Below are 54787 nucleotides of genomic sequence, written 5' to 3'. Positions count from 1 at the left end.
CGGGTTGCCGACGCGTTGCGCCTTGGCCTTGTGCCGCTGCTTGGCCTCCGCCGCCTGGGTTGCGGCCTCGGCGGTGGCGCGCTTGCTCGGGTCGCCGGAGCGGGAGAGCTGGCTGGCCTTGGCCTTCCCGGAGGTGGCTGCGGCCTTCTTCGGGGTGTCCTTCGCGTCATCGGCGGACTTCGCCACGGCGTGCTCCTTCAAGGTGTCAGGTTCGTGGCCTAGCGTAGAGGTCTCCACCGGTGCGATCGAGCGAAGGGGGTGGGACACGCGTGGGCGAGGACGAGACCCCTGCCGACGAGAAGGTGATCCGCTCCCGTGAGTCGGCGCCCGGGGCAGACCCGCCGCGCCCGCGGGCCGGGCGCATCCGCGCGTGGCTGACGCACCGGCCCACCCGATGGTCGGCGCTGGTGCCCGTCATCGCGGTGGGCGCCGGGTTGCTCTTCGCCACGTCCGGCGCCACCGCCCGTGGCACCGACCTGCGGGCCGAGAGTGCCGACCTGCCGGGCATCATCAGGGAAGGCACCCGCGAGAACGAGCGGGCCTCGAAGCGGGTGGAAGGGCTGCGCGCGGACATCGACCGGCTCACCCGCGAGGCGGCTCCCGGCAGCAAGCGGCTGCGGGAGCTCGACAAGGAGGCCACGGCCGTGGCCGACGACGCCGGCCTGACGCCGGCCACCGGTGAAGCGGTCACCGTTTCCCTCGACGACGCCCACCTCGATGCCGACCAGATCCCCAAGGGCTTCACCGTCAACGACGTGATCGTCCACCAGCAGGACGTGCAGGGAGTCGTCAACGCGTTGTGGCGAGGCGGCGCCGAGGCGATGCAGATCATGGACCAGCGAGTGATCTCCACCAGTGCGGTGCGCTGCGTCGGCAACACCCTGATCCTGCAGGGACGTGTCTACTCCCCACCCTTCACGATCACCGCGATCGGCGACCCGGACGAGTTGCAGGAGGCACTCGCGAGGGACCCGGCCGTCGAGATCTACCGGCAGTACGTCGACGCGGTCGGTCTGGGCTATGAGGTGAGCGTGGATGAGGAGCAGGAGTTGCCGGCGTTCTCGGGGCGAAGCCGTCTGGAGTACGCCCGGGCGGTGTCCGACGACGGGTGAGGTCCATACTGGTCGGGTGAGCCAGATCCTCGTCGTCGACAACTACGACAGCTTCGTCTTCACCATCGTCGGATACCTGCAGCAGCTCGGTGCCGAGACGACGGTGGTGCGCAACGACGCGATCTCCCCCGCTGACGGCGCGGACTTCGACGGGGTGCTCGTCTCCCCGGGACCCGGCATCCCCGAGGAGGCCGGCGTCTCGACGGCGATGATCGAGGCGTGCGCGGAGCGCGCCCAGCCGATGCTGGGGGTGTGCCTGGGCCACCAGGCCCTCGGCATCGTCCTCGGAGCGAGGGTCGGGCGCGCGCCCGAACTCCTCCACGGCAAGACCAGCCGCGTCCTGCACGACGAGGACGGCGTACTCGCCGGGCTGCCCTCCCCCTTCACCGCGACGCGCTACCACTCGTTGACCGTCGACCCCGCGAGCGTGCCGGACGAGCTCGTGCCGAACGGGCACACCGAGTCCGGCGTCATCATGGCTGCCCGGCACCGAAGCCTGCCCCTGCACGGGGTCCAGTTCCACCCCGAGTCGGTCCTCACCGAGGGTGGCCACCGCATCCTCGCCAACTGGCTGGCGATCACCGGCGCCTCCGGTGCGGTCGCCCGCAGCGACGGCATGTCCCCCCTGGTCCGCGATGCCGAGGGCGTCGCCCGCGTCGTCGCGCAGGGCTGATCGCGGGGACGGCACCCCGGACGCGGTCAGCCCCTGGCAGGAGCGGTGGCCGACCACCGCAGCACCGTGGCCGCCTACGGGCTCCCCGGCGAGCGGGTGCTACGCGGCGAGGAGCCGGTATCGGGCCCCGTCGGCGAGGGTGAGGTGTCGCTCGGGTCCGGCGACTGCGACTGCGACTCCGAGTCCGTCGACGTCGGCTCGGACTCCTCGGACGTGGACTCCGAGTCGGACGGCTCACTGGTCTCGCTGGTGCTGCTGGGTGACTCCGTGACGGTCGAGGCGGCCTTCTCCGCGATGACGAAGGTGACCTCCGTGCCCTGCTCGACGCTGCCCGCTGCGGGGTTCTGCGCGAGGATCGTGCCGACCGGTGCCGAGGACTCCTCGGTCTGCTCCTTGACCTCGAGGTTGAGGTCGTAGAGCTCGGAGCGCACGTCGGAGACGTCCTGACCGACGTAGTCCTTCAGCTCGACCTGACCGCTGGCGACGACGAGGTCGACCGACGCGCCCTTCGACACCGTCTCGGACACCGACGGAGAGACGGAGATGACCTTGTCCGGCCCCTGCTCGGCGGAGTCCTCCTCGGTGACGTCGCCGACCTCCAGACCGACGTCCTCGAGGGCGCCGGTGGCCTCGGACCTGGTCATCCCCACGACATTGGGCACGCTGACGTCTGCAGGACCGGCGGAGACGATGAGGGTGACCTCGTCGCCCTCGCGCGCCGTCGATCCCTCTCGCGGGTTCTGGTCGGTGACCTGACCGACGGTCTTGTCGCTGGGCTCGGCGCGTGAGTCGACCTCGAGTCCCAGGTCGGTCAGCGTGGCGGTGGCCGACTCCTCGCTGGTGCCGACGACCTTGGGCACGGTGACCTCCGGCGGGCCCTGGGCGGCGGACCAGGCGAACCAGCCGAGGAGGGCGAGCGGGATCAGCAGCAGTGCTGCGAAGAGCCAACCGAGCCGTGAGTTGCGCCGTCGCTCGGTCGTGGCGGGGATCGACGCGGTGTCGGGGTCGCTGCGGGGGCCCGTCGCCGACTCGGCGCGCGGGGCGGCAGCGACCGTCGGCAGGCTGGTGGTCGCGGCCTCGAGCCGGGAGGTGGCCACCGGGCTGATCGGTCGTCCGTGGGCGAAGGCCGCCAGGTCCTGGGCCATCGCCCGGGCATCGGGGTAGCGATCGTCCCGGTCCTTGGTCAGCGAGTGGACGACGACGGCGTCCAGCTCGGAGGGGACATCGGAGTTGACCGACGACGGGAAGGGGATGTCGGCGTTGACGTGCTGGTACGTCAGGGAGATGGGCTCGCCCGTATAGGGGGTACGCCCGGTGAGCAGCTCGAAGAGCAGGCAACCCGTGGAGTAGACGTCGCTGCGCTTGTCGACCGTCTCACCGCGTGCCTGCTCCGGCGAGATGTACTGCGCGGTGCCGATGACGGCCTGGGTCTGGGTCATCGTGGCCTGGGTGTCGGCGATGGCGCGGGCGATGCCGAAGTCCATTACCTTCACGTCGCCGGCATGCGTGACCATCACGTTGCCGGGCTTGATGTCCCGGTGCACGATCCCCATGTCGTGGCTGTAGTCGAGCGCCTCGAGGACGTGCTGGACGATGCGGGAGGCCTCGTACGGGTCGAGCGTGCCCGTCTCGGAGTCGTTGAGCAGCTCCCGCAGGGTGAGCCCGTCGACGTACTCCATCACGATGTACGGGATGTCGAGCGCCGCGCCACCCGACTCGCGGACGTGCTCCTCGCCGGAGTCGTAGACGGCCACGATCGAGGGATGGTTCAGGCCTGCCACGGACTGCGCCTCACGCCGGAAGCGCGCGAGGAAATCCGCGTCCCGGGCGTGGTCGGTGCGCAGGATCTTGATCGCGACGGGGCGGCCCAGACGGGCGTCGTGGCCGAGGTGGACCTCGGCCATGCCGCCTCGACCGATGAGCTCCCCGACCTCATAGCGTCCGCCGAGCAGGCGAGGTGACGTGCTCATGGTGCCTCCCGTGACGTGCAGATGGCCGGCGTGGTGGTCGTCGTGGTGCTCACTCGAGGGCCGCCTTCATCACCGCGCTGCTGATCGGTCCTGCCACGGACCCTCCGTAGGCCTCGCTGCCGGCGCGACCGCCGTCCTCGACGACGACCGCGACGGCGACCTCGGGGTTGTCCGCCGGCGCGAAACCGGTGAACCACGCGTGCGGTGCGGCGTCCGGGGCGTGCTCCGCGGTGCCCGTCTTGCCCGCGACGCTGACGCCGGGCACCGCCGCGGGGGTGCCTGTGCCGTTGGTGACGACGAGCTCCATCATGTCGGTGAGCTGGTCGGAGGTCTCGGCGTCCATGGCCTCGGAGAGCTTCTCCGGCTTCGTCTCCTCGATCGTGGACAGGTCGGAGCCGAGGACCGACCCGATCATGTAGGGCCGCATCACGTCCCCGTCGTTGGCCACGGCCGCGCTGACCATGGCGACCTGCAGCGGGGTGACCCGCACGTCGTACTGTCCGATGCCCACCTGCGCCTCCTGGGGCGGGCTGAGCTTCGTCGGGACGCTCGAGGGAGCGACGTCCATCGGGACCTGGAGGTCGTCACCGAAGCCGAACTTGCTCGCCTGATTGCGGATCTTCTTCCCGCCGAGCTCCATGCCGAGCCAGCCGAAGGCGGTGTTGCACGAGTTCTGCACCGCGATCTCGAGGCTGACCTCGTCGTTGGGGCCGCAGGGCTGGCCGCCGTGGTTGGGCAGGCCGACATCCGTCTGTGGCAGGTCGAGATTCGCCGGGCCGGGGAGCATCGAGTCCGGGTCCCACTCGCCGTCCTCGAGGGCCGCGGCGGCGGTGACGATCTTGAAGACCGATCCCGGGGGATAGAGGTTGCCGCCGATGGCCCGGTTGACCAGCGGGCGGGCGGGGTCGGAGTTGAGCCGCTCCCAGGTCTCCTTCTCGACGTTCGGGTCGTGGCTGACCAGCCCGGTGGGGTCGTAGTCGGGGTGCGAGACCATGGCGAGGATCGCCCCGGTACGCGGGTCCAGCGCGACGACCGCACCCCGCTGGTCCCCGAGCGCCTGCTCGGCGGCCTGCTGCACCTTGGGGCGCACCGTCAGCTCGAGGCTGGCGCCCTTGGGCGTACGGCCGGCGATGGTGCCGGTGATGCGGTCGTAGAAGAGCTTGTCGTCCCGCCCCGAGAGCAGCCCGTCGGCCGCACCCTCGACACCACCGCCCGGGCCGTAGGTGAAGGAGTAGTAGCCCGTGACGTGGCTGTAGAGCTCGGGATGGGTGTAGACGCGCTGCCACTGCAGGTCGTCCGAGGAGGGCTCGGATGTCGCGATCGGCTGCCCACTCAGGAGGATCTGCCCGCGCTCGCGGGCGTAGTTCTCCAACTGGGTGCGGCGGTTGCCGTCCGCGTTGTTGATGTCCTGGGCACCGAGCACCTGGATCCAGGTGCTCGAGGCGAGGATCGCGGCGAACATCAGCGTCACGAGCATCGACAGACGTCGGATCGGTTGGTTCATCGCGTTTTCACCACCTGGGTGGGTGCGTCCATCGACGCCGGGTCGAATTCCGGCTCGGGACGGCGCGCGTGGTCACTGATGCGCAGCAGGATCGCGATCAGTGTCCAGTTGGTCAGCAGCGATGACCCGCCGTAGGCGACGAAGGGCAGGGTCAGGCCGGTCAGGGGGATGACCCGGGTGACGCCGCCGATGACGACGAAGATCTGGATCGCCAGGACGAAGGTCAGGCCGGTGGCGAGCAACTTGCCGAAGCCGTCGCGCAGGCCGATGGCCGAACGCAGTCCCCGCTCGATGAGCAGGGCGTAGAGCATGATGATCGCGAAGACGCCGATCAGGCCGAGCTCCTCGGCGAGGCTGGTGAAGATGAAGTCCGACTCCGGCAGTGGCGTCATCCAGGGGCGGCCGCGCCCGAGCCCGGTGCCGGAGATCCCGCCGGCGGCCATGCCCATGATCCCGGTGGCCAGTTGGCCGCACTGGTCGGCGCCCTCCTGGGAGAAGGTGTCGGTCCAGCACAGGATGCGCGTCTGGATGTGGCTGGCGAACTGGTAGGCGACGACGGCGCCGATCGCGGCGAAGGCGAGACCGAGGACGATCCAGGAGATTCGCTCCGTGGCGACGTAGAGCATGGCCACGAAGAGACCGAAGAGCAGCAGCGTCGTGCCGAAGTCGTTCTCGAGCACGAGGACGAGCGCAGCGGCGACGCAGGCGATGAGCAGCGGACCGAGGTCACGGGCGCGGGGGAAGCTGATCCCCATGAACTTGCGGCCCGCCAGGGCGAGCATGTCGCGGGTCTGCACGAGGTACCCGGCGAAGAAGATCGCCAGCAGGATCTTCGCGACCTCCGCGGGCTGGAAGGTGAAGGACCCCAGCTTGATCCAGATGCGGGCGCCGTAGACGGTGTGCCCGAGCGGGGTCAGCGGCATCGCGATGAAGATGAGCGCGAGCAGTCCCGAGGTGTAGGTCAGCCCGCGCAGCGTCCGGTGGTCGCGCAGGGTGACGAGCACGAGGAGGGCGATCGCGACGCCCAAGCCGGTCCACAGAATCTGTCGTGAGGCCAGGCCGGAGGTGAAGTCATTGCCCGCCGCGAGATCGAGGCGGTGGATCATCACCAGGCCGATGCCATTGAGCAGCGTGACGATGGGCAGGATGATCGGGTCGGCGAAACTGGCCCGCCAGCGCAGCACGAGGTGCACGCCGAGCGCGATGAGGCCGAGGACACCGGCGTGCCCGAGCAGGTCCGGGGGGATCTCGCCGTCCTGGGCCACGGTGACGTTCGCGTAGGCGACGACGACGACGCCGAGCGCCAGCGCGGTGAGCAGCAGCTCGATGTTGCGCCCGCGCGCCGGGGTGATGGTCGTGATCGCTCGACTCATCTGCCGCACGCCTCCCCGGAGGCACGCAGGTCGCTGCACTTCTGTGCGGCGACGCGCAGGCTGTCGACCCGCTGCTCGGCCTCGCTGCGCGAGCTGACGGAGATCGTCTCCTCCACCTCGCTGCGGTAGAAGGAGGGCAGCTCGTGCAGCTCGATGTCGGTCTGCTCGACGACGGTGTGCAGGGAGACCGGACCGAGGTCCTGGGCCACGCCGCGGTAGAGCGTGACGTTGTCGTCCTGGACGCCGACGAAGTACTGCGTCTGGGTCCAGGCGTACCCCCCGTAGGCGATGGCGCCGAGGAGGAGTACCGCGATGCCTGCCCCGAGGATGCGACGCAACCACCGACGACCGGAGCCGCGCTCCTCGTCCAGCTCCACCCCTTCGTCCTCGTCCTTGCTGGTAAGGGCGGCGGCCCGCGATGCCGGCGAGTCCTGGGTGCGCTTGCCGGGCCGGCGCAGAGCGGCCGAGCCCACCACCTGCGGCTGCGTCGAGGGCGCGCTGATGGCGTCGACGACGTCCGCCACGATGACGGTGACGTTGTCGGGAGCGCCGGCGCGCAGGGCGAGGGAGACGAGGTCGTCCGCGGCCTGGCCCGGACGGGTGCCTTCGGTGAGGATCTCCTCGATGGTGTCCAGGGCGACGAAGCCGGACAGTCCGTCGGAGCAGAGCAGGTACCGGTCGCCGCGCCGGGCCTCGCGGGCGCCCAGGTCGGGCTCGTCATCCTCGGAGCCGGTGAGCACGCGGGTGACGACGGATCGCTGGGGGTGGGTGCTGGCCTCCTCCTCGGTGATCCGTCCCTCGTCGATGAGGGTCTGGACGAAGGAGTGGTCCTTGGTCACCTGCGACAGCTGACCCTCGCGCAGCAGGTAGGCACGGGAGTCGCCGATGTGGGCGAGGATCAGCTTGTTGCGGGCGCGCATCAGCGCCGTGACCGTCGTGCCCATGCCCTCGAGCTCGGCGTGGTCGGCGTAGGTGCGCGCGATCTCCTCGTTGGCGGCGGTGATCGCCTTGCCCAGCTGCAGGGAGGCCTCGGCCGCCGTGAGGGAGTCGTGGTCCATCTCGACGAGCTCGGTGATGACGGTCGCGGAGGCGAGGTCGCCGCCGGCGTGCCCGCCCATGCCGTCGGCGACGGCGAGCAGGTGCGGACCGGCGTACCCGGAGTCCTGATTGTCCTTGCGGACGAGCCCGACGTCCGAGCGAGCGGCGTAGTGGAAGGTCAGCGCCACGTCAGCTCCTCAGCTCGATGACGGTGCGCCCGATGCGGATCGCGGTCCCGGTCTCGACGGGGACGGGGTCACCGACCCGGTACTGCCCCAGGAAGGTGCCGTTGGTCGAGCCGAGGTCCTCGACGTACCAGCCGTCCTCGGCCCGGATGATGCGCGCGTGCCGCCCGGAGGCGAACTCGTCGTCGAGCACGAGCGAGCACTCGGGGTTGCGGCCGATGAGCACCCCGGAGTCGCGCAGCGGCAGCGACGTGCCGGTCAACGGACCCGTGGTGAGCACCAGGTGGGTCGGCACCCGTGGGTTGCGTGGTGGACGGGGCCCGGCCGATGCCCCTGCCGGGCCGCGCGTTCCCTTCGGCTTCTTCTTCGCCGGCGCCGGGCGGCGGTTGACCACCCGGGTGCCGAAGAGGTCGGTGCGCAGGACCGAGGCGACCGACAGCACGAACACCCACAGGAGCACGAGCAGGCCGAGACGCAGGACGGTTACCGTCAACTCGCTCACGTCGCTGCTCCGTTCGGGTGGGGACCGTCAGCGACGGCCGGCATGGAAGGTGGCGTGGGTACGACCGGCGGTGACCCGGTCACCCTCGGTCAGTCGGACGGCATCGGTTGCTTCACCGTTGACAAAGGTCCCGTTGGTCGAGCCGAGGTCACGCAGGTGGGTGACGAATCGGGGGCCGTCCTGGGTGACGCGGACCTCGCAGTGTCGCCGCGAGATACCGGGGTCGTCGAGGACGACATCGGCACTCTCGTCGCGACCGAGCACGGTCATGGCGCTGATCAGCGGGTAGCGCTCGCCGGCGATCTCCAGCCACGGGCGCTCGTCGACGGACACGGGTGAGGGAGCCGAGCGCGGTGGGACCGCGCGCTGGACGGAGGTCGGTGCGTCGTCGTCCGCCGGCCGGGGGCGCGGCGGCGGTGGGGACGAAGGGGGATCCTCCCCGGCGGGTGCGGACGCCCGCGGCGCCGCGGGTCGCTCCTCGAGCTCCCAGCCGCCGGAGTACTCGTCGTAGCCGTCGTCGTCCACCTCGGGTGTGGTGTGGGCATCCACGTCGGCACGCTCGACCCGTTGACGAGCGGTGGCAGGACGCACGCGGAAGACACCGGTCTCCAGCTCCTCGTCCCGGTCGAAGAGGACCTGCAGGGGCCCGCCGGGCTGGTACCGCTGGGACTCGGCGTGCTCCTGGGCCGCAGCGATGAGCTCGTCCTCGAGCTCCTCGTCGAACTCGGTCAGTCGCTCGTAGTCGTCGGGTGCGAGCTCGACCGTGAAGAGGTTGGGGACGACGGTGCGCCCGCGGCCCAGGATCGTCGCGCGGTCGTCCATGGCCCGCCGCAGCGCGGAGGCGAGCTCGAGAGGCTGGACCTGGGCCCGGAAGGCGCGGGCGAAGACACCGTTGACGGTGCGTTCCAGCTTGCGCTCCATGCGTTCGAACAGACTCACGCGCGGGCTCCTCCCTTCGCTGTGTCGCTCCGGCGTCATCCCGCACCGGATGGCACAGGTGCGACGATCCTAACCGCGGAGCCTGTCCGAGCGCTGGACCCGGTCGGTGTGGGGGGAGATCGAACCGGACGCCCGATCCCATTTTGGGAATCGGGTCGATCATGGGGCATGATGGGACGGCTCACGCGCCCGATGACGGGCGGGTGGCACTCACGCGAGAGTGGCGGAATGGCAGACGCGCTGGCTTCAGGTGCCAGTGTCCGAAAGGGCGTGGGGGTTCAAGTCCCCCCTCTCGCACCAACCATGAGTCATCGACGAAACCCTCGTCCTGGAGCAACCAGGGCGAGGGTTTCGTCATGTCGAGGGTCGTGGCTCAGTCGGGCACGACGTTCATCTCGTCCGGGTCCGGACCCCGACGTCCCTGCTCGCCCTTGTCCAGGTTGCTGACCGCGCTCATCTGCTCGTCGCTCAGCTCGAAGTCGAAGATCGCGAAGTTCTGCTGGATGCGACCCGGGGTCACCGACTTGGGGAAGATGATGTCGCCCCGCTGCAACTGCCAGCGCAGCACGACCTGGGCGGGCGTGCGCTCGACGTCGCCGGCGATGCCGACCAGCACCGGGTCGTCCAGGACGGCGCCCTGCGCGATCGGGGACCACGACTCGACCTGCGCCCCGTGCCGCCGGGTGGCCTCGCGGGCGGCGTCATTGGTGAAGTAGGGGTGCACCTCGATCTGGTTGACCGCCGGGACCTCGCCGGTCTCGGAGACGATTCGGTCCAGGTGGTGCGGCTGGAAGTTCGAGACCCCCACCGAGGTGGCCAGCCCGGCCTCGCGCAGCTCCAGCAGGGCACGCCACGTGGAGACGTAGTCCCCGTCGTGCACCTGAGGCATCGGCCAGTGGATGAGGAAGAGGTCGACGTGGTCCAGCCCGAGCAGCTCCAGCGACTCGTGCAGGGAGCGCTCGGCGTCCTCGGGCAGGTGGTTGTTGTTGTTCAGCTTGGTGGTGATGTAGAGGTCCTGGCGGGCCAGCCCGGACTCGGCGATCGCCTCGCCCACGCCCTTCTCGTTGCCGTACATCTGGGCGGTGTCGATGTGCCGGTAACCGGCTTCGAAGGCCGTCAGCACCGCCTGCTTGGTCTCCTCGGGCGGGATCTGGAAGACCCCGAAGCCGAGCTGCGGGATGGTCGTTGCGTCGTTGAGCCTCAGCGTCGGAACAGTCATTGCAAGGTCAGCGTCGAGGACCGCCGACGCTATTCCACGGCCGATCGGTGCCACCACGTCGACGCGGCGGCCCGCATCGGATGATCTGATGACGCGAGAGTAATAAACACGGCCAATTTGGTGTTTAAAGATGGTCGCGGCAAGACTGGCCACCCGACGCCGGTACGGCTGCTCCACAGGGGAGGCGGCCGGGCGAAGGGAGGCGGAGACGCGTGCGTGGCGTGTCCCGACAGGAGGTACTGGTGCTGTCCGAGACCACTGCTGCAACCGTACGCGCGACCCTGCCGGTCATCGGGGCGAAGATCGGCGAGATCACCCCGATCTTCTACCGGCGGATGTTCGCCGCCCACCCGGATCTCGAGCGTGATCTGTTCAACCGTGGCAACCAGGCCCAGGGCGACCAGCAGCGCGCGCTCGCCGGGGCCATCGCGGCCTACGCGACCCTCCTGGTCAGCGAGGAGGGGCCGGACGTGGACACCCTCCTGGCCCGGATCGCGCACAAGCACGCCTCGCTCGGGATCGCCCCGGACCAGTACCCGATCGTGCACCGGCACCTCTTCGAGGCGATCGGCGAGGTCCTCGGCGATGCCGCCACCCCGGAGGTCGTCGCGGCGTGGGACGAGGTCTACTGGGACATGGCGCACGCCCTCATCCGGATCGAGAAGGGGCTGTACTCCGGCTTCGGTGTCTCGCCGGAGGAGGTCTGGCAGGACCTCGTCGTCGTCGAGCGGCGCCAGGAGTCGCCGGACACCGTCTCCTTCCGGGTCGGCCGGCGCGATGGTGGTCAGCTGCCGCAGGCCCGTCCGGGACAGTACGTCTCCGTGCAGGTCACCCTGCCCGACGGAGCGCGGCAGATCCGCCAGTACAGCCTGACCCGCGCCCCCCGGCGCACGACGTGGGGCCTGACGGTCAAGGCCGTCCCGGAGACCGGGGGGAGCGGTGTGACGGCACCCGCCGGAGAGGTGTCGAACTTCCTGCACGACAACCTCTTCGAGGGGGACCCGATCCGCTGCTCCCTCCCCTTCGGCGACCTCGTCCTCGAGGACCGCCCGGACCCCGTGCTGCTCGTCTCCGCCGGTATCGGGTGCACCCCGATCATCGGCATGCTGCACTACCTCGTGCGTACCGAGAGTGACCGGCCCGTCACGGTCCTGCACGCCGACCGTTCACCGGCCCGGCACCCGCACCGGCAGGAGCTGGCGGAGCTCGTCGACCAGCTCGAGGACGCGCGGCTGCACCACTGGTACGAGGACCTGGGGGTGCGACCGGCGACCGAGACCATCCGGCGCGGTCTGATCGATCTCGACTCCACCCAGATCGACTCCGATGCGCAGGTCTACCTCTGCGGGCCGTTGCCCTTCATGGAGGCCGTACGCGAGGGGCTGGCCGAGCGCGGCGTGCCCGAGTCGCACGTGCACTACGAGGTCTTCGGGCCGGACACCTGGGTGCCCCACACCTCGCCGGAGATGGCGAACGCCTGAAGTCGGGCGCTGGGCCGGCCCGGTCACCGTCGGTGCCGGCCGGGCCCGCGCCCCCTTCGCCACTGGCTGACCGCATCGGTGCCCCACAGCGCCCAGGCGATCAGCACCGGCTGGAAGAACAGCCGGATCACCCGTCCACGGTCGGTGTCGAGGCCGAAGGCGTCCCGGTGCTCGGTCAGCTGCGCGATGTTGCCCGGGAGGACTGCCACGAAGAGGGCCGCGGCGGCCAGCCCCACGACAGCCCGGTACGGCTGTCGCCACGTCGCCAGGAGCGCCACGCCCAGGGCGACCTCCACGACCCCGGAGAGCACGACGACGGTGTCCACGTCCAAGGGCACCCATGGCGGCACCTGCGCCCGGAACTCCACCCGGGCGAAGGTCAGGTGGCCGGTGCCGGTGAAGACCAGCGCGGCACCGAGCACGGTCTGGGCGAGCGATCTCAGGGAGGTCTTCATCTGCTGACCGTACGCGGATGCGGCAGGGCCGGACCGCTCTGCTGGCCCGCTCGGAAGAACGAGACGAGGAGTCGGATGAACTCAGCTGTCGAGACGGCCGGACCCAGCACGCTGATGGCCGGAAGCTCTTCCCGGCTGTGCGTCAGAGTGCGACGCCCACTGCGGTGAGGAGTTCGCGCAGGGCAGCCCCGAAGTCCCGCTGCTGACCGATCTCGTTGCCGGCGAAGGACTGGATCCCCCCGCGGTACGTCCCGTCGTTCTTGCCGGCTGTGCCCACGTAGAGCGCACGTCCGGCCATGAGTGATTGTGTCGTCGGGTTCGCCTCGATGGCCGGCCGGGAGGCCTGCAGCTGCTCCACCTGCTCTGGACTGAAGGGCGCACCCTTCGCGCTGCCGACACCGGCCACGATGTGCTTGCCGCCGTTCACCTCGAGGGTCACGTGACCGATCGTGGTGTTCGCCTTCCCCTTGATCTGCCCGGCCTGGGCGTCGAAGAACGCTCCGCCCGGTCCGGTGAGCCACACGCGTCCCGGGAGGACGCCGAGGATGGTCGGCTCGGACTTGGTGGTCATCAGCCGCGGGAAGCGGTAGACGCCCATGAGGATCGGTGGGGATGACTCAGACTGCATGGGTTCAACCTAGGGGTGTGAGGCAGGGTTGTGCCATGAACTCCACCACGATCAGCCACGACCTCGACGACGGCGTCCTCACGGTCACCCTCGACCGGCCGGAAGCGCTCAACTCCTTCACGCCTGCGATGGCCGACGAGCTCGAGCAGACCTTCCGGGAGGTCAACGACGACGATTCGGTGCGCGCGATCATCGTCACCGGCGCCGGGAAGGCGTTCTGCGCCGGCATGGACCTCACTGCGGAGGGCAACGTCTTCGGTCTCGAGGAGTCCCAGGACCCGGGACTTGCGGAGATGGACGACCTCGAGGACCCGGCACTCCACGGCATCCGCGACACCGGCGGGCGCGTCACGCTGGCCATCCACGACTGCCGCAAGCCGGTCATCGCCGCGATCAACGGCGCCGCCGTCGGGATTGGCGCCACGATGACCCTGGCGATGGACGCTCGCCTGGTCTCGACGAAGGCCCGCGTCGGGTTCGTCTTCGGGCGGCTCGGCATCGTCCCCGAGGCGGCCTCGTCGTGGTTCCTGCCGCGGATCGTCGGTCTGCCCACGGCGCTGGATCTCATCCTGTCCGCCGAGATCCTCGACCCGGACGCAGCCGTCGCTGCCGGGGTGGCCACGGGGCCGCACGAGAGCGACGACCTGCTCGACGCGGCCCGGGAGCTCGCAGACCGCTGGACGAAGGGGAGGTCCCCCGTCGCGGTCGCGCTCGCCCGACAGATGCTGCGTCGCAACGCCGCCGAGGACCACCCGATCGAGGCGCACCGGATCGACTCGCTCGCGATGTTCCACACGAGCATCGGGGACGGCAAGGAGGGCGTGGCGGCCTTCCTGGACAAGCGTGACCCGCAGTTCACCGGGCGCGCCTCGCAGATGCCCGCCTTCTACGACGAGTGGATCGCCCGGGGCGAGAGCTGACCGGCGGCCCCACCGTCCTGTGGTGGCCGAGAGGTGCCCGCTCCGTTGGGGCCGAGTAAGCCGGTCACCCGGCCGGGCTCGATCTCCAGGGAGGTCGTCGTCAGGTGTCAGCGGGCCGGCTGCCCCTCGATGCCCACGAGCCAGGCACCGTCCGAGGGGGCACGGGTAACTTTCATCCTCTGAAACTGGTTGGCTTCCTCCTGGCCGTACGCGGTGACCATCGCGTAGCCGTCCGGGGCGACGACCGCGCCGGGGGAGAGTTTCCTTGACTCGGACATCAGCTCGTCACCGCTCGGCAGGTCGAAGATCCGGATGGATGTGTCCAGGTCGTCGTTGTCCTCGGTCCGGAACATCACGAGCAGGCGACCGCGGGGGTCGTTCGTCGAGATCCGGAAGTCGGCCGGGACGTCCACACCGCCGATCTCCTCGTCGGACAGGGCTTCGGTGATCGTCACGGACGCGCCGTCTCTGGCCAGCAGGTACCGGTCGTGGACCACGCTGCCCCCGTCGGGGACGAGCTGGTCTGGACCCACTGCGGGTGCGTGGACCTCGACGAAGCGTCCACCCCCGGAGTCGAAGAGGTGCACCGAGTCCCCACAGGTCAGCGCGAGGGTGCCCTCGGTCGCAAGGACCTCGCTGCCGCCCGGGTTCATGGTCGCTGCGTCGGCGCACTCGGTGCGGGCGACTCGGTCGCCGGTGCCCAGGTCCGTCACCACGGCCGTCTGCCCCGTCTGGCGCATGATGCGGTCGTCCTGGAGGGTGATCGACCCGTACGGGGCGTCCTGCCAAGCGGTGACCTCCGTGCCGTCGTCGATCGAGAGCACTCTCGCCGCGGTCTCCCCGGAGCGGATGATGACGTGGGACTGCTCGCCCAGGGTCTGAGGTACGGGACGCAGTCCTTCACTGGCGCAACCCCCTTCGACCTGGTGGGACCACGTCTGCCCGCCGTCGTCGAGGCGGAAGCCGGCCACCACCGCCACGGCGTCCGCGTCGGGGCAGGCCCGCAGGACGACGGTCGTGTCGGAGGTGGCGACGAGCTGCACGTCGATGGAGTTGAGGTCGGACCCGAGGGCGCCATCGGGGATCTCGGCGAGGGTCTCCCCCTCGCGGGATCGGACCACCAGGGGTAGGCCACCGTCCAGGTAGCGGCCGTCCTCGAGGATCCGGTCGGCATCGGCGAAGGAGCCCGTGTCGTGCGCTTCGCCCGTCGAGGCATGGCGCAGGACCTTGGCGGTGTCCTCCCCGGAGTCGACGTACCATCCGTCGGGCCCGAGGGTGGCACTCATCGTCTTGGCCGACCACAGGACGCGACCCTCGACGCCGTAGCGGGAGAGATTGGTGCTCTGGACGTAGATCGCTGCGATGACACCGATGACGGCCACGATGCCGACGACTCCGGCCACGTTCTTCCAGCGGCTGCCGCCCGAGCTCGTGCTCGCCTCGTCCACCGTCATCAGATGAACTCGAAGGGGTCGAACTCGTCGATCTCGATGACCCGGACGCGCGGCAGACGGCTCTTGAAGGCCGCGATGTCGTACTCCAGGTCGAAGAACTCCATGCCCGGAACGTCCCGCAGACCATTGGCCATGAACTCGCCGAAGCCGACGATGCCCAGCCGACGCCCCTCGTCCTGAGCGAGGTCCTGCATCTGCGGGGTGAAGTCGTTGTCGTGACTGACGAGCATGACGTCCGCGTCTCGCTCGAGGAGAGCCTCGGCGGTGCGCTGGATGGCGATGTCGACGACCTTGCCCTCGCCCCGCAGCGGCACCGGGCGGTAACCCATGGCCAGCAGCGCCTGGACGAAGGAGGCGGGCAGGTCACCGGCGACGGCGAGGAAGAACAGTCCCTTGACCGGCTGGTCCCATGCGGCCTCGGTGTACTCCAGGAGCTTGTTCCAGCGGGGGCGCTCCTCCGGCTGGGGGCGGCGGCCCAGGACGGAGACCCCGAGCGTGGCATCGATGTTCTCGCCGTCGACGAGGAGGTAGGTGCTGCGATCGGCCATGGCCCGACTCTATAGCGCCGGGCGGACCTCAGAAGTCGCCGGCAGTCTCCAGGGGGAGGTGCGCGACCCGCCCCAGGTGGACGCGTCGGACCAGCCGGATCGTCGGGCGGGCGACGAAGAGCACCGAGCCGATCGTGAAGAGCCACGTGGCGGCGTAGAGCGTCGACTCGGAGAAGAAGAGGATGCTGCCGACGAGGAAGAGCACCCCCGCGAGGAAGTCGTTGGTGATCGAGATCGTCTCGTAGACGCCGCGGATGCGCAGCTCCTCGTGTCCGATCGTCAGCGTCACGTTCCGGGGGGCTTCTCGAGTCATACCCCCATGATGCGCCGTTCGGGGCGCGGTGCGGGGGCCACTACGCTGGGTGGCGACGTCGACGAAAGGGGAGACCCATCATGTGCCAACCCGCCCGGTGCGCGAACTGCGGCAAGACCACTTGGACCGGCTGCGGCGAGCACGTCGCCGACGTGAAGGCGCAGGTGCGTGCCGAGGACTGGTGCACCTGCGCGCAGCCCGTGGCCAGCTGACGAAGGGCGTCAGTCCCGGCGGTCCTGCAGCGTCACCCTGACGGTGGGAACGCTGGAGTCGGCCCCGGCGATGGTCCACAACCGAGACAGGGTGGGCTGCAGCAGACGGTGGCCGAGCTGTTCGACGAGGACGGTGACCGCCTGCTCCTCGACGGGGGTCCGGCTGCGGGCGATCCCGTGCTCGCGCAGCGTGCGGGTCCGGGTGACCGTCTCCTCGATGAGCTTGCGGGCCAGTCCCACGTCGCCGGGGTCGGGCGTGACGACGACGCGGCGCAGGTAGTCGATCGCCTCCGGGTTGGCCTCGAACATCTGCGTGATCGCGTCGTCACGGGCTGTGGCGACCTGCACGGTGGACCCGCTGAGCGGGACGGAGTCCAGGGCCTGACTGAAGAGTGCGACGACGTGGTCGTCCACGCGCCCGTGCAGCCCCTCCTTGCCCCCGAAGTGGTGCACGACCAGCCCCGGGGTCACCCCGGCGACCCGGGCCACCTCGCGCAGGCTCGTCGCGGCGACGCCGCGCTCGCCGAAGAGATCCAGTGCCACGGTGAGGATGCGCTCCTTGGCATCGGCGGCGGCACCATTCGCGCGCACGGTCACGGGTCCTCCCTGGGTCCTGTCGTCCCTCGTGGTGTCGTCATGAACGTCACAGTGGCGAGACTATTGCACATGTGTTCAGCGGATGCGTAGGGTGCGAGACGAATCGCTACATGTGTATCCGAGAAGGAGAGCCGGTTCATGCCCGAGCAGCCCCAGGCCGTCATCTACGACGCCGTCCGCACACCCCGAGGGAAGGGCAAGTCGTCCGGCTCCCTCCACGAGGTCAAGCCGATCGATCTGACCGTCGGTCTCCTCGACGCCGTCCGCGAGCGCAACCCCGGCCTGGACGCCGCCCAGATCGACGACCTCGTCATGGGCATCGTCTCCCCGGTCGGTGACCAGGGCTCTGTCCTCCCGCGCATCGCCGCACTGAAGGCCGGCTACCCCGAGCCCGTCGCCGGCGTCCAGCTCAACCGCTTCTGCGGATCCGGCCTCGAGGCGATCAACCAGGTCGCGGCCCGCGTGCGCTCCGGCTTCGAGGACCTCTTCCTCGCCGGCGGCGTCGAGTCGATGTCCCGGGTCCCGATGGCCAGCGACGGCGGCGCCTGGGCGATGGACCCCGCGACCAACCTCGAGACGGGTTTCGTCCCGCAGGGCATCGGGGCCGACCTCATCGCCACCATCGAGGGCTTCGACCGAGCCGAGGTCGACCGCTTCGCCGCGCAGTCGCACGCCCGCGCCGCCGCCGCGTGGGAGAAGGGGTACTTCGACAGGTCAGTCATCCCGGTCAAGGACGCCAGCGGCATCACCATCCTCGACCGTGACGAGACCATCCGCCCCGGTACCAGTGCCGAGACGCTCGCCGGCCTGAAGCCCTCCTTCGCCGCCATCGGCGAGCACGGCGGCTTCGACCACGTCGCCCTGGAGAAGTACCACTCGGTCGACGGGATCAACCACATCCACCACGCCGGTAACTCCTCCGGCATCGTCGACGGTGCGTCCCTGATGCTCATCGGCAACGAGAGGACGGGCCAGGAGATGGGCCTGACCCCGCGCGCCCGCATCGTCTCCACCGCCGTCATCGGATCCGAGCCGACGATCATGCTCACCGGCCCGGTACCGGCCTGCCGCAAGGCCCTCGACCGCGCAGGTATGACCGCCTCGGACATCGATCTCGTCGAGATCAACGAGGCCTTCGCCGCCGTCGCCCTGAAGCTCATGCGCGACATGGGCTGGAGCGAGGAGCAGACCAACGTCAACGGTGGCGCGATCGCGATGGGCCACCCGCTGGGCGCGACCGGGGCGATGATCCTCGGCACGCTCGTCGACGAGCTCGAGCGCCGCGACCTCGAGCGCGGCATCGCCACCCTCTGCATCGGCGGTGGCATGGGCATCGCCACCATCGTCGAGCGCGTCTGAACCAGCGGAGAAGGAAGCCAGGAAACAATGAGCGAGAACATGATCCGTTACGAGCGCGACGACGCGGGCATCGTCACCCTGACGATGGACGACCCGAACGCGGGCGCCAACACGATGAACGAGACCTACAAGCAGTCGATGGCCGAGACCGTCGACCGCCTCGAGGCCGAGCGCGACGAGATCACCGGCGTCGTGCTCACCTCGGCGAAGAAGACCTTCTTCGCCGGTGGCAACCTCACCGACCTGCAGTCGGTGACCCAGGAGAGCGCGGGCGAGTTCTTCGAGGAGATCGAGGGCATCAAGGCCCAGTTGCGTCGCCTCGAGACCCTCGGCCGGCCGGTCGTCGCCGCGATCAACGGCGCCGCCCTCGGCGGTGGCCTGGAGATCGCGCTCGCGACCCATCACCGCATCGCCGTCGACGACCCGAAGATCAAGCTCGGCCTGCCCGAGGTCTCCCTCGGCCTCTTGCCCGGTGGGGGTGGCGTCACCCGCCTGGTGCGGATGCTCGGCATCCAGGAGGCCCTGATGGGCTGGCTGCTGCAGGGTCAGCAGCGCAACCCGGCGGCTGCGCTCGAGAAGGGCGTCGTCGACGAGCTCGTCGCGACCCGCGAGGAGCTCGTCCCCGCGGCCAAGACGTGGATCCGTGAGCACAAGGACGACGAGACCGCTGCCGTGAAGCCGTGGGACGTCAAGGGCTATCGGATCCCCGGCGGGACCCCTGCCGTGCCGAAGTTCGCCGCGAACCTCCCGGCCTTCCCGGCCAACCTGCGCAAGACGCTCAAGGGTGCCCCGACGAAGTCGCCGCGTGCGATCATGTCCGCCGCCGTCGAGGGCTCGCAGGTGGACTTCGACACCGCCAGCCGCATCGAGTCCCGCTACATCACCGAGCTGGCCGCCGGTCGTGAGTCGACCGCGATGATCCAGGCCTTCTTCTTCGACATGCAGGCCATCAACAGTGGCCAGCTGCGTCCCGAGGGGATCGAGCAGAGCAAGGTCGGCACGGTCGGCATCCTCGGCGCCGGGATGATGGGCGCCGGAATCGCATACTCGGCCGCCATGTCCGGTATCGACGTCGTCCTGAAGGACGTGTCCATCGAGGGCGCGCAGAAGGGCAAGGGCTACTCCGAGAAGCTGCTCGCCAAGCGCGTCGAGCGCGGCAAGATGGATCAGGACAAGGCCGACTCCGTCCTCGCCCGGATCACCCCGACCGCCGATGCGGCCGACCTGGCCGGCGTCGACGCCGTCATCGAGGCGGTCTTCGAGGACTACGACCTGAAGAAGAAGGTCTTCGCCGAGGTCGAGTCCGTCGTCGGCCCCGAGACGCTGCTGTGCTCCAACACCTCGACGCTGCCGATCACGAGCCTGCAGGAGTTCACCTCCCGGCCGAAGGACTTCATCGGCCTGCACTTCTTCTCCCCCGTGGACAAGATGCAGCTCGTGGAGATCATCCGCGGCGAGCAGACCTCCGACGAGGCCACCGCCCGGGCGATCGACATCGTCCAGCAGATCCGCAAGATCCCGATCGTCGTCGGCGACGGCCGCGGCTTCTACACCAGTCGTGTCTTCGGCACGCTGATCCTCGAGGGCGCCACCGCGCTCGCCGAGGGCGTCGACCCGCAGGTGGTCGAGCGCGCCGCGACCCAGGCCGGCTTCCCGGCGCCGCCGTTGGCGATGCTCGACGAGGTCTCGCTGACCCTCACCCAGCACATCCGCGCCGAGGCCGAGAAGGCCGCCGCCGCGGAGGGTACGACGCTGAGCAAGGGCCCGGGCGAGGAGCTCATCGACACGATGGTCGACCTCGGTCGCAAGGGTCGCGCCGCAGGCGCGGGCATGTACGACTACCCGGCCGAGGGACCCAAGGTCCTGTGGCCGCAGCTGCGCGAGCGCTGGGGTACGGGCACCGAGATCCCGTTCGAGGACCTGCAGGACCGGTACCTCTTCATCATGGCGCTGGAGACGGCCGGCTGCTTCGAGGACGGGGTCCTCACGGACACCGTCTCGGCCAACATCGGCGGCATCTTCGGTATCGGCTTCCCGCCGCACACCGGTGGTCCGGCGACCTTCATGACCAACTACGAAGGCGGTGCCCTGAGGAGCGACGAAGGAGCCTCGAAGGGGGGTCTGCCCGGCTTCGTGGCCCGCGCCAACGAGCTGGCCGACACCTACGGTGAGCGCTTCCGCCCCACCGCGTGGCTCACCGAGCGCGCGGCCAAGGGCACCCTCGTGGACGCCTCCGCCTGATGAGCACCACTGACCCGCTCGCCGGCGTGCGGGTGCTGTCGATCGCGATCAACCTGCCCGGGCCGGCCGCCGTCGCGCGGCTGGCCCGGCAGGGCGCGAGCGTGACGACGGTGCTGCCGCCCTCCGGTGACCCCATGGAGCAGTTCGCCAGGGCCTACTTCGACGAGCTGCACGTCGGGCAGGACATCCGGCGGGTCGACCTGAAATCGCCGGCCGGCCTCGCCGAGGTCGACGAGCTTCTCGCTGCCGCAGACGTCTTCGTCACCAGCTCCCGCCCGTCGGCGCTGCGCCGTCTGGGGCTGGACTTCGCGAATGTGCACGAGCGGCACCCGCAGGTCTGCCAGGTCGACATCGTCGGGTACCCCGGCGAGCAGGCCGAGGTCCCGGGCCACGACCTGACCTACCAGGCCGTGACGGGCATGGTCCGCGACGGCCGTATGCCCGCGACGCTCGTCGTCGACCTCGCCGGTTCCGAGCGGGCGGCGGCCGAGGCCAGCGCCGCGCTCGTCCAGCGTGGACGCACCGGCGAAGGGAGTCGCCGCGAGGTCCCGCTGTCGGACCTGGCGCACACGATGTCCCGGCCGGTCGCCCACGGGCTCACCGTCCCGGGCGGGCTTCTCGCCGGCGACCTGCCGGTGTACTCGCTCTACGCAGCGGCGGACGGGCACATCGCTGTGGCCGCGCTTGAGCCGCACTTCACGACGAACCTGCTCACCGCGCTCGGTCTCGCCCCGGAGGAGCTCACCCGTGAGCGTCTCGGTGAGGTCTTCGCCGGGCGCACGGCGTCGCAGTGGGAGCAGTGGGCGAGCGAGCACGACCTGCCGCTCGTCGCCGTCGCCGGCTGATCTTCCCCGGGTGGAGGTATCCCCGAGCCGATGGGCGCGCGGGATCACCTCGACCCGGGGGCGAAGGGGGCAGGGGTTGCTCGCCCTGCTGCCCGCTCCCGCTCTGCGCGCAGGGCCGGCAGGACGCACCACGCACCACCCAGGCCGATGACTCCGGCGACGGCCATGCCGATCTGGAGTGAGGTGTGGTCGGCGAGCAGTCCCAGGAGGGGACCGGCCGCTGCGAATGCGGCGGAAGCGACCATCGACGCCATCGACAGCACCGTGGCCCGGTTCCCGGCGTGGGCCTCCCGGTGCAGCAGCGCGTTGTAGACCGGCCCGCCGAAGCCGTGCATGGAGTAGGTCAGCAGGTGGGTCGCGATGAGGGCGACCGGACCGAAGGCGAGCCCCATGGAGATCGCGCCGAGGCTGGTCAGGATCCGCCCGACGATGGCCGTGCGGGCGACGCCGATCCGTAGGCTCATCCACCCGGACGCCTTTGCCCCAAGCGCAAAGACGAGCCAGGCCACGGCGGCGACCGGCCCGATGACGACGGCCGCCCGGGCCTCGCCGCCGACGAGCTCGGCCATCCGCGCGGGCATGAGTGCCTCGAAGCTGACCATGGACGTCGACCAGAAGAGTTCGACGAGCACGAGGTAGCGCAGCACGCGGTTCTCCCGCAGCAACCGCAGCCCGGACCGCACGACACCGGGGGCCCCGGCCACCGACGCGCGCGCCGCCGCGAAGCCTCGCTGGTCCAGCCGTGCCGGCTCGTGGAGCAGCAGCAGGACGGCGACGAGGTGCACGACGTTGAGGCCGACGAAGACGAGGATGGGCAGCCACAGGGCGGAGTGGCCCGCGATCGGGTGCCACGCCACGAGGGCGGACGAGGCCACGGCCCCGGTGCCCATCGCCAGGCCCATGGTGGTTCCCATCCGGGAGAGGTCCTGGTCGACGTCGGCGCCGGGCCGGCTCTGGTGGACCGTGTCGACGAACCACGCCTCGAGCGGCCCGGAGTCCAGGGCCCGGAAGATCCCGAGCAGCGCCGCGGCCAGGGCGAAGGTGGCCAGCGAGTGCGCGAGGAGGAAGCTCAGGGCCGCCAGGATGTTGACGATCCCGGCCACGATGAGGAGCGGACGGCGACCCAGGGCGTCCGCGATCCCGGAGGTCGGCAGCTCGAGGACGAAGATGCAGACGCCGGTGACCGCGCTCGCCGCGAGCGCCTGGGTCAGGGTCAGCCCGCGCTCGAGCATCCACAGCACGTGCAGGGAGACGACCAGGCCGATCGGCAGCCACCGCGTGAGCGTCAGGAGCAGCAGGACGCGCCGCGCCGCCTCGGGGGAGAGGTGGGTGGCTCCCTTCGCCTCACGCATCGCCATCACCCCAGGCGGGCTCGTCGGTGTCGACAAAGGTGGAGACGACGACGTTGAACCGGCGCTCACCCTCACCGACCGGTCCGGGAGGCCCTCCGTGCTCCTCGATGACCTCCCACAGCAGCGCCTCGAAACGACGCTGGATCTGCGTGGCCTGCTCGGCGGTGACGGCCACGGTCACGTCGCTGACCGAGGTGACGGCCCGCCATGGCTGGCTCTCGCCGCCGCGACGCTCGGCCGCGGCCTGCATGCGCTGTGCCTGCTGGCCGACGACGACGTGGTGGAAGGCGTCGGTGGCATCCCGCCCTTCGTCATCCGGGTCGACCGGCTCCGGGACGGAGGTCACCTGGCTGACCGCCTGCCACCACCGCTCGCGCTTGTTGCCCAGGCCGGGCGCCTCCTGGACGAAGCCGTGCTCGGCCAGCCGGCGCAGGTGGTAGCTCGTGGCCCCCGAGTTGAGACCCAGGCGCCGGGCGATCAACGACGCCGTGGCGGGCCCGAGCGTGCGCAGCAGGCCGAGGATGCGCATGCGCACCGGGTGGGAGAGTGCCTTGAGCTGGGTGACGTCCGGCAGGGCTGGGTCCATGACGACCAATGTAGACCGCAAAGGATCTTTTGCAAAGAGATGTTTGCAATGAGTGTCCCACCGGAGGAGGTCGCAGGCGTCGGGGCCGGACCATGCGCGTTAGTGTCGGGCCCATGTCCGCTCCGTCCTTCGGCGACCTCGAACTTCCGAGCCCGCTCGACGAGTACCGCGACGAGGTCACCCAGACCGAGGGCATCGACGAGGTCGTGACCCTCGACGGCGTCCGTGAGGCGGCCGAGCCGCTCGCCGGGGCGATCGACGCCGGCGGCCTGACCGGGATGCTCGCGGCCCGTGCCGCGAGCCGCCGGTTCGTCGAGGACGAGGGCATCACCTATGGGGCCGGTATCCTCTCGGAGGGCAGCGACCCGCCCGAGGGGCGCGCCGTCCCCACCGAGCCGCGCACCTGGGAGCTCGACCCCCTGCCGTTGACCCTCGGCGCCACGGAGTGGGGCCGGCTCGAGCAGGGCGTGCGCCAGCGGGCCGCGCTCATGGACGGCATCCTCACCGACCTCACCGGCGAGCAGCGGCTCGTGCGCGCCGGGATCCTGCCCGGCTCCGCGGTCTACGGCCACGAAGGATGGCTCCCGCAGGCCGACGGCATCAGGCTCCCCGGCCCGCGCCAGCTGGTCATGCCGGCGATGGACCTCGCCCGCGACGGCACCGGCACGTGGCGGGTCTTCGCCGACCGCACCCAGGCCCCCAGCGGCGCCGGCTACGCCCTGGCCAACCGCCGGATCACCGCCCGCGTCCTGCCGGACCTGCACCGACAGGTGGACCTCGCCCGGTTGCGTGCCTTCTTCTACCAGGTGCACAAGGCACTCATGGCCACCGCGCCGCCGACCGACGACGTCCCGCGCATCGTCATCCTCACCCCGGGAGCGCTCAGCGACGCCGCCTACGACGAGGCGCTGCAGTCGACCGTCCTGGGTGTACCCGTCGTCGAGGCCGACGACCTCGTCAGCCGCGACGGCCGGATCTGGATGCGCACGACCAGCGGCCTCTCCCCGGTCGACGTGATCATGCGACGGGTCGACGGTGGCGCCATCGACCAGCTCGACCTGCGCGGGGACTCGCGCCTGGGCCTGCCCGGCATGGTCGAGGCCGCCCGTCTGGGCCACGTGTCCCTGGTCAACCCGATCTCCTCGGGAGTCCTGGAGAACCCGGCCCTGATCCCCTACCTCCCGGCGATCTGCCGGTACCTGCTCGACGAGGACCTGACCCTGCAGTCGACGACGACGTGGTGGGCCGGCGAGCCGACGCACCTCAGCCACATCATGGCCAACCTCTCCAGCCTCGTGGTCAAGCCCGCCTCGCGCGGCGACGGCACCAACGGGGGCAACGCGGTCTTCGGCTGGGAGATCACCGCCGACGAGCGCGAGGACCTGGCCCGGCGCATCCAGGCGGAGCCGTGGAAGTGGACCGCCCAGGACCCGCTGACGATGTCGAGCGCCCCGGTCGTCACCGCCGGCGGGCTGGAGCCGCGCCACGTGGTGCTGCGTACCTTCGCCGTGGCCGACGAGGACGACTACGCCGTCCTGCCCGGCGGTCTGGGCCGCGTCGCCGTGCGCCCTGACTCCGGAGCCATCTCCAGCCTCACCGGCGCGATGAGCAAGGACGTGTGGGTCCGGGACGACTCCCTCGCGGATGACGAGGGGGAGGGTCTGGCCGTCCCCAGCCCGTTCGCCGGGGCAGCCGCCCTCGCCTCCGCAGCGCCACCGCCGCGGGTCGCGGCGGACCTGTACTGGATGGGTCGGTACGCCGAGCGCGCCGAGTTCGGCGCCCGTCTGCTGCGCGTGGCCGACAACCTCGTCGACGACCACGCCGCCCGTCCCGGCACGACCGGCCACACCGCGATGCTCGCCGTGCTCGAGGCCGTCACGGCCGTCGTGGCCCCCCGGCCCGCACTCGTGGGTGAGGACGCCCGCGAGCGACGCGATGACCCGCTGCCGCACCTGCGTGCCCTCACCCTCGACCCGCGGGTCGTCGGCTCGGTCGCCTACAGCACCCACCACGCCGTCATCGCCGCCCAGGCCGTGCGCGAGACCCTCTCGGTCGACACCTGGCTGGTGATGTCCCGCCTCGAGCGCACCCTGCGGCACGCCGTCCCCGACGACGACCTGCAAGAGCTGCTCATGGAGACCATCGAGGGACTCCTCGCGCTCGCCGGCATCGGCGTGGAGTCCCTCACCCGTGACCCCACCTGGGCCTTCGCGGATGCGGGCAAGCGGGTCGAGCGGGCCCAGCAGACGATCCGTCTGGTCACCTCGGTCCTCGCGGTCGAACGCGCCCCGGTCGTCGAGGGCACGACGACCGAGGCGGCGCTGCTGGCCGCGGAGTCGGTGATCACCTACCGACGCCGGCTCACCAGTGGTCTCGGCGGGTTGTCCCCGCTGCAGGCCGCCGTCGACCTGCTGCTGCGCGACGGGTCCAACCCGCGCTCGGTCGGCTTCCAGGTGAGCCGGCTGGTCGAGGACCTCGAGCTGCTGGAGGACGAGCGGGTGCTTCCGTGGGTCCGCGAGCTCGCCGAGCGCATCGACGGGCTCGACCTCGACGAGCTCTTCGCCGACGGGCGCATGCCCCTGTCGCGCTCACTCACCGGCCTCGGTGCCGACCTGCGGCAGGTGCACCGGACCCTGGATGAGACCTACTTCCAGCGCAAGGCGGCCGGCCGCGCGATCCAGTGGACGCAGTGGAGCAGCGGGGAGGGGTCCTGGTGAGCTCGACACCCGATCGTCCGCCCGCTCCCGAGCCGACCACGAGCGGTCCCGGGCCGACGATCACACCGGCGCACCACACCCGGCGTCGCTACGAGGTGCGCCACCGCACGACCTACACCTACCAAGAATACGTCACCGACTCGTACGGTCGGGCGATGCTGCGCCCCAGGGACACGCCGCAGCAGCGCATCATCGAGCACGACGTGGAGATCGTGCCCGAGCCGCACATCCACACCGAGCACGTCGACCACTTCGGCAACCACTCGAGCTTCTTTCAGGTGCGCACCCCGCACACGGTCCTGGAGGTGTCCAAGCGCAGCATCGCGGAGATCGACTGGCCGGCGCCGGACATGGGCCGGCTCGACGCGTGGACCGTCGCCGAGGCCGCCGCGGCGATCGCCGACGGCGAGGGCATCGACCGGGCCGAGGCGGCGCAGTACCGGCTGCCCTCCTCGCTGGTGGACATCGCCCCGGAGGTCATCGCCTACGCGGTGGGGATCCTGCCGCCCGACCGTCCCTTCGGCAGTGCCCTCGTGGCGCTCTACGCCGACATCTACCGTGACTTCGCCTACGCCAAGGGCGCCACGAGCGTGAAGACGACCCTTCCGGAGCTGCTCGAGGGTCGTGCGGGCGTCTGCCAGGACTTCGCCCACCTCGCCGTCGGGTGCCTGCGGGCCGTCGGGATCCCCGGTCGCTACGTCTCGGGGTACATCGAGACACGGCCCCCGCCCGGTGAGGTCAAGCTCGAGGGTTCCGACGCGTCGCACGCCTGGGCGGCGGCGATGACGCCGGAGGGCGATTGGGTGGACCTGGACCCGACGAACAACCACTTCGCCGACTCCCGCTACATCGTCACCGGCTGGGGCCGCGACTTCCGCGACGTCTCGCCGCTGAAGGGCATCGTCTTCTCCGAGGGCAGCGGCTCGACGCTGGACGTCGGTGTCGACGTCATCCGACTGGGGGCGGGAGACCCTCGGGAGAGCGGGCGCAACTGAAGTCGATGACGGCCAGTAATCTGGCGACCATGCCCACGACCGCCTTCGTCCTCGGTGGCGGGGGCGTTTTCGGGGCCACCCAGGTGGGGATGCTCCAGGCGCTCCTGGCCGCTGACATCACGCCGGACCTCGTCGTCGGGACGAGCATCGGTGCGGTCAACGGTGCCTTCGTCGCGGCGGACCCGACGGCGCAGGGCGTGGCCCGGCTCGAGGAGCTGTGGCGCGACGTCGTCCGCTCGGGGGAGATGAGCGAGAGCCCGGTTCGCCGGGCGGCCCGCTTCGCCAGGTACGGCACCCACGTGATGCGAAGGGGGTTGATCCCCGACCTCGTCGACACACACCTGCGTGTGGAGACCTTCGAGCAGCTCGCCGTCCCCTTCCAGTGCGTCGCCGCGGAGATCGAGGGCTCCGCGTCACGCTGGTTCACCGCGGGCCCTCTCGCGCAGGCCGTCGCCGCCAGTTGCGCGGTGCCCGGACTCTTCGCCCCGGTGGAGATCGACGGTGCCCACTACTACGACGGCGGCCTCGTCCACTCCATCCCCGTCGGACGGGCGATCGCCCTGGGCGCCACGCGGATCCACGTGCTCCAGGTCGGTCGGGTCGAGCAGCCACTGAGCGTGCCGCGCAACCCGCTGGACGTCGGTCTCGTCGCCTTCGAGATCGCTCGCCGCCACCGCTTCGTCGAGGAGATCGCCGAGGTCCCCGACCACGTGCGGCTGCACGTGCTGCCCAGCGGGATCGACCGCACACCGACGGCCGCGCTCGGCCAGGGATCGGTGGCCGCGGTCGAGGACCGGATGATGCGTTCCTTCGATGCCGCGAGTGCCTACCTGGAGGGAACCACCTCGTGAAGATCACCTCGCTCCCTTCGCTCCCGGCGCCGCCGTACTGGTTGCGTCTGGTCCTGCAGGCGATCGTCCCCTTCGTCGGGATCTTCTTCTCGCTCGTCTTCGTCGTCGTCGCGCCCTTCATGCTCCTGCTGTGGCCGTGGGACCGCCACCTTGCCCTGCTGCGGTGCCTCTTCCTCGCGCTGTACGTCATGTGGGAGGACATCGGGCTCGTCGTCGAGTGCTGGTACCTGCGGCTGCGCTCGCCGCGGGGAAACAGCCCGACGTGGGACGAGGACCACCTCGCCCTGATCCGCCAGGCACTGAACAACATCATGTTCACCGCCGGCAAGGTCGTCGGCTTCAAAGTCGACGTCGAGGGGATCATCACGGTTGGTCGCCCGGGTCACCCGCTGGTGGTGATCTCCCGGCATGCCGGCCCCGCCGACTCCCTCGCGATCGCGTGGCTGCTCGCGTCCACGGCCGGGCGGATCCCGCGGATCGTCCTCGCCGACGTCATGCTGTGGGACCCGGGCATCGCGATGGTGCTGCAGCGTCTGGACTCCTACTTCGTCCCCTCGCGCTCCGGTGCCGGCGACGACCGTTCCCGCGGGGTCGCCGAGCTCGCGTCGACGTTGTCGGACAAGGACGCGATGCTGATCTTCCCCGAGGGGCGCAACTGGGCGCCCGACCGGCACGAGGGCCTCGTGGAGCGTCTGCGGGCGCGCGGCGAGCACGCCCGCGCGGACCGGGTCGCCTCGCGCCCCTGGGTGCTCGAGGCGCGCTCGCGCGGGGTGGCCGCCATCAGGGAGAACGCGCCCGAGGCCGACGTCATGGTCGTCGCCCACACCGGCCTGGACATGCTCACCGGACCGGGTCCGGTCATCCGGGCCGTACCCTTCCGCAACCGGTTGCTCTTCCGCGGCATCACCTACCGCAGCGAGGACGTGCCGACCGACCCGGACGAGGTCGCCTCGTGGTTGGACGCCGAGTGGGACGAGGTCAACGGCTGGGTGGACGCCCACGTCAGGCAGCGTGAGCAGTCGTGAGGCGACGCGCGGCGACGTTCAGCCCAGAGGCGGTGGTGGCGGCGGCCGAGGCGGACAACAAGGTCCACCGGTGGCCGCTCACGCCGCGGATCACCCGGTGGCTGCGGACGAAGGGCGCATCGGCGCGCCGGGCCGGGTTCGAGACGGACCGGGCCGCGCGGGGCGTACAGGTGACCGAGCGCCCCGACGGCCACCTGCTGATGACGGTGGCTGCTCCGCCATCGCCCGGGGGGCCGGGAAGAACCGGTATGGCCGGGAAACCTGACACGGGCCGGGCTGTGTCCCGGTCATCCGCGGACGACCCGGCCGACCCACGGGATCCCGGCCACAGCGAAGGGGGCGACCCTGCGCCCGAGGCGGACGGGGTCTGGGTGCTGTGGATCCACGGCGGCGGCTTCTGCTGGGGCAGCGCCCGGGACGGCACGGGGCTGCGCTTGGCCGAGGGACTGGCCCGGCCGGTCGTCTCGGTCGAGTACCCGCTCGCGCCCCGGGCGCGCTTCCCGGTCGCGATCGACGTCTGCGTCGATGCCTATCTGGCCGGAGTCGCCGAGCGCGGGCCGCGGGTGCTGCTCGGTGGCGTGTCCGCCGGTGCCAATCTCGCCCTCGGCCTCCTGCAACGCATCCGGGCCCGCCGTGCGAGCGGCGAGGACATCCCCCTGCCCCTCGGCCTGGTGGCGCTGACCCCCTTCGGCGACCTGGCGGGCGAGGGGGACTCCTACCGCGTCAACGAGGGGCGCGATGCCTACATCCGCTGGCGTGGTCAGCAGCAGAAGTTCGCCCGCGCCTATGCCGGCGCTGCCGACCTGCGCGACCCGCTCGTCTCGCCGGTGCACGCGGACTGGAGCGGGGAGGCGCTGCCGCCGGCCTTCTTCTCCAGCGGAACCCGTGACCTCTTCCTCTCCGACGCGGCACGGATCCACACCGCGTGGCGGGAGGCGGGCGGCGAGGCGGACCTCGACCTGACCGAGGGCATGTGGCACTCCTACCTGTCCGACCCCCGCCTGCCGGAGTCGCGGGCGCTGATGGCCCGGTTGCTGCGCTGGTGCGAGGAGCGCCTGGCGTAGCCCGCAGTGCGTCAGGCCGGACGCGGTCCGCGCTCAGCCGTCACCGAGGGCGCGCAGCCGCTCCAGCCACCGACGGGCCTCGAGGAAGGCCTCGTCGGTGGTGATCGGGTCGACGGTGATGTCGGCGCCGGAGGCCGCGGGGTAGGAGCCCAGGAAGCGCAGGTCCGCGCACACGCGGTGCAGGCTCATCAGCGCCGCCCCGACGCGCTCGTCCTGCACGTGGCCCTCGAAGTCGATCGAGAAGCAGTACGAGCCCATCGAGTCCTTCGTCGGACGTGACTCCAGGCGGGTCATGTTGATGCCGCGCACGGCGAACTGCTCGAGCAGCTCCAGCAGGCCACCCGCGCGGTCGGTGCGCTGGTAGAGCACGACGGTCGTCTTGTCCTTGCCGGTGGGGCTGGGCTGCCAGTCCGGACGCGAGACGATGACGAAGCGCGTCACCGCGCTCGTCATGTCGCCGATGTCGTGGGCGAGGACCTCCAGCCCGAAGCGCTCGGCGGCCACCGGCGCGCAGACCGCGGCCTGGTAACCGAGGTCGTCCGGGTGCTCGGCGAGGTCCTTGGCGGCGGAGGCGGTCGACAGCGTCGGCACGTAGACCGCGCGCGGGAGGGTCTGGTCGGCCCAGCCGCGCACCTGCGCCCACGCGTGGCTGTGGGTGCCGATGGCGCTCACGTCCTGCAGTCGCGTCCCCGGACGGGCGCACACGACGAAGGTGATCGGCACGAGCACCTCGCCGACGACCACGAGCGGGTCCCCGGAGGCGAGGGCGTCGAGCGTGGCCGAGACGCCCCCTTCGACGGAGTTCTCGATCGGGACGACCGCGGCGTCGACCTCACCGGAGCGCAGCAGCTCCAGCGCGGCATCGACGGACCCGCACGGCACCTGCCTGCCCCCGGCCGAGGGGGACCACTGCATCAGCGCCTGCTGGGTGAAGGTGCCCTCAGGGCCGAGGTAGGCGTATGCGTAGCGGGTCATGGTGCCTCCAGTGGATGCTGAATCGATGGCCGGGTACTTCGGGTCAGGCATCGGCCGAGCCCGTGCGGGCTGCGGCGAGCGCCTGGCGCTCCTCGGGGGTGAGAGTGGCGTCGGCGTCGCCACCGACGACGCCCTTGGCGTAGGTGCGCGACTCCCCGCGCCCGTGGATGCTGCTCATGACGAGGCCGTCGCCGGTGTCGTCGATGATCGCGGCGGAGAAGGACAATCGTCCGCCCATGTCGCCGAAGGCGTCGTAGCGCACGACCGCCACGTGCCGCAGCGCCTGGCCGATGTCGTGGCGAAGCGAGGCCAGATCGCCCTCGCCGACGGGGGACCGCGCCTCGAGCTCGACCACCCGGGTGGTGAGCGTGCGCAGCCGCAGCAGCGCCATGGCCGCGAGGGCCAGGGTGACGACGAGCCCGCACAGCAGGGCGATCTCGACCACGGTCATGCGCTCACCCTAGCGACGGGACGGTCTCGGCTTCCGCTGGAGCCCGGGCAGGTGCGAAGGGAGCGGGCCGGTCTGCGCAGGAGCCCGGACGGTGGCGTGATCAGCGCAGGGTGACCTGGCGGGAGAGCAGGCCGTTGCGCGCGCGACGCTCGTCCGGGGTCAACTCATCGGTTGCCGCGAGCGCGTCCGCGTACCGGCTGGTGAAGTCGGCGATGACGTCCTCGTGGTCGGCCGCCTCGGTGTCGGCCGGTACCTCCCAGACCGGGACGAGCAGGCCGCCGGCTCGGAAGGCACCCAGGAGGCGGCGGTCCTCGCCGAGGTGGGCCTCCCCCTTCGCGTGCAGCCGGGCCAGGGCGGTCGTCGCCGCGTCCTCGTCATCGGCCAGGACGTGGCGGATGTAGGTGCGCTCACCGATCCGGCACCAGTACGTGGCCGGGGCGCTCTCGATCGGGGTGGTCGGGACGACGCTCTCGTTGGCGCGCTCGAGCGAGTCGGCGGCCTCGCCGGTGACCTCCTGACCGTCCACCCAGAAGTCGAAGCCCTCGTGGATCGTGACGTCGAAGTCGGCGCTGGTGTCGAGGAGGTCCTGCAGGCGCGGGGTCTGCGCGCTCGCGCGGGGCACCTGGGTGACCGGCGCGCCCGGCTCGGCGGCGAGGGCGGTCAGCAGCGCCTGCGCGAGGTCACGACTGGGGTCGCCGCTCGTGGAGCCGGACTGGCTGGCGATGAGGACGCTGCCGTCATCGCGCCGCAGTGCGGGCCAGGCCATCGGCAGCACCGTGGCCAGGGTGACCGTCTGCGGAGAGCCCTCGGGGACCGCGTCCGCCCTGAGGGTGAGGGTGGCCGTCGCGGCCGGAAGGATCTCGTGGGCGGCGACCCAGTCGGCCTCGCCGGGCAGTCCCGCGAAGGGGCGTGCGGTGTATGGCGCGGGGGCGACCTTGGTCTTGCCCGCGGCGTCCTTCTTGCGTCGTGAAGCCTTTCCCATGGCGGTCAGCGTAGGGCTTCCGCGCGGCGCGAGTTGGGTCGGACCACTCTCGCAGGGACAATGAGGAGCGGAGGGGGGCGACATGACACGTGACGATGGGAGTTCCACGGTGGGCCAGGGACGCACGGCAGCGCCTTCGACGGGCACTCTGGACAGCTTCGGCGGCGAGATCGGCCGCGGTCAGGCGCGCACCATCCGCGCCCGGTGGGAGCTGCAGACCGTGACTCGCACCCGTCAGGCCGTGGCGCAGGACCTCATGGCCCGCGGCGTCGACGATGAGGTCGTCAGCGAGGCCGAGCTGGTGACCACGGAGCTGGTGACCAACTCGCTGCGCCATGCGACGCCGCTGGCGGACCGCACCGTGCGCATCCACTGGAAGGCCCGCGGCAACTGTGTCGAGATCGAGGTCAGCGACGGAGGGTCCGACACGCAACCCGCACCCGCCCCTCGAGCGATGTGGGCCACCTCCGGCCGCGGTCTGCGGATCGTGCGCAGCATCGCCCACGAGTGGGGCGTACAGCGCGACGAGAAGCAGACCACCGTCTGGGCCGCCCTCGGGGGGCCCTCGCGCCGTCGCGTCGGTTCCTGAATCGCCCCCGACCTAAGATCACCGCATGACGTCCTCCCTTCCGTCCCTGTCCAATGCGTCCGGCAGACCCACCACCCTCATCGTGGGTCTCGTCCTCGCGGTGCTTGCCCTGCTGCTGTGCGTTGGCGGGGCCGGGTTCCTCTTCCTGGAAGTCCAGGACGTCACCGACGAACCCGTGCACGAGGGCAGCCACACGATCCAGCTCGAGGCTGGTGAGTCGACCGCTGTCTGGTCGAGCCACGCACAGGCCACCTGCTCCGTCGCCGGCCCGGACGGCCCGGTCAGCGACTCCGGGACCGCCTCGCAGACCGTCACCTTCGGCGGCCAGGAGCTGCAGCGGATCTTCGCGATCGATGCCGGGAGCGCCGGTTCCTACGCGATCTCCTGCTCGGCGCCCTTCATCGTGGCGGACAGCCTGAACATGGGTGCGTTCGTCCCCGTTGCCCTCGGGTCCGGCCTGTGCTGCTTCAGTGTCTTCGTCATCATCGTCGGACTCGTCCTCTGGCTCTCGAAGCGCAAGGGCGGGACGGCCGCTCCCATCCGCGAATAAATCGGTGGCGGTCACCGGGGCGCAGGTGCCACCGTCGAGAGATGGCGATCACCTCCACGACCGGCCTCGTCCCGCTCGGCTGGGACGAGGCGGCCGCCGTGGCCTTCGACGAGGCGGTGAGGCAGTCCCCCTTCGCCCTGGTGCCGGGACGGGTCGGCCGCGTCGACCGCGGTCGGGTCACGGTCCACAGCGCCGACTCCACCGTGACCGCCCTGGTGCGACTGCCCGCCGGGAGCGAGCTGGAGAACGCGCCGACGACCGGTGACTGGGTCGGCCTGGAGCGCCGCGACGACGGCGACGTGGTGCGCACCGTCCTGCCCCGCCGCAGCGCGATCGTGCGCCGGGCGGCCGGGGAGCGCTCCGACGCGCAGGTGATGGCGGCCAACCTCGATCGCGTCCTCGTCGCCGTGCCCTTCGAGGCCCGGATCAACCTCTCGGCGATCGAGCGCTACCTCGTGCTCGCCTGGGAGTCGGGAGCCCAGCCGCTCGTCGTGCTGACGAAGGCCGACCTCGCCTACGACCCGGATGCCGGACGCGACGAGGTCGAGGCGGCCGCGCCCGGCGTCACCGTACTGATCGCCTCGGCCGAGACGGGTGAAGGCATGGACCTCGTCGCCGAGACGCTCGCCGCGGGCACCACCGCCCTGGTCGGGCAGTCCGGCGCCGGCAAGTCGACGCTCGTCAACGTCCTCGCCGGCCGTGCCGCCCAAGCCGTGTCCGACACCCGCCAGGACGGCAAGGGGCGGCACACGACGACGGCGCGGGAGCTCGTGCCGCTGGCGCACGGTGGTGTCCTCATCGACACTCCCGGTCTGCGGTCGATCGGTCTGCACCAGGACGGCGAAGGGGTCGCCCGCACCTTCCCGGACGTCGAGGAGCTGATCGCGGCCTGCCGGTTCAACGACTGCTCGCACGAGTGCGAGCCCGGGTGCGCCTTGCGGGAGGCCCTCGCCGACGGTCGGCTGGTGGAGCGCAGGTGGCACAGCTGGCGGAAGTTGCAGCGGGAGGCGGAGTGGATCGCGACCCGGGCCGACCCCCTCGCGCGAGCCGCGGCCCGCAAGCGGTGGGCGGCCACGGGTCGTGCCGGGAAGGCTCGCGCGGCCCTGAAGCAGGGGCGCGATCCCTTCGCCTGAGGACGGCGCGACGGAACCCGCCAGGTCCGTCCCGCCGCCGGCGGCCGCACGTCCCCGGGCGCCTCGGTAGCATGCGTAGGCCATGCTCAGTGCCCTCACCGCCGCCCCGCCCATCATCGACTGGGCGGAGATCGGGCACCGTCTCGGCACCGACCCGACGCAGGCGCTGGCCGTCGTGCTCTCCGCGGTGGGGATCTACCTCGCCTTCCTCGTCCTCGTGCGGGTCTTCGGGGTGCGGGTGCTCACCGGGATGGGCACCTTCGATGTCGTCGTGGTCATCACCGTCGGCGCCGTCGCGGGACGCGTCATCCTCGGCCACCCGCCGACGCTGGCTGCCGGAGTCATCGGGCTGACCTGTCTGTTCGCGATGGAGGCGGGTTTCGGGGAGATTCGTCGCACGGTCAAAGGCGCCCGGTGGGTCAACTCGGGACCGGTGCTGCTCATGGCGGGTGAGGAGACGCTCGAGCGCAACATGCGCTTCGCCCACGTGACCCAGCGCGAGCTCAACGCCGCGCTGCGGCACTCGGGCGTGCGCCACCCACGCGAGGTCGCGTGTGTCGTCTTCGAGTCCACCGGACGGATCAGCGTGCTGCGGCGCGGTATGCCCCTGGACCCCGCGCTCGTGGCGTGGGTCAGGGACTCCCACCGCATCCCGCCGGAGTTCTTCGAGGACTCGTAGCGAGGGAGAGGTCAGAGCACGTCGTGACCGGGGTGTCCCCCCTTCGCCATGGCCTCGGCGATCTCGAGGGCGGGACGCACCCGCGGGGTCCTGGGGATGACTCCGAGACGGCCGGCCTGGAAGTCCTCGAAGGCCGTGACCAGCTCTGCGCGGGAGTTCATCACGAAGGGGCCGTATGCGGCGACGGGCTCGCGGATCGGACGGCCACCGAGGAGGACCACCTCGAGGGAGGGGCTGCGGGAGTCCTGCTGGTCGTCGGCCGCGATCTCCAGGGCGCCACCGGCACCGAAGTCGACCAGTTGGCCCTCGCGGACGGGACGACGCTCCGGCCCGACGACACCGCGCCCGGAGAGGACGTAGGCCAGGGAGTTGAAGTCCTCGCGCCACGGCACGTGCAGCCGGGCACCGGGCGCGATCGTCGTGTGGATCATCGAGATCGGCGTCGTGGTGATCCCGGGGCCCTGATGGCCGTCGAGCTCTCCGGCGATGACACGGATGAGTGCGCCACCGTCATGACTGGAGAGCAGGCCGACCTCGCCGGAGCGGATGTCCTGGTACTTCGGGTCGGTCATCTTCTGGTGGCTGGGCAGGTTCACCCACAGCTGGAGGCCGTGGAAGACGCCGCCGCTGACGACGAGCTCCTCCGGCGGGGCCTCGATGTGCAGCAGGCCCGACCCGGCCGTCATCCACTGGGTGTCGCCGTTGGTGATCAGGCCGCCACCGCCGTGGGTGTCCTCGTGGGCGAAGGTCCCGTCGATGATGTAGGTGACGGTCTCGAAGCCGCGGTGGGGGTGCCAGCTGGTGCCGCGTGCCTCGCCGGGCGCGTACTCCACCTCACCCATCTGGTCCATGTGGATGAAGGGGTCCAGGCGGGCCATGTCGACGCCGGCGAAGGCCCGGCGGACCGGGAACCCTTCGCCCTCGTGGCCCTGCGGCGCGGTCGTCACCGACAGCACCGGGCGCGAGAGCGTCTCGGGCAGCGGCTGGCTCACGCGGGGGAGGGTGAGGATGTTGTCCACGGTCACGGCGGGCATGGTGTGCTCCTTCGGGTCGGGGTCACCACGGACAACAGTAGTTGAAACCGAAAATATTTCCCAGGGTCGTGCTCGCTGGAGCGAAGCGTCTAGTCTCGCCACCGTGCCTCCACGTTCACCGCTCGCTGCGCGCCATGGACTCAGCGCTGCGTGGGTGCGCACGCCCGACCGGGATCCACTGCAACCAGCCCGTTGGCTGACGATGTCGGCCTGGCTGCGGGAGAAGCTCCCCGACCAGGTCGATGTGGACCGGATGCTCGCCGACACACGATTCGTCTACGACGACGGCCGTCCGGTGCTGCCCGACGACGACTACCGCCCCCACACCTTCGTGTGGTTCCACCGGGACCTGCGCGAGGAGGTCGAGGTGCCGGGTGAGCTGACGATCCTCCATCGCGACGAGCGACTCGTCGTCGTGGACAAGCCGCCCTTCCTGTCCACGATCCCGCGCGGCCGGCACGTCCGCCAGAGCGTGGTGGTCCGCCTGCGCGACGAGCTGGGCCTGCCGGAGCTCTCCCCGCTGCACCGTCTGGACCGGGTGACCTCGGGTGTGCTCATGCTGGCGACGCAGCGCCGGTGGCGGGGGCCGTACCAGGTGCTGTTCGAGCAGCAGCGGGTGCGCAAGACGTACCTGGCGCTGGCCCCCCGGCGCGATGACCTGGCCCTGCCCGTCACGGTCCGCAACCACATCCGCAAGACGCGCGGGGTGTTGCAGGCGCAGGTGGTGCCGCACGCGCAGGTCAACGCCGAGACCCTCGTCGAGGTCGAGACGTCCGTCGGTGACCTGGCGGTCTATCGGTTGACGCCGCACACCGGGCGCACCCACCAGCTACGGCTCCACCTGCACGATCTGGGCATCCCGATCGTGGGCGACCCGCTCTACCCGGACGTGCAGGAGGTCTCGATCGACGACTTCTCGTCACCGCTGCAGCTCCTGGCCAGCACGGTGGAGTTCGTCGATCCGGTCGATGCCGTCGAGCGACGGTTCGTCAGCGCCCGGCGGCTGCCGTTGCCTGCCTGAAAGGACGCCGAGGCATAGTCCTGCGCCGGGGAAAGGGGTGGTCAGCCCCGGTGCGGCGTGGCCAGGCCCTCGCGCTGGTGGACCGCCTCGTGGTGCTCGGGCGCCTCCGAGGCGTAGGTGTCGAGGACGTCCTGAGCCGCGTCCTGGACGGGGTGGTCGTGGGCGGACTCGCGCAGCGGCGTGTGCGGGATGAACCAGGTCGCGACGAAGACGACCGCGAGGACCGGCAGGCCCAGCATGAAGGCGCTGCCGAGCTGCTCGGCCAGACCCCAGCGCACGGCCTCGGCCACGGCCGGTGGCACGTTCGCCAGGGCGCTCGGGTCGAGCACGGAACCGGCGTCCATCCGGCCGGCGGCCCCCTTCGGGACCCCGGCGGGCAGGTGGCCGGCGATGCTCTGGCCCAGCCCCGTGGCCATCACGGTGCCGTAGATCGCGATGCCCACGGTCGAGCCGACGTTGCGGAAGAACTGGGTCGAGGCCGTCGCGACGCCCATGTCGGCGCGGGTGACGACGTTCTGCACGACGAGGGTGTACTGCTGCATGGCCATCCCGAGACCGATACCGATGACGACCATCGCCAGGGTCAGCTCCGTCGCGGTGGCCGTGTGGTCCAGTCGGGTGAGCAGCAGGACGCCCCCGGCCATGATCGCGATCCCGGTGAGCATGAAGGGGCGGTAGTGACCGGTCCTGGTGATGGCCAGCCCGGTGAGGATGCCGCAGGTGATGAAGCCGAGCATGAGCGGCATGAGGATCAGGCCGGAGTTGGTCGCATTCACCCCGATGACTCCCTGGGCGTAGACCGGGATGTAGATGATCGAGCCGAACATGACGATGGCGATGCCGAAGGACGCGATCAGACTCAGGGCGATCGTGCGGTTGGCGATCAGGCGCAGCGGCAGCAGCGGCTCGACCGCGCGCAGCTCGATGGCCACGAAGGCGATGGTCGAGAGCAGGCTCAGGCCGAACAGGCCCAGGGAGGTCGTCGATCCCCAGGCCCACGAGGTGCCGCCGGATGAGACCGCGATGAGCAGCGAGACCAGCGCCGTGGACAGGGTCGCGATGCCCGGGTAGTCGATGACCGCCTTGCGCGGCTCGTGCGGCAGGTGGAGGAACTTCACGATGAAGGTCAGGGCCAGCAGGCCGACGGGCAGGGTGACGAAGAACAGCCAGCGCCAGCCGAAGTGGTCGGTGATCAGCCCGCCGGCGAGCGGGCCGGCGACCGAGGTGACGCCGAAGACGGCGCCCATCAGACCCTGGTACTTGCCACGCTGCCGCGGCGGGATGATGTCGCCGATGATGGTCTGCGACAGCGGCATCAGCGTGCCCATCCCCAGGCCCTGGATCCCCCGGGCGACCACGAGCATCCAGAAGCTCTGCGCGAATCCGGCGAACACCGTGCCGGCCATGAAGACACAGATACCGGCGATGTAGAAGGCACGGCGACCGTAGAGGTCGGACAGCTTGCCGACGATCGGGACGGTGACCGCGGAGACGAGCATCGCGGCGGTCGCGACCCAGCTGTAGTGGCTCACGCCCCCGAGTTCGGCGACGATCCGCGGCAGCGCGGGGCTGACGATCGTCTGGCTGACGGAGGCGACGAGCATGCCGAGCATGAGCCCGATGAAGACCCGACGATGCTCGGCGCTCATCTTGTATGCGGCGGGGGTGGTGGGGGCGCTCATCTTCAGGCCTTTCCGGTGGCGTGGACGGAGGGCGAAGGGGATGGCCCGGCAGACCCGGCGTCGGCGGCCAGGTCCTCGCTCAGGCGGGTGAGCAGACGGTCGAGGTCGGCGAGGTCGTCGTGCGGCCAGTCGGTGAGGATCGCGCCGATCAGGTCGGTACGGGCGGTGCGCTCGTCACTCAGGGCGGTCCGGCCCGCCGGGGTCAGCCGCACCGTGGAGGCGCGTCCGTCGCTGGGGTCGGCCAGTCGCTCGATATGGCCCTGCGTCTCCAGCAGGCCCAGACGACGACTGACGGTGGAGGCGTCCTGACCCTGGGTCTGCGCGAGGTGGGAGGTGCGCATCCCCGCCTCGTGGTGGCAGTGCTCGAGTGCGGCCAGCAGGGAGTAGTCGGTGCGGGACATCGCCGTCGGGTCGAGTGTCTGACGGCGGACGATCAGACGGGAGAACTGGCCGAAGACGCGCCCCAGCGTCTCCTGGAGGGGGAGTCCGATCTCATCAATAGTTGCGTGCACCCAGCAAGTATATATCTGCGTGATGCACGCATTCAAGTCGGCGGGGGGTCGAGGTGTTCCTGCGCGTCAGGGCGCGCCCGGATACCTCGACCCGGGTGTGGGATAGGGCTCAGGCGCTCGCGAGGAGGAGGGTGGGGACCGCGAGGTCGGGATCGCGGACAGTGGTCACGCGCGTACCCGGTTTGCGTCCCTCGCGCACCGGCGACAGCTCGACGCCGGACCGGGCCAGTCGTGTCCGCGTCGTGTCGAGATCGGCCACCCGCCAGGCGACGCCCCCGAAGGTGTCCGGTCCCTGCGGGGGCGCGCTCGGCACGATGACCTCCACGACCGCGTCGCCGCAGCGGAAGAACAGCCCCCGGAAACCGTGGCCGGTCTGCCGGTCCAGCCGCAGGTCCAGCCCCAGCCGGGCACCGAAGTTCGCCGCTGCACGCTCCGGGTCGCCGGTGACCACGACGACGTGGTCCACGCGAGGCGCCGGTCCGCCCCCTTCGTCACCGGGGGTGGGGGCCAGTCGCCAGGTGGTGCCGCCGAGGTCGAAGCCGGCCGCGTCCCCGACCAACCCGCGCCTGCGGAGCAGCCGCTCGGTCTCGGGCACGTCGTCGACGCCGAGCGTGACCGTTGCCATCCCGGGTTCCCCGGCGATGACCTCGATGCTGACGCCGACCGGCCCGAGTCGCTGCCAGGCCTTCTCGGTGGCGGCGACGTCGGGCGCGGTGACGGTCAGACCGATGATCTCCATCCGGCCATCATGACCCGACCGACTGCGGTGTTCCCCACGGGCGGGCGAAGGGGGTCGCCGGCCGGCCGGTGTCGGCGAGGACGAGCTCGAGGGTGGTCGCGCCGTCGATCTGCTCGCGGATGATGTCCGCGTGGCCGGCGTGCCGGGCCAGCTCCTCGATGAGGTGACCGAAGGAGTAGCGCATCCTCGCCCGCGAGGAGTTCATCAGGCCGTACCAAGGGGCCGGGGGCACGGTCTGCTCGGCGTCGGGGTCGCAACCTCGGATCCATTCCACGAGCGCCGTGCGGCGGCGGTCGAAGAGCTCGAGGGCGCCGTCGAGGGTCTCGTCGTCGCGCAGGGCGAAGCCGTCCATGAATGCTGCGTAGGCGGCCGGGCTGATCTCCCCGCCGTCGCGGATCTCCATGCCCTGCTTCTCCTCCGGCGGAGCGATGACGTGGTTGGTGTGCTTGATGAGGCCGCCGATCGACAGCGCTGAGCGGGTCGGGGTCGCTCGCGCCTGCTCCTCGGTGAGCCCGAAGGCGCTGGCGCGCAACGCCTCCAGCTGCTGGTCGACGTACTCGGCGTAGCCGGTGGCCTCGTCGTGGCTGGTCGGTGCGTACATGGTTCTCTCCCGCTCTCTCTGGGTGGGCGAAGGGGGTGCTCCCGACGCCGTGGCACCACCGTCGCGGCAATTGCGGACACTTTGTGTCACTGATCGGAGGAGGATGGATGCATGGCAGAGACGACCGAACGCGTGCTGCGCCTCCTGGGGCTCTTCCAGGCCCGGTCGGTGTGGACCGGGCCGGAGCTGATCGAGGTGCTCGGCGTGACCACGAGGACCCTGCGCCGGGACATCGGGCGACTGCGTGACCTCGGGTACCCGGTCGAGGCGACACCGGGTGTGGGCGGTGGGTACCGCTTCGGCGCCGGTGGGCACATGCCCCCACTGCTCCTCGAGGAGGACGAGGTCGTGGCCGTGACCGTGGCGCTCCGCGTTGGGGCGCAGGGGATCTCGGCCATCGGGGAACCCGCGGTGCGGGCCCTGACCAAGCTCGACCAGGTCATGCCGCCCCGGCTGCGCGTCGAGGTGGCCGCGCTCGCCGACGCCACCGCCCTGCTGCCGGGGGCCACCGACGACGTCGACACCGGCGTGCTCGTCGTCCTGGCGCACGCCATTCGTGATCGGGTTCGGGCCCGCTTCGACTACACCGGCCGCACCGGTGAGGGCAGCGAGCGGGACGTCGAGCCCTACCGTCTCGTCGCGACCGGCCGGCGGTGGTACCTGCTCGCGTGGGACCTGCGCAGGCAGGACTGGCGCACCTTCCGTCTCGACCGGATGGCCGGGGTGCGGGCGTCGACCTTCCGCTTCACCCCGCGGGAGGCGCCGGACGCCGTCGAGCACGTGCGGCGGGCGGTGACCCGGTCCGGGTACGCCCACCGGGTGCGGGTCCGGTTGACTGCCGACGCCGCGGACGTGCGCCGTCGGGTGCCGGAGGCCTACGGCACCGCGACGTCCCTCGGCCCCGGACTGAGCGAGCTCGAGTCCTCAGCGGACGATCTGGGACTGCTCGCGCGGCACCTGACCCTCGCGGCGCACGACCTCGGTGCGCGGCTGACGGTGGTCGACCCGCCTGGGCTCGTCACGGCGATCGACGAGTTCGTGGCGGCCGTTGGCGCCACCCCCGCCCCCCACGGGGATTCGATGTAGATCCGCGCGCCCGGACGCGCGCGATCACATCGACTCGGGAGGGTTCAGCGACTCAGAGCAGCTTGCGCACCACGGGCAGGGGTAGCGCCTTCATGGCGGCACCGATGGCGACCCAGGGCTTGGCGGGGACGTAGGCCTTCGGCTTGCGGGCCTCGATCGCTTCGACCATCGAGCGCACACCCACGTCGGTGTCGACCATGAACTTCGTCTTCTGCTCGACCTTCTCGTTCATCTCGGTGCGGATGTATCCCGGGTAGAGGACCGAGACGTCGATGGCCAGCTCTGGCTTGCCGAGCATCTCCGAGCGGATGCCCTCGCCGAGCGAGGCGAGGAAGGCCTTGGTCGCGGCGTACGTCGTCATCGACTTGGGCATGCCGCGAAGCGCGGTGATCGAGGCGATGAGGACCAGGTGCCCGGCCCGCTGCTCGCGGAAGATCGCCATCGCGGCCTCCGTCTGCACCGCGGCACCCAGGACGTTCGTCTCGATCGTCTGGCGGTTGGCGTAGTGGCTGCCCTTGCCGTACGGAGCGCCCTTGCCCAGCCCCGCGTTGACGACGACGCGGTCGAGGCGGGTGAAGTCCCCCTTCGCCTGCTCGAAGACCGCGGTGACGTCCTCGTCCCGGGTGACGTCGAGGGCGTACGTCTCGACCCGACGCTGCGGGTGGGCCGCGGTGATCTCGGCCTTCAGCGCGTCGAGGCGCTCGGTCCGACGGGCGGTGAGCGCGAGGTCGTGGCCGAGCGCGGCGAACTGGCGGGCCATCTCGGCGCCGAGCCCGGAGCTGGCGCCGGTGATCAGGGTGGTGAAGGTCATGGCCAGACGGTATCGCGTGGTCGAGGCGGTCAGACGGCGCTCGCCAGGTGGTCGGACCTATTATTCACGAGAAGAACCGTGTAAATTTGTGGAACCACCATCACCCGAAAGGACCCACTTCGCCAGGAGTGCACCAGCCAGGAGGCCCACCATGACAACCACACAGCAGCAGGGACCGGAGACCACCGCCACGGACCACCGCGGTCTGGGGGTGCTGGACCACCGGGAGTGCCTGCGCCGGATCGCCTCGACGCCGATCGGACGGATCGCCTTCCACGATGCCGGGGAGACAGTCATCCTCCCGGTCAACCACGTCGTCGACGGCAGCTCCATCGCCTTCCGCGCCCGATGGGACTCGGTGCTGGCGTCCGCGGTGAACCAGACATCCGTCGCCTTCGAGGTCGACGAGTTCGACGCGCTCGAGGGCACCGGGTGGAGCGTGCTGGTCCGGGGAGTCGCGAGCACCGTCTACGACGAGGAGACCAGTCGGCGCTTCGAGGACCGGCTCGGCGACCAGTGGGGCGAGCAGCCGGAGGGGACGTTCTGGACCTCCATCCGTCCCGATGAGGTCAGCGGACGCGAGATGAAGGCCACTCGCGGGGAGTGCGGCTGCTGTTGAATCCCTTCACCCGGCGGGCGGACGACGCCCCGCACTGGCGCCACGAGGCCGCGTGCTACGGCGAGGAGCTGGACCTGTTCTTCCCGGTCGGCGTCGCGGGCCCGGCCGTGTGGCAGGTCAGCCAGGCCAAGGCGATCTGCGAGGGCTGCCCCGTGCGGGCGCAGTGCCTCCAGTACGCCCTGCGCACCGGGCAGGACCACGGCGTCTGGGGAGGCCTGACCCCGCAGGAGCGGCGCGAGTTGCGTCGAGCCGACGATGCCCGCGGGGCCTAGCCGTCCACCGCGTCACGCACGTGGCGGGAGTTGAGGTCAGCTGCGCCACCTGCGGCGAGCCCATCGGGAACCCTCGCCTGTCGTTCTTGCAAACAGTGTTGCCAAAAGGCAAAGTCGACTGCATGGAGTACCCAATCGACCGCACCCTTGACGCCGTGGGTCCGCGGCTGAAGCAACTGCGGCAGCGACGCGACGTCACCCTGAGTGACCTCGCCGAGGAGACCGGGATCTCGACCAGTACGTTGTCCAGACTCGAGGCCGGACTTCGGCGTCCCACCTTGGAGCAGCTCCTGCCGCTGGCACGCACGCACGGCGTCACTCTGGACGAGCTCGTCGACGCTCCGCCGACCGGTGACCCTCGCATCAACCTGCGCCCGATCCCCACCGGCGACGGCCGGACCGTCCTGCCGCTGACCCGCCGGCCCGGAGGTATCCAGGCCTACAAGTTCATCCTCCCCACCGGACGCGATGACGCCGAGCCCGAACTGCGCACCCACGAGGGCTACGACTGGGTCTTCGTCCTCAACGGGAGACTGAGACTGGTCCTCGGCGAGCACGACCTGATCCTCGAACCCGGTGAGGCCGCCGAGTTCGACACCCGCACCCCGCACTGGTTCGGAGCGACCAGCTCAGGGCCCGTGGAGTTCCTCAGCCTCGTCGGCAAACAGGGTGAACGCGCGCACGTGCGCGCAGCGCCCAGGCGGCACGGATCGAGTGAGGGCGTCCGCGCTGCGGCGCGGGTGCCGAGGCCGTGACGCCGTGACGGCTCTCGCACACCTCGATCACCCACCGGTGGCCCGCACGAGCAGGGCGTGGTGGATGCAGCGCACCTGCATCCGTCGGGCCGGCCCGATGACGTCCCCGTCGAGCTGGATGTGCAGGGGGGTGGCGCTCGTGACCACCAGCTCGCTCGAGGGCCGTGTGCGCAACCCGGAGACGTTGCGCTGCCAGCCCAGCGCTCCCTTCGCGGCCACACCGACCCACTGCACCGGCCAGCGCACGATCACCTCGAGCACGTCGAGCAGCCCGTCGTCGAGCAGTCCCCCGGGGACCAGCACCCCGGCGCGCACCCGGGTGCAGTTGGCGGCCAAGACGCTCCACGCGAGCACCTCGCGCTCCATCTCGTCGTCGTGGCGCACCGTCATCGGCACCGGTCGGCGCATGGCCGACACCGCGGCGGGCGCCAGATAGGCCGGCCAGCCGATGCGCTCCTTCAGCCGGGGACGGGTGGCCGCGACCGTCGCCGCGTCGTGGCCCATGCCCGCCAGGACGACGAAGGGGTGCTCCTCCACCTCGTCGTCGATGCGAGCGAGCCCGAGGTCGACCGGACGGGCGCCGGCGGTGACCGCGACCTCCGCTGCCGCGTCGACCCCGCTCGGCAGGTCGAGGTTGTGCGCCAGCAGGTTGGCGGTCCCGATCGGGATGATCCCCAGCTGAGTGCCCGTGCCGGCCAGGGCGTGCGCCACGGAGCGCACCGTGCCGTCACCGCCGGCGGCGATGACCAGCTCGGCCCCCGCCTCGACCGCGCTTGCCGCTTGGGCACGGCCGGTCTCGGCGCGGGTCGTCAGGTGCACCGCCGGGGCGGGCCATCCGGCTGCCGCCACCCTCGTGGTGACCGCGTCGAGCGCCCGCTCCCATCCCCCCTTCGCCGGGTTGATGACGAGGGCGGACCGCACTCAGTCGACCGTACGGGAGTCGTCGAAGACGATGATCGAGCCGCCGTAGTTGGCGACCCAGACGCGCTGCTCGGTCGGTTCGTAGGTGATGCCGATCGGGTGCGGGTCGGTCTTGACGGTCTGGATGACCTCGAAGTCCTCGGTGGCGACCTTGCTCATCGTGGCGTCGTTGTAGTTGACGACGTAGAGGGCGCCGCCGTCCGGGCTCATCGCCATCGAGCGGGGCTGGGTGCCGACGGCGACCTCTCGGGTGACTTCACCCGTCGCGGCGTCGACCTCGCTGACCGTGCCGCTGTTGTTGTTCGTGACGTAGAGGTGCTCGCCCTCGGGGGAGAGCACGAGGTGGCGGGGACCGTCGCCGGTGTCGGTGAAGTCGGCGTCCACCTCACCCGAGGCCAGCTCGACGGAGACGGTGCGGTCGGAGCCCATGAGCGCGACGTAGGCGGTGGAGCTGTCCGGGGAGACCTCGATCCCGCGGGGGTTGTCGCCACCGAGTGGGATGGTCGAGGTGACCTCGCCCTGCTCGACGTCGATGACGCTGAGGTCCATCGAGCACCAGTTGGACACCAACACCTGCTTGCCGTCGGGGGTGGCGGCGACGTACTTCGGCACCGCGCCCACCTCGATGACGTCGACGATCTCCAGGGACGACGTGTCGATCTTGTAGACGTAGCTGTCCGAGACGCCCTTCGGCCCTGCGCACGCGTCCTTGCCCTCGGGCAGGAAGTTCTCCCCGTACATCGAGTAGTTGCTCACCCACGCGGTCTCGCCGTCGGGAGAGAAGGCCATCTCGACCGGCGCGCCCTTGCTGGTGCCCGGATGGCCCTCGATGCCGAAGTCGGCGAGCTCGACCGAGTCGTCGATGGTTTTCTGCAGGGCCCCGTCGGCGGTGAAGACGCTGACCGTGTGCCGGTACATCATGTTCTGCGCGAAGATCTGGCCCTTGGCTGAGGCGACGACCGACTTCGGTGCCATCTCCCCGGTGAGGCGCTGGACGCGCACCAGATCGGTCTCGGCCGCGGCGGCCGACTCGCCCTGGGGTGTGGCCGGCGAGTCCTCCGGCGCAGGGGACTCGACCTCCGTTGGCTGAGTGGGTTCGGCTGCGGTGCTCGTCGACGACGCGGCCTCCGCCGACGGCTCACCCTCGGTGCCGACGACCAGGGAACCGACGAGCAGCACGAGGACGACGGCGATGGCGACGACCACCGCGAGGACGATCCGTCGGCGACGGACGTAGATCGGGTCGTTCTTGATCTTCACGGGCACCTCGTTGTGGACAGCGTCACCCCGATTCTAGGGTCGGTTGCGCCCCGGGCTGGGGGAGGCGCACCGGGGCCGTGCGGATGGGTACAGACCAAGGGAGGGGCGAAGGGGGACCTTCGGCTGATGCGTCCCGGCACCGGCGGTGATGGGATGGCTCCCATGGCGACGCAGGTCTACGAGCTCACCGTGGGCGGGCACCACCACCGGGTCGAGACGTCGGTGGGGGACGGCTGGAGCAACGAGGCCACGTGGTGGGTCGACGGCGAGCAGGTGGCCACGAAGAAGTCGACCACCGAGGACAGCCTGTACCTGTCCGCGGACAAGGGCCACGACCTCGCGGACACCGCCGGGGCCCTGAGGGTCCGGTTCACCGCCTTGAACAAGCCGGTGCGGGCGACGTGGTTCGAGGGGGGCCGGGAGAAGGCGAGCGCGGCGTCCTACATCGGCAGCGCAGGCATCGACCTCGTGCCGGAGCCGGGTTCCCCGGCCGCCCTGCGTGAGGAGAAGATGCGCGCCAATCCGCGCCTCTACGCGGCCCGCCACGTGGCCGGCGGTCTGGGCAAGGTCGTCGTGCCGATCATCGCTGCGGTCGTCATCACCTGGCTGCTGTCCCGGGTCTCCCTGCCCGACTGGGACCTCGGCCTGCCCGCGATCCCGTGGCCCGACCTGCCGTCCATCCCTTGGCCGCAGCTCCCGTGGCCCTCGATCTCCCTTCCCTCCGTCGACGTCCCGGACTGGCTGCGTCGGCTCCTGGACAAGGTGAAGTACGTGTGGCCGATCCTCCTGGGCCTCTGGCTCGCCCGGCGCGAGATGAGGCGTCGCCGGCAGCAGGACGAGCTTCGGGCCAGGATGGGGTCGGGTGGCTCGGCCGGGTCGGGGTCCGCCACCGACGGTTCAGCGACGCGGGACGTCTCGGCGGGTGAAGCCGAGGACGCCGAGCCCGAGGAGGGCCAGACCCACGACGCCCGCGACGAGTGAACCGGTGACGTCGACGTCCTCGGCGGGGACGTTGCCGACGAGCCCGAAGGGCGACCACTGCACGAGTGCCTCGGGCAGGTCGAGCCCGGGACCCATGTAGGCCAGGACGGCAGCGACGGCGAAGAGTGCCCAGACCGCCGGCTGCATCGGCGGCGCCCACCCGAAGAGCGCGACGGACACCCCGGCGAGCAGGAGCATGACCGGCAGGTAGGCGAGCGTCGCGCCCATGAGCGTGCCGATCCACGAGGCGTCGTCGAGGGAGGCGGCGGTCGAGGTGGCCAGGGCGAGGCCACCGATGCCGCCGACGATGAGTGTGCCCAGGGCGAGGACGACCAGGTGTGGGGCCGTCCAGGCGACCCGACCGCGGGCCTCGCTCAGCTGCAGCTCCAGGCGTCCGGAGGTCTCCTCCTTGCGCAGCGAGCCGAGCGACTGCAGCACGTAGCCACCGACGAGCATCGCGAGCAGGAGGACGAACATCGCGGCCATCGACTCGACGATCTGCTCACCACCGCCGGCGATGAACTCCGCCAGCTCGGGGTTGCCCGCGAAGGCGTCGATGACCGTCTGGGAGAGCGCGCCGTAGGTGCCCATGAGGATCGCGACGAGCAGCGCCCACCCGAGCGTGGTGCCCAGGTGTTCCCGCACGGCCAGACCGAAGGGGGTGCGCAGCCACGGGGTGGCCCGGTGCGGCCCGGTCCGCGCGGCGATGAGCGAGCCGCCGACGTCCCGGCGCGCGGACAGACGCAGGGCGAGGGTGAACAGCACCAGCGTCGCCACCGCACCGACGACGAAGGGGGTCACCTGCGGGTCGCCGAAGGGCGCCGCCCGGTCGTACCAGCCGTGCGGGGAGAGCCACACGACCCATGTCCCGTCCACCGACCCCGCACCGCGCACGATGTAGGAGGCCAGGGCGAGGGCCAGCCCGACTCCCCAGACCGAGCGCATGTGGCCGAAGGCCTGCGCCAGCACCGCCGTGATCCCGACGAAGACCGCGCCGAGCAGGACGAGGTCCAGCCCGTAGACGAGGGAGCCGGTCGTGTCCGCGCCGGCCACGATGAAGGTCAGTGCCGTGAGGGCGCCGAGGGCGGTCAGGGCCGCGAGGGCGAGCAGTACCGTCGCGACGAGTGGGGCCTGCCGACCCATCCGCGATGCGAGGAGGAGCTCGAGGCGGCCGGCCTCCTCCTCCCTTCGCGTCCCACGGCCGGTGAGGGAGATCGCCAGGACCGGGATGGCGAAGCCGACGACGAAGCCGAGCTCGTTCATCATGACCCCGCCGAGCGTCTGGAGCCCGGCGACGTCGCCGTTGAGCATCCGGATCGCGGGGGTGTCGGAGGAGTCGGCGTAGGTCGCCAGCTTCGCCGGGGTCTCGTAGAGGCTGGTGATCGACGCGGCCGTGATCGCCACGAGGGCGACGAGCCCGAGCACCCATGCGGCGAGCGCCTTCCAGCCCGTGCGCCACTGGACGCCCAGGTTGATGCCGACACCGGAGGCGTGGACCGCGGTGCTCATCGGATCGCCTCCTGCCGGGTGTCCGCGCCCTCCGCAGGAGTGTCCCGGTACTGCTCGAGGAAGAGGTCGTCGAGGCTCGGCGGGGTGATCGTCAGCGTGTGCACGCCGGCGGCGTGGACACGGCCGACCACCTCGGCGATGTCCGTGGCGTCGACGTGGCAGCGGACCTCCGGCCGGCCCTCGGTGGCGCTCGTCTCGAGAGCACTGACGCCGGGGACGGACTCGAGATCGACCTCCCGGTCGGTGACGGCGTGGACCTGGCTGCTGGTGCTGCGGCGCAGGTCGGTCAGCGTCCCCGTGGTGACCGTCCGGCCGGCCCGGATGATGCTCACCCGGTCGGCCAGCGCCTCGACCTCGCCGAGGATGTGGCTGGAGAGCAGCACGGTCGTGCCTTCGGCGACTCGCTCGCGGACGGTCTCCTGGAAGACCTGCTCCATCAGTGGGTCGAGGCCGGAGGTGGGCTCATCGAGGAGGAGCAGGTCGACGTCGGCGGCGAGGGCGGCGATGAGCGAGACCTTCTGCTTGTTCCCGGTGGAGTAGTCGCGGGTCCGCTTCTTCGTGTCGAGGTCGAAGCGCTCGACGAGCTGCTCCCGACGAGCCTCGTCGATGCCGCCGTGTGCCCGGCCGAGGACGTCGATGCACTGCCCGCCGGTCAGGCCGGGCCACAACGTGACCCCGGCCGGGACGTAGGCGAGGCGGCGGTGCAGCTCGACCGCGTCGTGCCACGGGTCGCCACCCAGGACGCTGACATCGCCGCTGTCCGCGCGGGTCAGCCCGAGCAGGACCCGGATGGTCGTCGACTTGCCGGCGCCGTTGGGCCCGAGGAAGCCGTGCACCTCTCCCTTCGCCACGTCGAGGTCGAGCCCGTCGAGGGCATGGGTGCTGCCGTACCTCTTGTGCAGGTCGCGGGTGTCGATGACAGGTGTGTCGCTCATGGTCACTCCTTCGACGAAGGGGGTCGGGACCCGATCGCGGGGTCTAACGGTGTATCGGTCGCGGGGAATATCGCGCCATAGAAGCGCATCGCCTCCTCGCCCCAGCGGGCGAGTCCCTCCCCGTGGAGCGGGTCGTAGCCCAGGACCTGCCGCCAGTGGTCGGCGAGGAAGAGGGTGCCCAGATCGGCGGACATCGCCATGGCCGCACGGGTCTCCGGGTCAGGTCCGGCCAGGAGCGTGCCGGCGGCGTCCCACTCCCGGAAGATCTCGACGGTACGGCGGTGCCACGCGGTGAGCAGCTCGGTGGCGAGCGGGTCGCCGGTCATCATCAGCCGGCGCAGGTAGGGGATGACGGGGGAGTTCTCGGGCAGGCCCTGCTGGAGCATGTCGCCGATCGAGGACCAGGCGCCGGCCTGCGCGTCCCCGGTGTCGGTCGAGAGGTCGAAGAGGTCGTCCATCCAGGTGCGCAGGTGGTCGACGACCGCCTCGCGCAGTCCCGCCTTGGACCCGAAGTGGTGGACGACGAGCGCCGCCGAGACATCGGCGCGCTCGGCGACCTGGCGCATCGTCACCGCGTCCTCACCCCGCTCGGCGAAGAGCTCGAGCGCTGCGTCCCGTACCCGGGCTCGCGCAGTGCGATCGTCGACTGAACTCATGTTCAGCATACTAAACGTCGGTTCAGTCGATGGTCAAGGGATACGAACTACTGCAGGCAGCAGTACGTATCGTCGGCAGTGCCTCGAACTACTGCACGCGATACCAGGTACTGCCTGCAGTAGTTCGTATGCGGGGGCGTCCTACGCTGGCGGCATGGCGAACGTGAGCGGGCTGGTCCTCGCGGCGGGGGCGGGGCGACGGATGGGGGCGCCCAAGGCACTGATGACCGACCCCGACGGCACGTCCTGGCTGGCGCGGTCCCTGGGCGTGCTCCGCAACGGCGGCTGCGATGACGTGACCGTCGTTCTCGGCGCATGCGGTGGCCGCGGGGCCGAGCTCGTGCCCGGAGTGCCTCACCTGATCTTCCCCGGCTGGGACGAGGGGATCGGCGCCTCGCTCGCCCATGGCCTGCGCCACCTGGGCGCCCGACCCGACGTCGATGCCGTGCTCGTCCACCTGGTCGACCTTCCTGACGTCACGGCGGACATCCCCCGTCGTCTCCTGGCGAAGGGGGCCGGGCCCGCCACCCTGTCCCGCGCGGTCTACGACGGCGTCCCCGGTCATCCCGCGCTCATCGGTCGCGATCACTGGGCGCCCTTGGTCGCGCAGCTCGCCGGCGACCGCGGCGCCAACGCCTACCTGCGTCGCCACGGAGCCCAGGAGGTCGAGTGCTCCGACCTGGCGTCCGGTCTCGACGTCGACTTCCCCGAGGCCGAGGGTGGACGTACGAGGTAGACAGGGGGCATGGACCCCCACGCCGCAGGTCGCATCGCCCGCTCCCTGGAGACCCTCCATGCCTTCGGCTACTTCGCCCCCGAGGTGCAGGAGGAGCTCACGCAGGTCGGCCTGACGAAGGGCAGACAGTGCTACTTCGCCTCCCGCTCGGCTCCGTTGGGTGCCGCCTCGCCGGGAACCGTGGCCGCGACGTTCTTCGTCTTCAACCCCTCACTCGTCGCGCACCACGTGGCCGGTGTCTGGGAGCTGGCCTCGCCACAGGAGGTCACGGCGGCCCGCTACCGCGGCATCTCCCGGGCATGGCAGCGCCTCCTGCCCGACCTCGACCCGGACGACGTCGCCGAGGCGGCCGAGCTGGCCCGCGCTGCGGCACAGGCCTGCTCGGTGGCCGGTCGACCGCTCTCGGCCGCCCACGCGGACCTGCCGTGGCCGAAGGAGGCGCACCTCGTGCTCTTCCACGCCCTGACGATCCTGCGTGAGCACCGCGGGGACGGACACATCGCGGCCCTGCTGGGCGAGGGACTCTCCGCCCTCGAGGCCCTGGTGACGCACACCGCCACGGGCCGCGGCTTCACCGTGACGGCCGCGCAGAAGACCCGCGGATGGAGCGAGGAGGAGTGGCAGGCCACTCGGGCCGCACTCGTCGAGCGGCGCCTGATGACTCCGCAGGGCGGACTCACCGACGAGGGCCACTCCCTTCGTCGGCGGGTGGAGGCGGCCACCGATCGGATGGCCGCGCAGCCGTGGGGCTCGCTCGGCGAGGAGGGCGCCACCCGACTGGCGGAGCTGGGCCGGCCCTGGGCGCGTCAGGCCCGGGACAACGGCGCCTTCCCGCAGGGGGTGTTCGCCTGACGGGTGATCGGGCGGGCGTAGCGTCGAGCCCCATGACCGTCACGCAGGGGAACGACTTCCCCGACAACCCGTGGCCGGCGCTGTGGGCGCTGGTCATCGGCTTCTTCATGATCCTCGTCGACGTGTCGATCGTCTCGATCGCGACGCCGGCACTGATGGAGTCCTTCGACGCGGGGATCGAGCCGGTCCTGTGGGTGACGAGCGCCTACCTGCTGGCCTACGCGGTGCCGCTGCTGATCACCGGACGCTTCGGGGATCGCTACGGCCCCAAGCGGATCTATCTCGTCGGCCTGACGATCTTCACCCTCGCCTCGCTCGCCTGCGGCTTCAGCCCGACGATCCACTGGCTCGTCGCCGCCCGTGTCGTGCAGGGCCTGGGCGCATCGCTGATGACCCCGCAGACGATGGCCGTGATCACCCGGACCTTCCCACCTCAGCGGAGGGGGTCGGCCATGGCCCTGTGGGGTGCCACCGCGGGCGTCGCCTTCCTCGTGGGGCCGTTGCTCGGCGGGCTGCTCCTGGACGCCTTCGGCTGGGAGTGGATCTTCTTCATCAACGTCCCCGTCGGCCTCATCGGCATGGTCATGGCGGTGCGGCTCGTGCCGTCGCTGCGCACCCACGCGCACGCGATGGACTGGGTCGGGGTCGTGCTCTCCGCGGTCGGTCTCTTCCTGGTGATCTTCGGCCTGCAGGAGGGCGAGGGCCACGACTGGGGACGGATCGTCGGACCGGTCACCGTGCCGATGCTGATCGCTGCCGGGCTCCTCGTGCTCGTCGCCTTCATCGCGTGGCAGGCGCGCGGGCCGAAGGAACCGCTCGTGCCGCTCGGCCTCTTCCGGGACCGCAACTTCTCGCTGGCCAACGTCGCCATCACGATGATGAGCCTGGCCGTCACCGCGATGATGTTCCCGCTGCTCGTGTGGCTGCAGACGGTGCGTGGCTTCTCGCCCACCGGGGCGGCGTTCATCATCGCCCCGCAGGGCATCGCCGCCGTCCTGCTGGCGCGCTGGGTCGGACACCTCGTCGACCGGATCCACCCGCGGGTTCTGCCCACCATCGGGCTCGGCGGGTTCGCGGTCACCCTCTTCGTGCTCGCCGCACTGATGACTCCGCACTCTCCGCTGTGGGCGGTCCTCGTCACAGTGACCTTCATCGGGATCACCGGCGCATTCGTCTGGGGCCCGCTCGCCACGACCGCCAACCGCAACCTGCCGTTGCACCAGGCCGGCGCCGGATCAGGGGTCTACAACGCCACCCGTCAGGTGGGTGCCGTCATCGGCTCGGCGGCCATCGCGGCCATGATGTCCGCCCGGATCGCCGCGCACATGGGGACGGGTGCCGCGCAGCAGTTCGCCGGCGGAGCGGAGGGCATGGTCGCGAAGGGGGCGGCAGAGTTGCCGCCACAGGTCGCCGAGTCCCTGTCGGCTGCCTTCGCCGAGTCGATGCTGCTTCCGGCGGGGGTGCTGGTGGTCGGGGCCCTGTCCGCGATCGGGCTCGAACAGATGCGGCACTCCCGCCCGGGCCGCCGGGGGTGACGTCCGGGCGGCAGCGGGCTAAACGGCCTTGTGCTTGCGCAGGCTGTCCGTGACGTGCCCCAGGAAGTCGGCAGCCCGAGCCTGTGGCGCCGGTGTCGCCAGACTCACTCCGATGAAGAGCGCGAGCGAGAGGAGCAGACCCCACACACCGCTGCCCTGACCCAGCAACCGGGTGGAGGTCAGCTCGAGGACGAGCACGACTCCACCGGCCACGACGGTGGCGCAGATGACGCCCGGAGCGGTTCCCCGCTTCCAGAAGAAGGCGCCGACGATGGGTGGAACCAGGACCAGCAGGCCTGCGGACGCGGAGACGGACAGCACTGCGATCAGGTTGATCTCGAGCTGGGCGAACCCGAAGGCCAGCAGGGCGATGATCGGCAGGATGAACTTGCCCACGACGAGCTGCTGACGTTCCGTGGAGTCGGCCTTGACGACCCGGTAGACGTCACGCGTGACCATCGAGGAAAGGGTGAGCATGATCGAGTCGATGGTGGAGACGGCTGCCGCGATGATGCCGATCATCACGATGACACCCAAGACCGTGGGGACCAGATCGGAGGCGAGCAGCATCGGGGTCGCCAGGTCGCCCGTGGCCAGGTCGGGGAAGCGCTGCAGTGCCGCAAAGCCCCAGACGACCGACACCAGGGTGTAGATGAAGCCGAACACCATGAATCCCAGGAGCATCGTTCGCAGGTCGCGCATCGAACGCGGTGTGTAGAGACGCTGGCTCACCTGGGGGTTGGAGATGCTGAA

General features: G+C 70.8%; 57 protein-coding genes and 1 tRNA gene (2 of these 58 cut by a window edge). 27 read left to right on the top strand and 31 right to left on the bottom strand.

Features of this window, described 5'->3' with window-relative positions:
• Window positions 1–186: the 5' portion of a cell division protein CrgA gene (locus BJY20_RS08045; RefSeq protein WP_185991054.1), read on the bottom strand. It extends 171 nt beyond the left edge of the window; the window shows 186 of its 357 coding nt (coding positions 1–186); the start codon lies at window positions 184–186; its stop codon lies beyond the left edge, outside the window.
• An 83-nt stretch (window positions 187–269) separates the two neighbouring features.
• Here BJY20_RS08045 and BJY20_RS08040 point away from each other — a divergent pair, with 83 nt between their 5' ends.
• Window positions 270–1112 carry a DUF881 domain-containing protein gene (locus BJY20_RS08040; RefSeq protein ID WP_343062815.1) on the top strand — a complete coding sequence of 281 codons (843 nt, stop codon included), beginning with the start codon at window positions 270–272 and terminating at the stop codon, window positions 1110–1112.
• Window positions 1113–1128: 16 nt separating this feature from the next.
• Window positions 1129–1785, top strand: coding sequence for an aminodeoxychorismate/anthranilate synthase component II (locus tag BJY20_RS08035; RefSeq protein ID WP_185991053.1), 657 nt, complete (start codon window positions 1129–1131; stop codon window positions 1783–1785).
• A gap of 74 nt (window positions 1786–1859) precedes the next feature.
• Here the strand turns inward: BJY20_RS08035 and pknB are convergent, their stop codons facing one another.
• From pknB to BJY20_RS08005, 6 genes are read right to left on the bottom strand one after another with little or no spacing between them, the layout of a single operon-like run.
• Entirely contained in the window at window positions 1860–3755 is a 1896-nt protein-coding gene (pknB, locus tag BJY20_RS08030) for a Stk1 family PASTA domain-containing Ser/Thr kinase (RefSeq protein ID WP_185991052.1), read from the bottom strand.
• Window positions 3756–3804: 49 nt separating this feature from the next.
• Window positions 3805–5259, bottom strand: coding sequence for a peptidoglycan D,D-transpeptidase FtsI family protein (locus BJY20_RS08025; RefSeq protein ID WP_185991051.1), 1455 nt, complete (start codon window positions 5257–5259; stop codon window positions 3805–3807).
• Window positions 5256–6632, bottom strand: coding sequence for an FtsW/RodA/SpoVE family cell cycle protein (locus tag BJY20_RS08020; protein ID WP_185991050.1), 1377 nt, complete (start codon window positions 6630–6632; stop codon window positions 5256–5258). The genes BJY20_RS08025 and BJY20_RS08020 overlap by 4 nt, the downstream gene beginning before the upstream one ends.
• Window positions 6629–7858: a Stp1/IreP family PP2C-type Ser/Thr phosphatase gene (locus BJY20_RS08015; protein ID WP_185991049.1), complete on the bottom strand. Its 1230-nt coding sequence runs from the start codon at window positions 7856–7858 to the stop codon at window positions 6629–6631. Before BJY20_RS08015 ends, BJY20_RS08020 begins: the two co-directional genes overlap by 4 nt.
• A 1-nt stretch (window position 7859) precedes the next feature.
• Window positions 7860–8357 (bottom strand): FHA domain-containing protein FhaB/FipA, encoded by a 498-nt coding sequence (locus tag BJY20_RS08010; RefSeq protein ID WP_185991048.1) that lies wholly within the window; start codon window positions 8355–8357, stop codon window positions 7860–7862.
• Window positions 8358–8384: 27 nt separating this feature from the next.
• Window positions 8385–9296 carry an FHA domain-containing protein gene (locus BJY20_RS08005; protein WP_343062814.1) on the bottom strand — a complete coding sequence of 304 codons (912 nt, stop codon included), beginning with the start codon at window positions 9294–9296 and terminating at the stop codon, window positions 8385–8387.
• 214 nt (window positions 9297–9510) lie between these two features.
• On the opposite strand from BJY20_RS08005, the gene BJY20_RS08000 reads away from it, so the two are divergent.
• Window positions 9511–9596: transfer RNA gene (locus BJY20_RS08000), tRNA-Leu, on the top strand.
• Between the two features lie 73 nt (window positions 9597–9669).
• Here BJY20_RS08000 and BJY20_RS07995 read toward each other — a convergent pair.
• Window positions 9670–10515: an aldo/keto reductase gene (locus tag BJY20_RS07995; protein ID WP_185991047.1), complete on the bottom strand. Its 846-nt coding sequence runs from the start codon at window positions 10513–10515 to the stop codon at window positions 9670–9672.
• A 242-nt stretch (window positions 10516–10757) separates the two neighbouring features.
• On the opposite strand from BJY20_RS07995, the gene BJY20_RS07990 reads away from it, so the two are divergent.
• Window positions 10758–11996, top strand: a complete 1239-nt coding sequence (locus BJY20_RS07990) for a globin domain-containing protein (RefSeq protein ID WP_185991046.1) — start codon at window positions 10758–10760, stop codon at window positions 11994–11996.
• A 23-nt stretch (window positions 11997–12019) separates the two neighbouring features.
• Here BJY20_RS07990 and BJY20_RS07985 read toward each other — a convergent pair whose 3' ends face one another.
• Window positions 12020–12451: a DoxX family protein gene (locus BJY20_RS07985; RefSeq protein ID WP_185991045.1), complete on the bottom strand. Its 432-nt coding sequence runs from the start codon at window positions 12449–12451 to the stop codon at window positions 12020–12022.
• A gap of 142 nt (window positions 12452–12593) precedes the next feature.
• Window positions 12594–13079: a hypothetical protein gene (locus tag BJY20_RS07980; protein ID WP_185991044.1), complete on the bottom strand. Its 486-nt coding sequence runs from the start codon at window positions 13077–13079 to the stop codon at window positions 12594–12596.
• A 35-nt stretch (window positions 13080–13114) separates the two neighbouring features.
• On the opposite strand from BJY20_RS07980, the gene BJY20_RS07975 reads away from it, so the two are divergent.
• Window positions 13115–13999 carry a crotonase/enoyl-CoA hydratase family protein gene (locus BJY20_RS07975; protein ID WP_185991043.1) on the top strand — a complete coding sequence of 295 codons (885 nt, stop codon included), beginning with the start codon at window positions 13115–13117 and terminating at the stop codon, window positions 13997–13999.
• A gap of 107 nt (window positions 14000–14106) precedes the next feature.
• On the opposite strand, the gene BJY20_RS07970 is transcribed toward BJY20_RS07975, so the two are convergent.
• Genes BJY20_RS07970 through BJY20_RS07960 form a run of 3 tightly spaced genes read right to left on the bottom strand, consistent with a single transcriptional unit; the run spans window position 14107 to window position 16314 of the window.
• On the bottom strand, window positions 14107–15453 hold the full coding sequence (locus BJY20_RS07970; RefSeq protein WP_185991042.1) for a hypothetical protein: 1347 nt from the start codon (window positions 15451–15453) through the stop codon (window positions 14107–14109).
• Entirely contained in the window at window positions 15453–16001 is a 549-nt protein-coding gene (locus BJY20_RS07965; RefSeq protein WP_185991041.1) for an NYN domain-containing protein, read from the bottom strand. The genes BJY20_RS07970 and BJY20_RS07965 overlap by 1 nt, the downstream gene beginning before the upstream one ends.
• Window positions 16002–16029: 28 nt before the next feature.
• On the bottom strand, window positions 16030–16314 hold the full coding sequence (locus tag BJY20_RS07960) for a YrhK family protein (RefSeq protein ID WP_185991040.1): 285 nt from the start codon (window positions 16312–16314) through the stop codon (window positions 16030–16032).
• 80 nt (window positions 16315–16394) lie between these two features.
• Between BJY20_RS07960 and BJY20_RS16295 the strand changes: the two genes are divergently transcribed.
• Window positions 16395–16526, top strand: a complete 132-nt coding sequence (locus BJY20_RS16295) for a hypothetical protein (RefSeq protein WP_281366029.1) — start codon at window positions 16395–16397, stop codon at window positions 16524–16526.
• A gap of 9 nt (window positions 16527–16535) precedes the next feature.
• On the opposite strand, the gene BJY20_RS07955 is transcribed toward BJY20_RS16295, so the two are convergent.
• Window positions 16536–17123 carry a TetR family transcriptional regulator gene (locus BJY20_RS07955; protein WP_185991039.1) on the bottom strand — a complete coding sequence of 196 codons (588 nt, stop codon included), beginning with the start codon at window positions 17121–17123 and terminating at the stop codon, window positions 16536–16538.
• 138 nt (window positions 17124–17261) lie between these two features.
• Between BJY20_RS07955 and BJY20_RS07950 the strand changes: the two genes are divergently transcribed.
• Genes BJY20_RS07950 through BJY20_RS07940 form a run of 3 tightly spaced genes read left to right on the top strand, consistent with a single transcriptional unit; the run spans window position 17262 to window position 21568 of the window.
• Window positions 17262–18482, top strand: a complete 1221-nt coding sequence (locus BJY20_RS07950; RefSeq protein WP_185991038.1) for an acetyl-CoA C-acetyltransferase — start codon at window positions 17262–17264, stop codon at window positions 18480–18482.
• 27 nt (window positions 18483–18509) lie between these two features.
• Window positions 18510–20723: a 3-hydroxyacyl-CoA dehydrogenase NAD-binding domain-containing protein gene (locus BJY20_RS07945; protein WP_185991037.1), complete on the top strand. Its 2214-nt coding sequence runs from the start codon at window positions 18510–18512 to the stop codon at window positions 20721–20723.
• Window positions 20723–21568, top strand: coding sequence for a CoA transferase (locus BJY20_RS07940; RefSeq protein ID WP_185991036.1), 846 nt, complete (start codon window positions 20723–20725; stop codon window positions 21566–21568). Before BJY20_RS07945 ends, BJY20_RS07940 begins: the two co-directional genes overlap by 1 nt.
• A gap of 44 nt (window positions 21569–21612) precedes the next feature.
• Here the strand turns inward: BJY20_RS07940 and BJY20_RS07935 are convergent, their stop codons facing one another.
• Together BJY20_RS07935 and BJY20_RS15690 are read right to left on the bottom strand one after the other, a co-directional pair.
• The gene (locus tag BJY20_RS07935) at window positions 21613–22920 is read right to left on the bottom strand and encodes an MFS transporter (protein ID WP_343062813.1); all 1308 of its coding nucleotides are present in this window, start codon (window positions 22918–22920) and stop codon (window positions 21613–21615) included.
• Window positions 22913–23506, bottom strand: a complete 594-nt coding sequence (locus BJY20_RS15690) for an ArsR/SmtB family transcription factor (protein WP_221935276.1) — start codon at window positions 23504–23506, stop codon at window positions 22913–22915. The genes BJY20_RS07935 and BJY20_RS15690 overlap by 8 nt, the downstream gene beginning before the upstream one ends.
• Window positions 23507–23619: 113 nt before the next feature.
• On the opposite strand from BJY20_RS15690, the gene BJY20_RS07925 reads away from it, so the two are divergent.
• From BJY20_RS07925 to BJY20_RS07905, 5 genes are read left to right on the top strand one after another with little or no spacing between them, the layout of a single operon-like run.
• Entirely contained in the window at window positions 23620–26223 is a 2604-nt protein-coding gene (locus BJY20_RS07925) for a circularly permuted type 2 ATP-grasp protein (RefSeq protein ID WP_185991034.1), read from the top strand.
• Window positions 26220–27218, top strand: a complete 999-nt coding sequence (locus BJY20_RS07920) for a transglutaminase N-terminal domain-containing protein (RefSeq protein WP_185991033.1) — start codon at window positions 26220–26222, stop codon at window positions 27216–27218. The genes BJY20_RS07925 and BJY20_RS07920 overlap by 4 nt, the downstream gene beginning before the upstream one ends.
• Before the next feature lie 29 nt (window positions 27219–27247).
• Entirely contained in the window at window positions 27248–28069 is an 822-nt protein-coding gene (locus tag BJY20_RS07915) for a patatin-like phospholipase family protein (RefSeq protein WP_246297131.1), read from the top strand.
• Window positions 28066–29094, top strand: a complete 1029-nt coding sequence (locus BJY20_RS07910) for a 1-acyl-sn-glycerol-3-phosphate acyltransferase (RefSeq protein ID WP_185991031.1) — start codon at window positions 28066–28068, stop codon at window positions 29092–29094. The genes BJY20_RS07915 and BJY20_RS07910 overlap by 4 nt, the downstream gene beginning before the upstream one ends.
• Window positions 29091–30158 (top strand): alpha/beta hydrolase fold domain-containing protein, encoded by a 1068-nt coding sequence (locus BJY20_RS07905; RefSeq protein WP_185991030.1) that lies wholly within the window; start codon window positions 29091–29093, stop codon window positions 30156–30158. Before BJY20_RS07910 ends, BJY20_RS07905 begins: the two co-directional genes overlap by 4 nt.
• A gap of 33 nt (window positions 30159–30191) precedes the next feature.
• Here BJY20_RS07905 and pheA read toward each other — a convergent pair whose 3' ends face one another.
• The 3 genes from pheA to BJY20_RS07890 all read right to left on the bottom strand — a co-directional run bounded on the left by pheA (window position 30192) and on the right by BJY20_RS07890 (window position 32566).
• On the bottom strand, window positions 30192–31133 hold the full coding sequence (gene pheA, locus BJY20_RS07900; protein ID WP_185991029.1) for a prephenate dehydratase: 942 nt from the start codon (window positions 31131–31133) through the stop codon (window positions 30192–30194).
• Between the two features lie 43 nt (window positions 31134–31176).
• On the bottom strand, window positions 31177–31584 hold the full coding sequence (locus BJY20_RS07895) for a DUF4446 family protein (RefSeq protein WP_185991028.1): 408 nt from the start codon (window positions 31582–31584) through the stop codon (window positions 31177–31179).
• A 100-nt stretch (window positions 31585–31684) separates the two neighbouring features.
• The gene (locus BJY20_RS07890; protein WP_185991027.1) at window positions 31685–32566 is read right to left on the bottom strand and encodes a DUF5926 family protein; all 882 of its coding nucleotides are present in this window, start codon (window positions 32564–32566) and stop codon (window positions 31685–31687) included.
• 82 nt (window positions 32567–32648) lie between these two features.
• On the opposite strand from BJY20_RS07890, the gene BJY20_RS07885 reads away from it, so the two are divergent.
• The 4 genes from BJY20_RS07885 to BJY20_RS07870 all read left to right on the top strand — a co-directional run bounded on the left by BJY20_RS07885 (window position 32649) and on the right by BJY20_RS07870 (window position 35517).
• Window positions 32649–33155 carry an ATP-binding protein gene (locus BJY20_RS07885; protein ID WP_185991026.1) on the top strand — a complete coding sequence of 169 codons (507 nt, stop codon included), beginning with the start codon at window positions 32649–32651 and terminating at the stop codon, window positions 33153–33155.
• A 25-nt stretch (window positions 33156–33180) separates the two neighbouring features.
• Complete coding sequence (locus BJY20_RS07880) at window positions 33181–33705, top strand: hypothetical protein (protein WP_185991025.1); 525 nt, start codon at window positions 33181–33183, stop codon at window positions 33703–33705.
• A gap of 41 nt (window positions 33706–33746) precedes the next feature.
• Complete coding sequence (gene rsgA / locus BJY20_RS07875) at window positions 33747–34838, top strand: ribosome small subunit-dependent GTPase A (protein ID WP_221935275.1); 1092 nt, start codon at window positions 33747–33749, stop codon at window positions 34836–34838.
• Between the two features lie 82 nt (window positions 34839–34920).
• Complete coding sequence (locus BJY20_RS07870; RefSeq protein ID WP_185991024.1) at window positions 34921–35517, top strand: DUF421 domain-containing protein; 597 nt, start codon at window positions 34921–34923, stop codon at window positions 35515–35517.
• Between the two features lie 11 nt (window positions 35518–35528).
• Here BJY20_RS07870 and BJY20_RS07865 read toward each other — a convergent pair whose 3' ends face one another.
• Window positions 35529–36551: a pirin family protein gene (locus BJY20_RS07865; protein ID WP_185991023.1), complete on the bottom strand. Its 1023-nt coding sequence runs from the start codon at window positions 36549–36551 to the stop codon at window positions 35529–35531.
• Between the two features lie 103 nt (window positions 36552–36654).
• On the opposite strand from BJY20_RS07865, the gene BJY20_RS07860 reads away from it, so the two are divergent.
• Complete coding sequence (locus tag BJY20_RS07860) at window positions 36655–37572, top strand: pseudouridine synthase (RefSeq protein ID WP_185991022.1); 918 nt, start codon at window positions 36655–36657, stop codon at window positions 37570–37572.
• Window positions 37573–37613: 41 nt separating this feature from the next.
• Here BJY20_RS07860 and BJY20_RS07855 read toward each other — a convergent pair whose 3' ends face one another.
• The 4 genes from BJY20_RS07855 to BJY20_RS07840 form a co-directional block, all read right to left on the bottom strand.
• A complete protein-coding gene (locus tag BJY20_RS07855) occupies window positions 37614–39254 on the bottom strand; it encodes an MDR family MFS transporter (RefSeq protein WP_185991021.1) in 1641 nt (546 codons plus the stop codon).
• Window positions 39255–39256: 2 nt separating this feature from the next.
• Complete coding sequence (locus BJY20_RS07850; protein ID WP_185991020.1) at window positions 39257–39766, bottom strand: MarR family transcriptional regulator; 510 nt, start codon at window positions 39764–39766, stop codon at window positions 39257–39259.
• Window positions 39767–39875: 109 nt separating this feature from the next.
• Window positions 39876–40505, bottom strand: a complete 630-nt coding sequence (locus tag BJY20_RS07845) for a VOC family protein (protein WP_185991019.1) — start codon at window positions 40503–40505, stop codon at window positions 39876–39878.
• 7 nt (window positions 40506–40512) lie between these two features.
• The gene (locus BJY20_RS07840; protein WP_185991018.1) at window positions 40513–41106 is read right to left on the bottom strand and encodes a DinB family protein; all 594 of its coding nucleotides are present in this window, start codon (window positions 41104–41106) and stop codon (window positions 40513–40515) included.
• A 111-nt stretch (window positions 41107–41217) separates the two neighbouring features.
• On the opposite strand from BJY20_RS07840, the gene BJY20_RS07835 reads away from it, so the two are divergent.
• Window positions 41218–42192: a helix-turn-helix transcriptional regulator gene (locus tag BJY20_RS07835; protein WP_185991017.1), complete on the top strand. Its 975-nt coding sequence runs from the start codon at window positions 41218–41220 to the stop codon at window positions 42190–42192.
• A gap of 52 nt (window positions 42193–42244) precedes the next feature.
• Here the strand turns inward: BJY20_RS07835 and BJY20_RS07830 are convergent, their stop codons facing one another.
• Window positions 42245–43003, bottom strand: a complete 759-nt coding sequence (locus BJY20_RS07830; protein WP_185991016.1) for an SDR family oxidoreductase — start codon at window positions 43001–43003, stop codon at window positions 42245–42247.
• 151 nt (window positions 43004–43154) lie between these two features.
• Between BJY20_RS07830 and BJY20_RS07825 the strand changes: the two genes are divergently transcribed.
• The 3 genes from BJY20_RS07825 (at window position 43155) to BJY20_RS07815 (ending at window position 44649) form a co-directional block, all read left to right on the top strand.
• Window positions 43155–43622 (top strand): pyridoxamine 5'-phosphate oxidase family protein, encoded by a 468-nt coding sequence (locus BJY20_RS07825; protein WP_221935274.1) that lies wholly within the window; start codon window positions 43155–43157, stop codon window positions 43620–43622.
• Entirely contained in the window at window positions 43619–43894 is a 276-nt protein-coding gene (locus tag BJY20_RS07820) for a WhiB family transcriptional regulator (protein ID WP_185991014.1), read from the top strand. Before BJY20_RS07825 ends, BJY20_RS07820 begins: the two co-directional genes overlap by 4 nt.
• 122 nt (window positions 43895–44016) lie before the next feature.
• On the top strand, window positions 44017–44649 hold the full coding sequence (locus BJY20_RS07815) for a helix-turn-helix domain-containing protein (RefSeq protein WP_185991013.1): 633 nt from the start codon (window positions 44017–44019) through the stop codon (window positions 44647–44649).
• A 27-nt stretch (window positions 44650–44676) separates the two neighbouring features.
• On the opposite strand, the gene BJY20_RS07810 is transcribed toward BJY20_RS07815, so the two are convergent.
• Window positions 44677–45570 carry a diacylglycerol kinase family protein gene (locus BJY20_RS07810; RefSeq protein ID WP_185991012.1) on the bottom strand — a complete coding sequence of 298 codons (894 nt, stop codon included), beginning with the start codon at window positions 45568–45570 and terminating at the stop codon, window positions 44677–44679.
• The gene (locus BJY20_RS16445) at window positions 45571–46830 is read right to left on the bottom strand and encodes a beta-propeller fold lactonase family protein (protein ID WP_185991011.1); all 1260 of its coding nucleotides are present in this window, start codon (window positions 46828–46830) and stop codon (window positions 45571–45573) included. It abuts the gene before it with no gap.
• A 126-nt stretch (window positions 46831–46956) separates the two neighbouring features.
• Here BJY20_RS16445 and BJY20_RS07800 point away from each other — a divergent pair, with 126 nt between their 5' ends.
• Window positions 46957–47811, top strand: coding sequence for a hypothetical protein (locus BJY20_RS07800; RefSeq protein ID WP_185991010.1), 855 nt, complete (start codon window positions 46957–46959; stop codon window positions 47809–47811).
• Here the strand turns inward: BJY20_RS07800 and BJY20_RS07795 are convergent.
• The 3 genes from BJY20_RS07795 to BJY20_RS07785 are packed head-to-tail and all read right to left on the bottom strand — an operon-like array spanning window position 47728 to window position 50911.
• On the bottom strand, window positions 47728–49320 hold the full coding sequence (locus tag BJY20_RS07795) for an ABC transporter permease (RefSeq protein ID WP_185991009.1): 1593 nt from the start codon (window positions 49318–49320) through the stop codon (window positions 47728–47730). The genes BJY20_RS07800 and BJY20_RS07795 overlap by 84 nt on opposite strands.
• Complete coding sequence (locus BJY20_RS07790; RefSeq protein WP_185991008.1) at window positions 49317–50255, bottom strand: ABC transporter ATP-binding protein; 939 nt, start codon at window positions 50253–50255, stop codon at window positions 49317–49319. The genes BJY20_RS07795 and BJY20_RS07790 overlap by 4 nt, the downstream gene beginning before the upstream one ends.
• Before the next feature lie 2 nt (window positions 50256–50257).
• Window positions 50258–50911: a TetR/AcrR family transcriptional regulator gene (locus BJY20_RS07785; RefSeq protein ID WP_185991007.1), complete on the bottom strand. Its 654-nt coding sequence runs from the start codon at window positions 50909–50911 to the stop codon at window positions 50258–50260.
• A gap of 154 nt (window positions 50912–51065) precedes the next feature.
• Between BJY20_RS07785 and BJY20_RS07780 the strand changes: the two genes are divergently transcribed.
• Genes BJY20_RS07780 through BJY20_RS07770 form a run of 3 tightly spaced genes read left to right on the top strand, consistent with a single transcriptional unit; the run spans window position 51066 to window position 54034 of the window.
• Window positions 51066–51647 (top strand): nucleotidyltransferase family protein, encoded by a 582-nt coding sequence (locus BJY20_RS07780; RefSeq protein WP_185991006.1) that lies wholly within the window; start codon window positions 51066–51068, stop codon window positions 51645–51647.
• A gap of 9 nt (window positions 51648–51656) precedes the next feature.
• On the top strand, window positions 51657–52499 hold the full coding sequence (locus tag BJY20_RS07775; protein ID WP_185991005.1) for an SCO6745 family protein: 843 nt from the start codon (window positions 51657–51659) through the stop codon (window positions 52497–52499).
• A gap of 32 nt (window positions 52500–52531) precedes the next feature.
• Window positions 52532–54034 (top strand): DHA2 family efflux MFS transporter permease subunit, encoded by a 1503-nt coding sequence (locus tag BJY20_RS07770; RefSeq protein ID WP_185991004.1) that lies wholly within the window; start codon window positions 52532–52534, stop codon window positions 54032–54034.
• Window positions 54035–54052: 18 nt separating this feature from the next.
• Here BJY20_RS07770 and BJY20_RS07765 read toward each other — a convergent pair whose 3' ends face one another.
• Window positions 54053–54787, bottom strand: the end of a protein-coding gene (locus tag BJY20_RS07765) for a sodium:solute symporter family protein (protein WP_185991003.1). 741 nt of this gene lie beyond the right edge of the window; the window shows 735 of its 1476 coding nt (coding positions 742–1476); its start codon lies beyond the right edge, outside the window — the gene reads right to left on this strand; its stop codon occupies window positions 54053–54055.

The organism is Janibacter cremeus (genome assembly GCF_013409205.1).
GTDB classification, from domain to species: Bacteria; Actinomycetota; Actinomycetes; order Actinomycetales; family Dermatophilaceae; genus Janibacter; species Janibacter cremeus.
This window is presented reverse-complemented; position numbering and strand designations above follow the sequence as displayed.

What these genes read in the sequence shown, in the direction of transcription:
- BJY20_RS07800 (WP_185991010.1), top strand. Translation starts at nt 46,957, where the DNA reads ATGCGTCCCGGCACCGGCGGTGATGGGATGGCTCCCATGGCGACGCAG.
- BJY20_RS07795 (WP_185991009.1), bottom strand. Translation starts at nt 49,320, where the DNA reads ATGAGCACCGCGGTCCACGCCTCCGGTGTCGGCATCAACCTGGGCGTC.
- BJY20_RS07870 (WP_185991024.1), top strand. Translation starts at nt 34,921, where the DNA reads ATGCTCAGTGCCCTCACCGCCGCCCCGCCCATCATCGACTGGGCGGAG.
- BJY20_RS07940 (WP_185991036.1), top strand. Translation starts at nt 20,723, where the DNA reads ATGAGCACCACTGACCCGCTCGCCGGCGTGCGGGTGCTGTCGATCGCG.
- BJY20_RS15690 (WP_221935276.1), bottom strand. Translation starts at nt 23,506, where the DNA reads ATGGACCCAGCCCTGCCGGACGTCACCCAGCTCAAGGCACTCTCCCAC.
- BJY20_RS07840 (WP_185991018.1), bottom strand. Translation starts at nt 41,106, where the DNA reads ATGTACGCACCGACCAGCCACGACGAGGCCACCGGCTACGCCGAGTAC.
- pknB (WP_185991052.1), bottom strand. Translation starts at nt 3,755, where the DNA reads ATGAGCACGTCACCTCGCCTGCTCGGCGGACGCTATGAGGTCGGGGAG.
- BJY20_RS07935 (WP_343062813.1), bottom strand. Translation starts at nt 22,920, where the DNA reads ATGCGTGAGGCGAAGGGAGCCACCCACCTCTCCCCCGAGGCGGCGCGG.
- BJY20_RS07770 (WP_185991004.1), top strand. Translation starts at nt 52,532, where the DNA reads ATGACCGTCACGCAGGGGAACGACTTCCCCGACAACCCGTGGCCGGCG.
- BJY20_RS07880 (WP_185991025.1), top strand. Translation starts at nt 33,181, where the DNA reads ATGACGTCCTCCCTTCCGTCCCTGTCCAATGCGTCCGGCAGACCCACC.
- BJY20_RS07785 (WP_185991007.1), bottom strand. Translation starts at nt 50,911, where the DNA reads ATGAGTTCAGTCGACGATCGCACTGCGCGAGCCCGGGTACGGGACGCA.
- BJY20_RS07915 (WP_246297131.1), top strand. Translation starts at nt 27,248, where the DNA reads ATGCCCACGACCGCCTTCGTCCTCGGTGGCGGGGGCGTTTTCGGGGCC.
- BJY20_RS08020 (WP_185991050.1), bottom strand. Translation starts at nt 6,632, where the DNA reads ATGAGTCGAGCGATCACGACCATCACCCCGGCGCGCGGGCGCAACATC.
- BJY20_RS07960 (WP_185991040.1), bottom strand. Translation starts at nt 16,314, where the DNA reads ATGACTCGAGAAGCCCCCCGGAACGTGACGCTGACGATCGGACACGAG.
- BJY20_RS16295 (WP_281366029.1), top strand. Translation starts at nt 16,395, where the DNA reads ATGTGCCAACCCGCCCGGTGCGCGAACTGCGGCAAGACCACTTGGACC.
- BJY20_RS07950 (WP_185991038.1), top strand. Translation starts at nt 17,262, where the DNA reads ATGCCCGAGCAGCCCCAGGCCGTCATCTACGACGCCGTCCGCACACCC.
- BJY20_RS07815 (WP_185991013.1), top strand. Translation starts at nt 44,017, where the DNA reads ATGGAGTACCCAATCGACCGCACCCTTGACGCCGTGGGTCCGCGGCTG.
- BJY20_RS08025 (WP_185991051.1), bottom strand. Translation starts at nt 5,259, where the DNA reads ATGAACCAACCGATCCGACGTCTGTCGATGCTCGTGACGCTGATGTTC.
- BJY20_RS07995 (WP_185991047.1), bottom strand. Translation starts at nt 10,515, where the DNA reads ATGACTGTTCCGACGCTGAGGCTCAACGACGCAACGACCATCCCGCAG.
- BJY20_RS07970 (WP_185991042.1), bottom strand. Translation starts at nt 15,453, where the DNA reads ATGACGGTGGACGAGGCGAGCACGAGCTCGGGCGGCAGCCGCTGGAAG.
- BJY20_RS07945 (WP_185991037.1), top strand. Translation starts at nt 18,510, where the DNA reads ATGAGCGAGAACATGATCCGTTACGAGCGCGACGACGCGGGCATCGTC.
- BJY20_RS07925 (WP_185991034.1), top strand. Translation starts at nt 23,620, where the DNA reads ATGTCCGCTCCGTCCTTCGGCGACCTCGAACTTCCGAGCCCGCTCGAC.
- BJY20_RS07975 (WP_185991043.1), top strand. Translation starts at nt 13,115, where the DNA reads ATGAACTCCACCACGATCAGCCACGACCTCGACGACGGCGTCCTCACG.
- rsgA (WP_221935275.1), top strand. Translation starts at nt 33,747, where the DNA reads ATGGCGATCACCTCCACGACCGGCCTCGTCCCGCTCGGCTGGGACGAG.
- pheA (WP_185991029.1), bottom strand. Translation starts at nt 31,133, where the DNA reads ATGACCCGCTACGCATACGCCTACCTCGGCCCTGAGGGCACCTTCACC.
- BJY20_RS07825 (WP_221935274.1), top strand. Translation starts at nt 43,155, where the DNA reads ATGACAACCACACAGCAGCAGGGACCGGAGACCACCGCCACGGACCAC.
- BJY20_RS07830 (WP_185991016.1), bottom strand. Translation starts at nt 43,003, where the DNA reads ATGACCTTCACCACCCTGATCACCGGCGCCAGCTCCGGGCTCGGCGCC.
- BJY20_RS07845 (WP_185991019.1), bottom strand. Translation starts at nt 40,505, where the DNA reads ATGGAGATCATCGGTCTGACCGTCACCGCGCCCGACGTCGCCGCCACC.
- BJY20_RS07980 (WP_185991044.1), bottom strand. Translation starts at nt 13,079, where the DNA reads ATGCAGTCTGAGTCATCCCCACCGATCCTCATGGGCGTCTACCGCTTC.
- BJY20_RS07965 (WP_185991041.1), bottom strand. Translation starts at nt 16,001, where the DNA reads ATGGCCGATCGCAGCACCTACCTCCTCGTCGACGGCGAGAACATCGAT.
- BJY20_RS07790 (WP_185991008.1), bottom strand. Translation starts at nt 50,255, where the DNA reads ATGAGCGACACACCTGTCATCGACACCCGCGACCTGCACAAGAGGTAC.
- BJY20_RS07855 (WP_185991021.1), bottom strand. Translation starts at nt 39,254, where the DNA reads ATGAGCGCCCCCACCACCCCCGCCGCATACAAGATGAGCGCCGAGCAT.
- BJY20_RS07835 (WP_185991017.1), top strand. Translation starts at nt 41,218, where the DNA reads ATGGCAGAGACGACCGAACGCGTGCTGCGCCTCCTGGGGCTCTTCCAG.
- BJY20_RS07865 (WP_185991023.1), bottom strand. Translation starts at nt 36,551, where the DNA reads ATGCCCGCCGTGACCGTGGACAACATCCTCACCCTCCCCCGCGTGAGC.
- BJY20_RS07780 (WP_185991006.1), top strand. Translation starts at nt 51,066, where the DNA reads ATGGCGAACGTGAGCGGGCTGGTCCTCGCGGCGGGGGCGGGGCGACGG.
- BJY20_RS07895 (WP_185991028.1), bottom strand. Translation starts at nt 31,584, where the DNA reads ATGACCGTGGTCGAGATCGCCCTGCTGTGCGGGCTCGTCGTCACCCTG.
- BJY20_RS07775 (WP_185991005.1), top strand. Translation starts at nt 51,657, where the DNA reads ATGGACCCCCACGCCGCAGGTCGCATCGCCCGCTCCCTGGAGACCCTC.
- BJY20_RS07890 (WP_185991027.1), bottom strand. Translation starts at nt 32,566, where the DNA reads ATGGGAAAGGCTTCACGACGCAAGAAGGACGCCGCGGGCAAGACCAAG.
- BJY20_RS07985 (WP_185991045.1), bottom strand. Translation starts at nt 12,451, where the DNA reads ATGAAGACCTCCCTGAGATCGCTCGCCCAGACCGTGCTCGGTGCCGCG.
- BJY20_RS07885 (WP_185991026.1), top strand. Translation starts at nt 32,649, where the DNA reads ATGACACGTGACGATGGGAGTTCCACGGTGGGCCAGGGACGCACGGCA.